This window comes from Streptomyces sp. NPDC093546 (assembly GCF_044765045.1).
Lineage (GTDB): Bacteria > Actinomycetota > Actinomycetes > Streptomycetales > Streptomycetaceae > Streptomyces.
In genome coordinates, this window is the sequence record NZ_JBIWJG010000002.1 from 617,694 (window position 1) to 673,271 (window position 55,578).

54 protein-coding genes (2 of these 54 running past the window's edge) are annotated in these 55,578 nt (G+C 72.9%); 30 read left to right on the top strand and 24 right to left on the bottom strand.

The window, feature by feature from the left end; translation table 11 throughout:
* The 3 genes from ftsH to ACIRNI_RS06020 form a co-directional block, all read left to right on the top strand.
* On the top strand, positions 1-968 hold the 3' portion of the coding sequence (gene ftsH / locus ACIRNI_RS06010) for an ATP-dependent zinc metalloprotease FtsH (protein ID WP_403548696.1). Its footprint begins 1,075 nt before the window's first position; the window shows 968 of its 2,043 coding nt (coding positions 1,076-2,043); its start codon lies beyond the left edge, outside the window; it ends in the stop codon at positions 966-968.
* Between the two features lie 103 nt (positions 969-1,071).
* Entirely contained in the window at positions 1,072-1,677 is a 606-nt protein-coding gene (folE, locus tag ACIRNI_RS06015; RefSeq protein WP_355363077.1) for a GTP cyclohydrolase I FolE, read from the top strand.
* 88 nt (positions 1,678-1,765) lie between these two features.
* Entirely contained in the window at positions 1,766-2,776 is a 1,011-nt protein-coding gene (locus tag ACIRNI_RS06020; RefSeq protein WP_403548697.1) for an aldo/keto reductase, read from the top strand.
* A 23-nt stretch (positions 2,777-2,799) separates the two neighbouring features.
* Here ACIRNI_RS06020 and ACIRNI_RS06025 read toward each other — a convergent pair whose 3' ends face one another.
* The 6 genes from ACIRNI_RS06025 to ACIRNI_RS06050 all read right to left on the bottom strand — a co-directional run bounded on the left by ACIRNI_RS06025 (position 2,800) and on the right by ACIRNI_RS06050 (position 7,630).
* Positions 2,800-3,276 carry a DUF3180 domain-containing protein gene (locus ACIRNI_RS06025; RefSeq protein ID WP_355363073.1) on the bottom strand — a complete coding sequence of 159 codons (477 nt, stop codon included), beginning with the start codon at positions 3,274-3,276 and terminating at the stop codon, positions 2,800-2,802.
* A gap of 50 nt (positions 3,277-3,326) precedes the next feature.
* Positions 3,327-3,926, bottom strand: a complete 600-nt coding sequence (gene folK, locus ACIRNI_RS06030; protein ID WP_403548699.1) for a 2-amino-4-hydroxy-6-hydroxymethyldihydropteridine diphosphokinase — start codon at positions 3,924-3,926, stop codon at positions 3,327-3,329.
* Positions 3,923-4,282: a dihydroneopterin aldolase gene (gene folB, locus ACIRNI_RS06035; RefSeq protein WP_355363069.1), complete on the bottom strand. Its 360-nt coding sequence runs from the start codon at positions 4,280-4,282 to the stop codon at positions 3,923-3,925. Before folB ends, folK begins: the two co-directional genes overlap by 4 nt.
* A gap of 134 nt (positions 4,283-4,416) precedes the next feature.
* The gene (locus ACIRNI_RS06040) at positions 4,417-4,881 is read right to left on the bottom strand and encodes a nuclear transport factor 2 family protein (RefSeq protein WP_355363067.1); all 465 of its coding nucleotides are present in this window, start codon (positions 4,879-4,881) and stop codon (positions 4,417-4,419) included.
* Positions 4,878-5,738 (bottom strand): dihydropteroate synthase, encoded by an 861-nt coding sequence (gene folP / locus ACIRNI_RS06045; RefSeq protein WP_403548702.1) that lies wholly within the window; start codon positions 5,736-5,738, stop codon positions 4,878-4,880. Before folP ends, ACIRNI_RS06040 begins: the two co-directional genes overlap by 4 nt.
* A 44-nt stretch (positions 5,739-5,782) precedes the next feature.
* Positions 5,783-7,630 (bottom strand): phosphatidylglycerol lysyltransferase domain-containing protein, encoded by a 1,848-nt coding sequence (locus ACIRNI_RS06050; RefSeq protein WP_403548704.1) that lies wholly within the window; start codon positions 7,628-7,630, stop codon positions 5,783-5,785.
* Between the two features lie 148 nt (positions 7,631-7,778).
* On the opposite strand from ACIRNI_RS06050, the gene ACIRNI_RS06055 reads away from it, so the two are divergent.
* Positions 7,779-8,894 carry an alpha/beta hydrolase gene (locus tag ACIRNI_RS06055; protein ID WP_403548706.1) on the top strand — a complete coding sequence of 372 codons (1,116 nt, stop codon included), beginning with the start codon at positions 7,779-7,781 and terminating at the stop codon, positions 8,892-8,894.
* Here ACIRNI_RS06055 and ACIRNI_RS06060 read toward each other — a convergent pair.
* Entirely contained in the window at positions 8,887-10,029 is a 1,143-nt protein-coding gene (locus ACIRNI_RS06060) for an ABC transporter ATP-binding protein (RefSeq protein ID WP_403548708.1), read from the bottom strand. The genes ACIRNI_RS06055 and ACIRNI_RS06060 overlap by 8 nt on opposite strands.
* A gap of 124 nt (positions 10,030-10,153) precedes the next feature.
* Between ACIRNI_RS06060 and ACIRNI_RS06065 the strand changes: the two genes are divergently transcribed.
* The 4 genes from ACIRNI_RS06065 (at position 10,154) to ACIRNI_RS06080 (ending at position 13,555) form a co-directional block, all read left to right on the top strand.
* Positions 10,154-10,861: an ABC transporter permease gene (locus ACIRNI_RS06065; protein ID WP_403548710.1), complete on the top strand. Its 708-nt coding sequence runs from the start codon at positions 10,154-10,156 to the stop codon at positions 10,859-10,861.
* A gap of 3 nt (positions 10,862-10,864) precedes the next feature.
* Positions 10,865-11,557, top strand: a complete 693-nt coding sequence (locus ACIRNI_RS06070) for an ABC transporter permease (RefSeq protein ID WP_403548712.1) — start codon at positions 10,865-10,867, stop codon at positions 11,555-11,557.
* On the top strand, positions 11,557-12,537 hold the full coding sequence (locus ACIRNI_RS06075; protein WP_403548714.1) for an ABC transporter substrate-binding protein: 981 nt from the start codon (positions 11,557-11,559) through the stop codon (positions 12,535-12,537). The genes ACIRNI_RS06070 and ACIRNI_RS06075 overlap by 1 nt, the downstream gene beginning before the upstream one ends.
* 79 nt (positions 12,538-12,616) lie before the next feature.
* A complete protein-coding gene (locus ACIRNI_RS06080; protein ID WP_403548716.1) occupies positions 12,617-13,555 on the top strand; it encodes a hypothetical protein in 939 nt (312 codons plus the stop codon).
* Positions 13,556-13,582: 27 nt separating this feature from the next.
* Here ACIRNI_RS06080 and ACIRNI_RS06085 read toward each other — a convergent pair whose 3' ends face one another.
* A complete protein-coding gene (locus tag ACIRNI_RS06085; protein WP_355363049.1) occupies positions 13,583-14,725 on the bottom strand; it encodes an NADH-quinone oxidoreductase subunit D in 1,143 nt (380 codons plus the stop codon).
* Entirely contained in the window at positions 14,722-15,729 is a 1,008-nt protein-coding gene (locus ACIRNI_RS06090) for an SAM-dependent methyltransferase (protein ID WP_403548718.1), read from the bottom strand. The genes ACIRNI_RS06085 and ACIRNI_RS06090 overlap by 4 nt, the downstream gene beginning before the upstream one ends.
* 108 nt (positions 15,730-15,837) lie before the next feature.
* Between ACIRNI_RS06090 and ACIRNI_RS06095 the strand changes: the two genes are divergently transcribed.
* Both ACIRNI_RS06095 and ACIRNI_RS06100 read left to right on the top strand, forming a co-directional pair.
* Positions 15,838-17,040: a sensor histidine kinase gene (locus ACIRNI_RS06095; protein ID WP_403548720.1), complete on the top strand. Its 1,203-nt coding sequence runs from the start codon at positions 15,838-15,840 to the stop codon at positions 17,038-17,040.
* A gap of 17 nt (positions 17,041-17,057) precedes the next feature.
* Positions 17,058-17,726, top strand: coding sequence for a response regulator (locus ACIRNI_RS06100; RefSeq protein WP_403548722.1), 669 nt, complete (start codon positions 17,058-17,060; stop codon positions 17,724-17,726).
* A gap of 29 nt (positions 17,727-17,755) precedes the next feature.
* Here the strand turns inward: ACIRNI_RS06100 and ACIRNI_RS06105 are convergent, their stop codons facing one another.
* Positions 17,756-18,844, bottom strand: coding sequence for a DUF5937 family protein (locus ACIRNI_RS06105; RefSeq protein ID WP_403548838.1), 1,089 nt, complete (start codon positions 18,842-18,844; stop codon positions 17,756-17,758).
* A 266-nt stretch (positions 18,845-19,110) separates the two neighbouring features.
* Here ACIRNI_RS06105 and ACIRNI_RS06110 point away from each other — a divergent pair, with 266 nt between their 5' ends.
* Positions 19,111-19,299, top strand: coding sequence for a hypothetical protein (locus tag ACIRNI_RS06110; RefSeq protein ID WP_403548723.1), 189 nt, complete (start codon positions 19,111-19,113; stop codon positions 19,297-19,299).
* On the opposite strand, the gene ACIRNI_RS06115 is transcribed toward ACIRNI_RS06110, so the two are convergent.
* Positions 19,247-20,434 (bottom strand): threonine aldolase family protein, encoded by a 1,188-nt coding sequence (locus tag ACIRNI_RS06115; RefSeq protein WP_403548725.1) that lies wholly within the window; start codon positions 20,432-20,434, stop codon positions 19,247-19,249. The genes ACIRNI_RS06110 and ACIRNI_RS06115 overlap by 53 nt on opposite strands.
* A 125-nt stretch (positions 20,435-20,559) precedes the next feature.
* Between ACIRNI_RS06115 and ACIRNI_RS06120 the strand changes: the two genes are divergently transcribed.
* The 10 genes from ACIRNI_RS06120 (at position 20,560) to ACIRNI_RS06165 (ending at position 28,622) form a co-directional block, all read left to right on the top strand.
* A complete protein-coding gene (locus ACIRNI_RS06120; protein WP_403548727.1) occupies positions 20,560-21,525 on the top strand; it encodes a Rossmann-like and DUF2520 domain-containing protein in 966 nt (321 codons plus the stop codon).
* On the top strand, positions 21,522-22,541 hold the full coding sequence (panC, locus tag ACIRNI_RS06125) for a pantoate--beta-alanine ligase (RefSeq protein WP_403548729.1): 1,020 nt from the start codon (positions 21,522-21,524) through the stop codon (positions 22,539-22,541). The genes ACIRNI_RS06120 and panC overlap by 4 nt, the downstream gene beginning before the upstream one ends.
* A complete protein-coding gene (locus ACIRNI_RS06130; RefSeq protein WP_403548731.1) occupies positions 22,538-24,238 on the top strand; it encodes an L-aspartate oxidase in 1,701 nt (566 codons plus the stop codon). The genes panC and ACIRNI_RS06130 overlap by 4 nt, the downstream gene beginning before the upstream one ends.
* 2 nt (positions 24,239-24,240) lie before the next feature.
* On the top strand, positions 24,241-25,254 hold the full coding sequence (nadC, locus tag ACIRNI_RS06135) for a carboxylating nicotinate-nucleotide diphosphorylase (protein ID WP_403548733.1): 1,014 nt from the start codon (positions 24,241-24,243) through the stop codon (positions 25,252-25,254).
* Positions 25,254-26,060 carry a type III pantothenate kinase gene (locus ACIRNI_RS06140; protein ID WP_403548735.1) on the top strand — a complete coding sequence of 269 codons (807 nt, stop codon included), beginning with the start codon at positions 25,254-25,256 and terminating at the stop codon, positions 26,058-26,060. The genes nadC and ACIRNI_RS06140 overlap by 1 nt, the downstream gene beginning before the upstream one ends.
* 104 nt (positions 26,061-26,164) lie before the next feature.
* Entirely contained in the window at positions 26,165-26,743 is a 579-nt protein-coding gene (locus tag ACIRNI_RS06145; RefSeq protein ID WP_403548840.1) for a hypothetical protein, read from the top strand.
* A 14-nt stretch (positions 26,744-26,757) separates the two neighbouring features.
* Complete coding sequence (locus ACIRNI_RS06150) at positions 26,758-26,931, top strand: hypothetical protein (RefSeq protein WP_355363025.1); 174 nt, start codon at positions 26,758-26,760, stop codon at positions 26,929-26,931.
* Between the two features lie 121 nt (positions 26,932-27,052).
* Positions 27,053-27,580 (top strand): BlaI/MecI/CopY family transcriptional regulator, encoded by a 528-nt coding sequence (locus ACIRNI_RS06155; RefSeq protein WP_403548737.1) that lies wholly within the window; start codon positions 27,053-27,055, stop codon positions 27,578-27,580.
* Between the two features lie 10 nt (positions 27,581-27,590).
* Positions 27,591-28,139 carry an amino-acid N-acetyltransferase gene (locus ACIRNI_RS06160; protein ID WP_355363021.1) on the top strand — a complete coding sequence of 183 codons (549 nt, stop codon included), beginning with the start codon at positions 27,591-27,593 and terminating at the stop codon, positions 28,137-28,139.
* Positions 28,140-28,286: 147 nt separating this feature from the next.
* On the top strand, positions 28,287-28,622 hold the full coding sequence (locus ACIRNI_RS06165; RefSeq protein WP_403548739.1) for an Lsr2 family protein: 336 nt from the start codon (positions 28,287-28,289) through the stop codon (positions 28,620-28,622).
* Here the strand turns inward: ACIRNI_RS06165 and ACIRNI_RS06170 are convergent.
* Positions 28,591-29,223, bottom strand: a complete 633-nt coding sequence (locus ACIRNI_RS06170) for an SCO3374 family protein (RefSeq protein WP_403548741.1) — start codon at positions 29,221-29,223, stop codon at positions 28,591-28,593. The two genes, ACIRNI_RS06165 and ACIRNI_RS06170, sit on opposite strands and share 32 nt — an antisense overlap.
* Positions 29,224-29,654: 431 nt before the next feature.
* Between ACIRNI_RS06170 and ACIRNI_RS06175 the strand changes: the two genes are divergently transcribed.
* Positions 29,655-32,180, top strand: a complete 2,526-nt coding sequence (locus ACIRNI_RS06175) for an ATP-dependent Clp protease ATP-binding subunit (RefSeq protein WP_403548743.1) — start codon at positions 29,655-29,657, stop codon at positions 32,178-32,180.
* Between the two features lie 70 nt (positions 32,181-32,250).
* Here ACIRNI_RS06175 and dacB read toward each other — a convergent pair whose 3' ends face one another.
* Positions 32,251-33,825 carry a D-alanyl-D-alanine carboxypeptidase/D-alanyl-D-alanine-endopeptidase gene (dacB, locus tag ACIRNI_RS06180; RefSeq protein ID WP_403548745.1) on the bottom strand — a complete coding sequence of 525 codons (1,575 nt, stop codon included), beginning with the start codon at positions 33,823-33,825 and terminating at the stop codon, positions 32,251-32,253.
* On the bottom strand, positions 33,822-37,097 hold the full coding sequence (locus ACIRNI_RS06185; protein ID WP_403548747.1) for an NACHT domain-containing protein: 3,276 nt from the start codon (positions 37,095-37,097) through the stop codon (positions 33,822-33,824). The genes dacB and ACIRNI_RS06185 overlap by 4 nt, the downstream gene beginning before the upstream one ends.
* A 479-nt stretch (positions 37,098-37,576) precedes the next feature.
* Between ACIRNI_RS06185 and ACIRNI_RS06190 the strand changes: the two genes are divergently transcribed.
* Entirely contained in the window at positions 37,577-38,284 is a 708-nt protein-coding gene (locus tag ACIRNI_RS06190) for a M23 family metallopeptidase (RefSeq protein ID WP_403548748.1), read from the top strand.
* A 5-nt stretch (positions 38,285-38,289) separates the two neighbouring features.
* Here the strand turns inward: ACIRNI_RS06190 and ACIRNI_RS06195 are convergent, their stop codons facing one another.
* On the bottom strand, positions 38,290-38,850 hold the full coding sequence (locus ACIRNI_RS06195; protein WP_403548750.1) for a TetR/AcrR family transcriptional regulator: 561 nt from the start codon (positions 38,848-38,850) through the stop codon (positions 38,290-38,292).
* A gap of 102 nt (positions 38,851-38,952) precedes the next feature.
* On the opposite strand from ACIRNI_RS06195, the gene ACIRNI_RS06200 reads away from it, so the two are divergent.
* Positions 38,953-40,539 (top strand): MDR family MFS transporter, encoded by a 1,587-nt coding sequence (locus ACIRNI_RS06200; protein ID WP_403548752.1) that lies wholly within the window; start codon positions 38,953-38,955, stop codon positions 40,537-40,539.
* 31 nt (positions 40,540-40,570) lie between these two features.
* Here the strand turns inward: ACIRNI_RS06200 and cseC are convergent, their stop codons facing one another.
* The 6 genes from cseC to ACIRNI_RS06230 all read right to left on the bottom strand — a co-directional run bounded on the left by cseC (position 40,571) and on the right by ACIRNI_RS06230 (position 45,743).
* On the bottom strand, positions 40,571-41,884 hold the full coding sequence (gene cseC, locus ACIRNI_RS06205) for a two-component system sensor histidine kinase CseC (RefSeq protein ID WP_403548754.1): 1,314 nt from the start codon (positions 41,882-41,884) through the stop codon (positions 40,571-40,573).
* A complete protein-coding gene (gene cseB, locus ACIRNI_RS06210; RefSeq protein WP_403548756.1) occupies positions 41,881-42,594 on the bottom strand; it encodes a two-component system response regulator CseB in 714 nt (237 codons plus the stop codon). The genes cseC and cseB overlap by 4 nt, the downstream gene beginning before the upstream one ends.
* 28 nt (positions 42,595-42,622) lie before the next feature.
* Positions 42,623-43,291 carry a hypothetical protein gene (locus ACIRNI_RS06215; protein ID WP_403548758.1) on the bottom strand — a complete coding sequence of 223 codons (669 nt, stop codon included), beginning with the start codon at positions 43,289-43,291 and terminating at the stop codon, positions 42,623-42,625.
* Positions 43,279-43,842, bottom strand: a complete 564-nt coding sequence (locus ACIRNI_RS06220; protein ID WP_403548760.1) for a SigE family RNA polymerase sigma factor — start codon at positions 43,840-43,842, stop codon at positions 43,279-43,281. Before ACIRNI_RS06220 ends, ACIRNI_RS06215 begins: the two co-directional genes overlap by 13 nt.
* A gap of 178 nt (positions 43,843-44,020) precedes the next feature.
* Positions 44,021-45,052, bottom strand: coding sequence for an A/G-specific adenine glycosylase (locus ACIRNI_RS06225; protein ID WP_403548762.1), 1,032 nt, complete (start codon positions 45,050-45,052; stop codon positions 44,021-44,023).
* A 25-nt stretch (positions 45,053-45,077) separates the two neighbouring features.
* Positions 45,078-45,743 (bottom strand): phosphatase PAP2 family protein, encoded by a 666-nt coding sequence (locus ACIRNI_RS06230; RefSeq protein ID WP_403548764.1) that lies wholly within the window; start codon positions 45,741-45,743, stop codon positions 45,078-45,080.
* Between the two features lie 144 nt (positions 45,744-45,887).
* On the opposite strand from ACIRNI_RS06230, the gene ACIRNI_RS06235 reads away from it, so the two are divergent.
* Positions 45,888-46,751 carry a hypothetical protein gene (locus ACIRNI_RS06235; RefSeq protein ID WP_403548766.1) on the top strand — a complete coding sequence of 288 codons (864 nt, stop codon included), beginning with the start codon at positions 45,888-45,890 and terminating at the stop codon, positions 46,749-46,751.
* 42 nt (positions 46,752-46,793) lie between these two features.
* Here ACIRNI_RS06235 and disA read toward each other — a convergent pair whose 3' ends face one another.
* Positions 46,794-47,918: a DNA integrity scanning diadenylate cyclase DisA gene (gene disA, locus ACIRNI_RS06240; protein ID WP_403548768.1), complete on the bottom strand. Its 1,125-nt coding sequence runs from the start codon at positions 47,916-47,918 to the stop codon at positions 46,794-46,796.
* A gap of 143 nt (positions 47,919-48,061) precedes the next feature.
* A complete protein-coding gene (gene radA, locus ACIRNI_RS06245) occupies positions 48,062-49,468 on the bottom strand; it encodes a DNA repair protein RadA (protein ID WP_356647132.1) in 1,407 nt (468 codons plus the stop codon).
* A gap of 247 nt (positions 49,469-49,715) precedes the next feature.
* On the opposite strand from radA, the gene ACIRNI_RS06250 reads away from it, so the two are divergent.
* Positions 49,716-51,500 (top strand): hypothetical protein, encoded by a 1,785-nt coding sequence (locus ACIRNI_RS06250; protein ID WP_403548770.1) that lies wholly within the window; start codon positions 49,716-49,718, stop codon positions 51,498-51,500.
* 4 nt (positions 51,501-51,504) lie between these two features.
* Here the strand turns inward: ACIRNI_RS06250 and ACIRNI_RS06255 are convergent, their stop codons facing one another.
* Positions 51,505-52,356, bottom strand: a complete 852-nt coding sequence (locus ACIRNI_RS06255) for a hypothetical protein (protein WP_403548772.1) — start codon at positions 52,354-52,356, stop codon at positions 51,505-51,507.
* Between the two features lie 39 nt (positions 52,357-52,395).
* On the opposite strand from ACIRNI_RS06255, the gene ACIRNI_RS06260 reads away from it, so the two are divergent.
* The 4 genes from ACIRNI_RS06260 to ilvD all read left to right on the top strand — a co-directional run.
* Positions 52,396-53,325 carry a Ppx/GppA family phosphatase gene (locus ACIRNI_RS06260; protein ID WP_403548774.1) on the top strand — a complete coding sequence of 310 codons (930 nt, stop codon included), beginning with the start codon at positions 52,396-52,398 and terminating at the stop codon, positions 53,323-53,325.
* A gap of 63 nt (positions 53,326-53,388) precedes the next feature.
* Positions 53,389-54,216, top strand: a complete 828-nt coding sequence (locus tag ACIRNI_RS06265; protein ID WP_355362984.1) for a sugar phosphate isomerase/epimerase — start codon at positions 53,389-53,391, stop codon at positions 54,214-54,216.
* Complete coding sequence (locus tag ACIRNI_RS06270) at positions 54,213-54,866, top strand: TetR family transcriptional regulator (RefSeq protein ID WP_403548776.1); 654 nt, start codon at positions 54,213-54,215, stop codon at positions 54,864-54,866. The genes ACIRNI_RS06265 and ACIRNI_RS06270 overlap by 4 nt, the downstream gene beginning before the upstream one ends.
* A gap of 102 nt (positions 54,867-54,968) precedes the next feature.
* Positions 54,969-55,578: the start of a dihydroxy-acid dehydratase gene (gene ilvD, locus ACIRNI_RS06275; protein WP_403548778.1), read on the top strand. 1,244 nt of this gene lie beyond the right edge of the window; only the first 610 of its 1,854 coding nucleotides appear in the window; its start codon is at positions 54,969-54,971; its stop codon lies beyond the right edge, outside the window.

Here is a 55,578-nt window from a genome sequence, read left to right on the forward strand (position 1 = left end):
TCGCTCCGGACGTCGACCTGTCCGCCGTGGCGCGTCGTACGCCGGGCTTCACCGGTGCCGATCTGTCGAACGTCCTGAACGAGGCGGCGCTGCTGACCGCCCGCTCGGACAAGAAGCTGATCGACAACCACATGCTGGACGAGGCGATCGACCGGGTGGTCGCGGGCCCGCAGAAGCGGACCCGGATCATGTCGGACAAGGAGAAGAAGATCACCGCGTACCACGAGGGCGGTCACGCCCTGGTCGCGGCGGCCTGTCCGAACTCCGACCCGGTCCACAAGATCACCATCCTGTCCCGTGGCCGGGCCCTGGGCTACACCATGGTCCTGCCGGACGAGGACAAGTACTCCACCACGCGCAACGAGATGCTCGACCAGCTGGCCTACATGCTGGGCGGGCGCGCGGCCGAGGAGCTGGTCTTCCACGACCCGACCACGGGCGCGGCCAACGACATCGAGAAGGCGACCGCGACCGCGCGGGCCATGGTCACGCAGTACGGCATGACCGAGCGGCTCGGCGCGATCAAGTTCGGCGGCGACAACAGCGAGCCCTTCCTGGGCCGCGAGATGGCGCACCAGCGCGACTACTCGGAAGAGGTCGCCGCGCTCGTCGACGAAGAGGTCAAGAAGCTCATCGAGACCGCGCACAACGAGGCCTGGGAGATCCTCGTCGAGAACCGTGACGTCCTCGACAACCTCGTCCTGCGGCTGCTGGAGAAGGAGACGCTCGGCAAGGAGGAGATCGCCGAGATCTTCGCCCCGATCGTCAAGCGCCCGGCCCGCCCGGCGTGGACCGGCTCCTCGCGGCGTACGCCGTCGACGCGGCCGCCGGTGCTGTCGCCGAAGGAGCTGGCGCTGACCAACGGCGCCGCCGGCTCCGCCGCGACGAACGGCTCCGGTCCTTCCTCCTCCGACACCACCGCCGCCCCGGCGGCGGAGCCGGTCACGGAGGACCGCCCCGAGGCGTAAGGCTGCAAGCCCCGGAATGAAAGCCGCGCTCCCCAGGTTCTAGCCTGTGGGAGCGCGGCTTTTCACATACGCGCGTACTCAGGCAATACGGAACGAGGCACACATGACCGACCCGGTGACTCTGGACGGCGAGGGCACGATCGGCGTGTTCGACGAGAAGCGCGCCGAGAACGCCGTACGGGAACTCCTCATCGCGGTCGGCGAGGATCCGGACCGTGAGGGCCTGCGGGAGACCCCGGCCCGGGTGGCGCGGGCGTACAGGGAGATATTCGCGGGCCTGTGGCAGGAGCCCGAGGACGTCCTGACGACCACGTTCGACCTCGGACACGACGAGATGGTCCTGGTGAAGGACATCGAGGTCACGTCCTGCTGCGAGCACCACCTGGTGCCCTTCCGGGGCGTCGCCCACGTCGGGTACATCCCGTCCACCAGCGGCAAGATAACGGGCCTGTCGAAGCTGGCCCGGCTGGTGGACGTGTACGCCCGCCGGCCGCAGGTGCAGGAGCGCCTGACCACCCAGATCGCCGACTCGCTGATGAAGATCCTGGAGCCCCGGGGCGTGATCGTCGTCATCGAGTGCGAGCACATGTGCATGTCGATGCGCGGCATCCGCAAGCCCGGCGCGAAGACGATCACCTCCGCGGTGCGCGGTCAGCTGCGCGACGTGGCGACGCGCGCCGAGGCGATGAGCCTCATCATGGCGGAGTAGTCAACTCCCTTTGGTCCGGGCGCCTTTCGGCGTCTTTCATGCCGGACAGGTGGTGGACGCGGCCCGTCGTGCCGTGAAGACTCGCCGCATGACGATCACGAACGAGCAGTCGACGCCGTTGCCCACGCGCTCGCTCGGCGGGCTGGAGGTGTCCGCCCTCGGCTTCGGCGCGATGGTGCTGTCCCCGGGTGTGTACGGCGAGATCGACGACGAGCGCGGTGAGCGGGCGCTGCTCGCCGCCGTCGACGCGGGCGCCACGCTCATCGACACCTCCGACGGGTACGGCGCCGACGGCCACAACGAGCGGCTCATAGGCAAGGCGCTGCGCGGGCGGCGCGACGAGGTCGTCCTCGCGACCAAGTTCGGCTTCCGGCTGCCGGAGGGCATCGAGCCGCACCCCTTCCCGGTCGGCTTCGCCTTCGGCGAGTTGGCCGTCAACGCCGACCCCAAGCACGTACGGGGGTACGCCGAGGCGAGCCTGCGGGAGCTGGGCACCGACCGGATCGACCTGTACTACCCGCACTTCCCCGACCCGCAGGTGCCGCTGGAGGACACCGTCGGCGCGGTCGCGGACCTGATCCGGGCGGGGCTGGTCCGCCACCTGGGCCTGTCGAACGTCACCGCCGAGCAGCTGCGCGCCGCGCACGCCGTGCACCCGGTGGCCGCCGTCCAGACCGAGTGGTCCATGTGGCGCCCGGTCGACCCGGAGCTGCTCGCCACCGCCCACGAGCTCGGGGTGGGCCTGGTGGCCTGGTCCCCGCTCGGCGCGGGCTTCCTGACCGGCACGGTCGGCGAGGTGAAGGACGGCGACTTCCGGCAGCAGATGCCGCGCTTCAGCGCCGCGAACCACCAGGCCAACAACGATCGCTTCGCCCCCGTCCGGGGCATCGCCGCCGAGCTGGACCTCACCCCGGCGCAGCTCGCCCTGGCGTGGCTGCTGGCCCAGGACCCGCACGTGGTGCCGATCCCGGGCAGCCGCACCCCGGCCCACATCGAGGAGAACCTCGCCGCGGCGCGCGTCGCGCTCTCCTCCGACGTGCTGGGCCGGCTGTCGGCGATCCTCGCCGAGACGGAGGTCGCGGGCGGCACGCTGCTGTAGCCCCGCGGCCCCCCGGTGGGCGGTCAGCCCACGGACGGGACCTCGTCGTCGTCCTCCGGGAGCCGGCAGACCCGCTCCAGGAACACCGCCGCCGCGATCACCGCGATGCCCGCCGCGACCGAGAAGCCGGCGTAGATCGCCTGGTCGCGGCGGGCCGGGATGTCGAGGGAGCCGAGCAGGAAGACGCCCACGCCGCCGTACATCCCGCTGACCAGGGCGGTGACCAGGGCGCTGGCCTGGCCGAACACCACCGCGCGGGCCGCCATCAGCGGCTCGACGCCCTTCGCCCCCGGCCGGCGCTCGCGCTGGGCGCGCAGGCGGGAGCGGAGCGAGAGGGCCGTCGCCAGCAGGACGACGGCGATCGCGGCGAGGACGATCGGCGCGGCGAGCGGGACGCTCGGCAGGGTGCCGAACGACTCCCACAGCCGGGCGCCGCCCCAGGAGAGGATGCCGGCGACGGCGAAGAGACCGGCCAGTACCTTGAGCCGCAGTTGCTTCACCGGGTGTCCTTACGTGGTCGGCGCCGTACGGTCTTCGTTTCGATCAACGACTACTCCGGCAGCCGCAGTTCCAGGTCCGCCCGGGGGAGGACACCCTCCCGGCCGACGGCCGCCAGCAGCTCGGCGACCGCGCCGGCGCCGGGCAGCTGGGCCTCCGGGTCCACGTCGTGCCACGGAGCCAGCACGAAGGCGCGCTCGTGGGCGCGCGGGTGCGGCAGGGTCAGGACCGGGTCGTCGGAGACGACGTCCGCGTACGCCACGATGTCGACGTCGAGCGTGCGGGCGCCCCAGCGCTCCTCGCGGACCCGGTTGAAGGCCTCCTCCACGGCGTGCGCCCGCTCCAGCAGGGACGCCGGGGGCAGCGTGGTCTTCAGCACGACGACCGCGTTGAAGTACGACGGCTGGGAGCCGGGGTCGACGCCCCACGGCTCCGTCTCGTACACGGGCGAGACCGCCTTGATCCGGACGCCAGGGGTGTCCTCCAGCGCGTCGATGGCGCCCTGGAGGGTCTCCAGGCGGTTGCCGAGGTTGGAGCCCAGGGCGATCACGGCCCGTTTGGGGTTGGAGAGCGTGATGTCCGCGGCGTCGACCTGCTCCACCACGGAGGCGGGCACCGGCTGTACCGTCGGGTCGCTCTGCGTGCTCTTCATGCGCGCCTCCGCGTGATGGTGATGGTGACGTCGTCGAAGGGGACGGTGATCGGGGCGTCCGGCTTGTGGACGGTCACCTCGACCTCCTGGACCCCGCCGTGCTTCAGGCACTGCTGGGCGATGCGCTCGGCGAGGGTCTCGATCAGGTCCACCGGCTCCCCCTGCACGACGTCCACGACCTCCTCCGCCACGATGCCGTAGTGCACGGTCTTCGCCAGGTCGTCGTCGGCGGCCGCGGGGCGGGTGTCGAGGCCCAGCACCAGGTCCACGATGAAGGTCTGGCCCTCCTCGCGCTCCCGGGGGAAGACGCCATGGTGTCCACGGGCCTTGAGGCCGCGCAGCGCGACACGATCCACGCGAATCACTCCTGCTGTCGTTGGTCGGGCGGGCACACGGCCGGGTGCGGTCGACGCGCGTTGCCACCACTCGAATCTACCTGCGACCACCGACAGCGCCCGCCCACGGGCCTCGCTTACGCCCGCCTACCCACTCAGGAGCCGTTCTCGTCGTCCTCCTCGTCACCGGATTCGGCCAGAACGGGGGAGCCGTGGTGCGCCCAGATCCGCCAGCCGTCGGGGGTGCGGCGGAAGACGTTCGTCGCGACGACCAGCTGGCCGACGAGCGGCCCCAGCTCGGCGCCGTCCTCGGCGGGTCCGCCGCTGAGGATGTTCTCGGTGCAGGTCACCAGGGCCGTGTCGCCGGCCACGGACACCTTCACATCGGTCAGGAAGAACTGGATGTACTCGGTGTTCGCCATGATCAGCGCGTACGAGCGGAGCACCTCGCCGCGGCCGGAAAGGACCGGCCAGCCCGGGTGCACGCAGGAGATCTCGCCGTACGCGTCGTCCAGCCAGAGGTCGGAGATCGTCTCGAAGTCGCCGCGCTCCATCGCCTCGTAGAAGGCGGTGTTGGCCAGTTCGACCGCTTCCGTGTCGTTGGTGCGCGCGTCGCTCACAGGGCTCCCTCGACGGCGCGGGCGACCCGCACCGCGTCCGCCGTCGCCCGTACGTCGTGGACGCGTACGGCCCAGGCGCCTTCGTGCGCCGCGATCGCCGAGACGGCGGCGGTGGCCGCGTCCCGCTCGCGCGCCGGGGGCGGCGGCGCGCCGTCGGCGGCCAGGATGTGGCCGAGGAACCGCTTGCGCGAGGCGGCCACCAGCAGCGGGTGGCCCAGTGCGCGCAGGTCCGCCAGGTGGGCGACGAGGGCGAGGTCGTGCGGCGCCTGCTTGGCGAAGCCCAGGCCCGGGTCGACGATGATCCGCTCGGGGTCGACGCCGCCCTCGATGACGGCGGCCAGGCGCGCGCGGAGCTCGGCGAGGACCTCGGCGACCACGTCGTCGTAGACGGCGAGGCTGTTCATGTTGTCGCTGAAGCCGCGCCAGTGCATGACGACGAACGCCACCTCGGCGGCGGCCACGGACGGCACCATCTCGGGGTCGGCGAGGCCGCCGCTGACGTCGTTGACGAGTACGGCGCCCGCCTCGACCGCTCGGCGGGCCACCGAGGCGCGCATGGTGTCGACGGAGACCGTCACCCCTTCGGCCGCCAGGCCGCGTACGACGGGGACGACCCGCCGCAGCTCCTCGTCCTCGTCGACGCGCGTGGCGCCGGGGCGCGTGGACTCGCCGCCCACGTCCACCAGGTCGGCGCCCGTGGCGACCAGCTCCAGGCCGTGTTTGATGGCGGCCGTGGTGTCGAACCAGCGGCCGCCGTCGGAGAAGGAGTCGGGCGTCACATTGACGACCCCCATGACCGCACAGCGGTCCCACTCCGGCAGGCCCCGGGCCGTGCCACGCGCGCGCAACGTACTCATGCGTCCAGCCTAGGGGGTACGGCTCAGGCGGCCATGGCCACGGCTCAGGCGGCGCGGACCTCGTGTTCCGGGGCCGCCGCCGTCCGGGGCAGGTGCGCGCAGGGGCGGGCCGCGGCGGCGCCGGCGCGGCGGCGGAAGGGGCGGGGCGGGGCAAGGTTCACGAAGCCCTCGGCCTGCATGGCGGCGAAGCCGATGCGGGGGAGGTCCCGGGTGTTGCGGTAGACCACGAAACGGGGCTCCCAGCGGGGCCGGAACTTCGCGTTGAACTTGTACAGCGACTCGATCTGGAACCAGCGGGAGAGGAAGACCAGCAGCCCCCGCCACACCCGCAGCACCGGGCCGGCGCCGAGCTTCTCGCCGCGCGCGAGGGCGGAGCGGAACATGGCGAAGTTCAGCGAGACCCGCTCCACGCCCAGCGTGGGCGCGGCCTGGAGGGCGGCGACGATCAGCAGTTCGTTCATGCCCGGGTCGGCGGACCGGTCGCGGCGCATCAGCTCCAGCGACATGCCGTCCGTCCCCCACGGTACGAAGTGGATGATCGCCTTCAGGTCGCCGTACGGAGAGGCGGCGGAGTCGTCGTCCTCCTTGTGGGCGGTCGCGATGACCGCCTCGCCGTCCGCGGGGTCGCCGATCCGGCCCAGGGCCATGGAGAAGCCGCGCTCGGTGTCGGTGCCGCGCCAGTCGGCCGCGGCGCGCCGTATCCGGTCCAGTTCCCCCTCCGTCAGGTCACGGGCGCGCCGGACCCGCGTCGTGTACCCGTTGCGCTCGATGCGCTTGACCATCTGGCGCACGTTGCGCATGGCGCGCCCGGTGAGGGAGAAATCCGCGACGTCCACCACCGCCTCGTCCCCGAGCTCCAGCGCGTCCAGGCCGGTCTCGCGGGTCCAGACCTCGCCGCCCGTCTCGGAGCAGCCCATCACGGCCGGGGTCCAGGAGTGGGCCTTGGCCTCGTCCATGAAGCGCTCGATGGCGCCGGGCCAGGCCTCGACGTCCCCGATCGGGTCGCCGCTGGCCAGCATCACGCCGGAGACGACCCGGTAGCAGACGGCGGCCTTGCCGCTGGGCGAGAAGACGACGCCCTTGTCGCGGCGGAGCGCGAAGTGGCCGAGCGAGTCGCGCCCGCCGTGCAGCTCCAGCAGTGCGCGCAGCCGGGCCTCGTCGTCCTCGGTGAGCCGGGCGACCGGGTGTTCGGGGCGGAAGGCCAGGTAGATGGTGGTGATGGCGGTGAGCAGGCCGAGCGCGCCGAGCGAGTAGCCGACGGTCCAGTCGACGCCGCCGCGGTAGCCGACCGGGCCCTCCACGCCGAGCAGGCCGTACAGGACGTGCTCCAGACGGTCGCTCAGGCTCGGGCTGCCGACGACCTTCCCGGGGTGGGCGCTGACGATGACCAGGCCCAGCGCGATGGAACCGGCGCCCATGAGGACGAAGTTGGCCAGCGCCTTCCAGCGGCTGCGCGGGTCGGGCAGGGCCGCGAACTCGCCGCGGTGACGCAGGAGCAGCACCAGCAGCACGAGCGAGAACAGGACGCCGATGACGGAGTGCCGGTAGACGAACTGGGCCACCGCGCCGACCGGCAGCAGGATCACCGCGGCGCGCCAGGCGCGGCGCTTGTGCCGCTTGAGGCCGTGCGCGAGCAGCAGGAGCAGCACGCCGGCGCTGAGGGACAGCGCCGCCGACAACGGGCCCAGGGTGCCGGGGAGCACCTCCGCGATGGCGTGCACGCGGCTGGCCCGGAAGCGGGGGAAGACCCCGGCGGCGATGTCGATCAGACCGATGGCCGTGCAGGCCGTGCCCACCAGGGAGGGAACCTTCTCGGCACGTGGTCCGCGCAGGACACGGCGCATCCGATTCGGAACCGATCCCGACTTATCCCCATCTTTCGTGACAGACATCGTTTCCCGTAGCTCCGCGAGAGATTCCAGTGTTCCTTTCGGCCGCAGAATCGGTCGGCCGGAGACGTGCGCTCTCTAGGACGGCGGCCAGGGGAGGCGGGTTCATTCATCCCCGGGAAATTCTCGACGAAGAGGATCAGAACGACTCATGGGTCTGACCAGCAACAAGGTTCTGGCGCTGGCCGCGGTGGTCGCCGTGGGGCTGTTCGCCGCCACGGTGTGGCTGTGGCCGCGCCTGTCGCGCCGGGGCCTGCGCCCGGTGCTCGGCAGGGTCGGCCTGCTGCTCGCGACCCAGCTGGGGCTCTTCGCGTCGGTCGGCCTGGCCGCCAACAACTACTTCCTCTTCTACGGGTCCTGGGCCGACCTCTTCGGCCAGGAGCAGCAGATGGGCGTGGTCGTCGACCACTCGAAGGGCGGAAAGTCGGTCAAGCTCGTCGCCGAGCTGAAGCCGGAGGGCGTGCCGGGCGGCGGGCGCCCGGCGGCCGCCGGGCAGGTCCAGAAGGTCCTCATCGCCGGGAAGAAGTCCGGGATCACCAGCCCCGCGTACGTGTACCTGCCGCCGGAGTACTTCCAGCCGGCGTACGCGGGGAAGACCTTCCCCGCCGCGGTCGTCCTGACCGGCTACCCGGGCACCGCGGAGAACCTCCTCAAGGGCCTGAAGTACCCGCGTACGGCGTACGAGCAGGTGAAGAGCGGGAAGATGCGGCCGATGGTCCTGGTGATGCTGCGCCCGACCGTGGCGCCGCCCCGGGACACCGAGTGCGTCGACATCCCCGGCGGCCCGCAGACCGAGACCTTCTTCGCCGAGGACCTCCCCACGGCGGTGTCGGGGGCGTACCGCGTGGGCACGCAGCCGCGGAACTGGGGCTTCATCGGCAACTCGACCGGCGGCTACTGCGCGCTGAAGATCGCCCTCCACCACCCCGAGCGGTACGCGGCCGGCGCCGGCCTCTCCGCGTACTACAAGGCCGCCGAGGACGTCACGACCGGCGACCTCTTCAAGGGGGACCGGCGGCTGCGCGACCGCGCCAACCTGCTGTGGAGCCTGGACCACCTGCCGCAGGGCCGCTCGTCCTTCCTGGTGACCACGTCGAAGCAGGGCGAGGGGAACCTCAAGGGCACGCGCGCGTTCATCGCCAAGGTGAAGGCGCCCGCACGCGTGTCGTCGATCACCCTCGACAGCGGCGGGCACAACTTCACCACCTGGAACCGGGAGATCCCGCCCGCCCTGGTGTGGCTGAGCGGCCGGCTGAGCGCTAACTGACCGTCTCGACGTCGACGTCCGTACGGGGGACGTCCCGCGCGTCCGCGGCGGTCGAGCGGCGCAGCGCCTCGTGCAGCCGCGCCGGGGTCAGCACCCCGAGGAAGCGGCCCCGCTCCTCGCGGTCGATGACCGCGATCCAGCCCGCGTCGTGCTGGAGCATCGTGGCGAACGCCTGCTTGAGCGAGGCGCCGACGGGCAGCCACGCCTCCATGCGGCGCGCGTGGTCGCGTACCCACCCCTTGCCGCGCGCGGCCTGCTCGGCGGAGATCCAGCCGTGCAGGTTGTCCTCGCGGTCCAGGACGACGGCCCAGCGGGAGTCGAGCGCGCGCGGGAGCGGGTCGTCGAGGTGGACCACCGGCGGCTGTTCGAGGTCGCCCGGCTCGATCGGGGTGACGGACAGCCGCTTGAGGCCCCGGTCCGCGCCGACGAAGTCGGCGACGTACGGGGTGGCGGGGGCGCCGAGCACGGTGGCCGGGCTGTCCAGCTGCTCGATCCGGCCGTGCCCGTACACGGCGATGCGGTCGCCGAGCCGGACCGCCTCCTCGATGTCGTGCGTGACGAACAGGACCGTCTTGCGCATCTCCGACTGGAGCTTGAGGAACTCGCTCTGGAGCCGCTCCCGCACCACCGGGTCGACCGCCCCGAACGGCTCGTCCATCAGCAGCACCGGCGGGTCGGCGGCCAGGGCGCGGGCCACGCCGACGCGCTGGCGCTGGCCGCCGGAGAGCTGGTCGGGGTAGCGGTCGCCGTACGTGGCCGGGTCGAGGCCGACGAGGTCGAGCAGCTCGGCGGCGCGGGCGCGGGCCCGGTCGCGCCGGGTGCCGAGGAGGTGGGGCACGGTCGCGGTGTTCTCCAGCACCGTCTTGTGCGGGAAGAGGCCGACCTGCTGGATGACGTAGCCGATCCGGCGGCGCAGCCGGACGGGGTCGACGGCCGAGATGTCCTGTCCGTCGACGAGGATGCGGCCCTCGGTCGGCTCGATGAGCCGGTTGACCATCTTCATCGTGGTGGTCTTGCCGCAACCGGACGGACCGACGAGCGTGACGAGTTCGCCCTCGGCCACCTCGAACGACAGGTCGTCGACGGCGGTCGTGCCGTCCGGGTACCGCTTCGTCACATGCTCGAATCGGATCATGGTTCCCCCATTGTGGCCGGTGCGGTGTGAAGGCCATGTTGCCGTGGTGTGGCGGCGCGGGGTGATTGTCAGTGGCGGGGGTTAGGGTCGGTGGCGGGTCGAACTGGCGAACGGGGGTGAGCGGGTGAGCGCGGCGACGAGCTGTCTGGTGGCCAACGACTGGATCTGCGCGGAGTACGTCCGCTCCCGCGCCCAGGAGCTGACCGACGCGACGGTCCAGCACGTCTGGATCACCGTCGTGTCGGTGCTGATCGGCCTGGCGGTGGCGTTTCCGCTGGCGCTGCTGGTGCGCGCCCGGCCGCGGTGGGCGGGGCCGGTGCTCGGGCTGACGACCGTGCTCTACACGATTCCGTCGCTGGCGATGTTCTCGCTGCTGCTGCCGCTCTTCGGGCTCTCGGCGGCCCTGGTCGTGACGGGCCTGGTGCTCTACTCGCTGACGATTCTCGTACGGAACATCCTGGCGGGCCTCGCGGCCGTACCCGAGGAGACCCGTGAGGCGGCGCGCGGCATGGGGTACGGGCGCGGGCGCCTGCTGTGGGAGGTCGAACTGCCGCTCGCGCTCCCCGCCGTGATGGCGGGCGTGCGGATGGCGACGGTGTCCACGATCGCGCTGACGACGGTCGGCGCCCTCGTCGACTACGGCGGGCTCGGCACGCTCATCACGGGCGGCCTGAAGAGCTACTTCAAGGCGCAGGTGCTCACGGCGTCGGTGCTGTGCGTGCTGCTGGCGGTCGCGGCGGACCTGCTGCTGCTCGGCGCGCAGCGGCTGCTGACTCCGTGGACGCGTACGACACGTACGCGTACCCGCGCGGGTGCGGGAAGGGCGGGCTGAGGCATGGGCGCGGTGGCGGACTCCTGGACGTGGCTGACGACCGGGGCCAACTGGCAGGGCGAGAGCGGGGTGTGGCACCGGCTCGGCGAGCACCTGTACGTCAGCGGGGTGTCCCTGCTGATCTCGTGCCTCATCGCCCTGCCCCTGGCCCTCTGGCTCGGGCACGTCGGCAAGGGCGGGGCCCTCGCCGTCAACCTCTCCAACGTGGGGCGGGCGGTGCCCACGCTGGCGGTGCTGGTGCTGCTGACGCTCACTCCGCTGGGGCGCCACGGCTACCTGCCGGTGATCCTCGCCCTGGTGCTCTTCGCGGTGCCGCCGCTGCTCACCAACGCGTACCTCGGGATGCGCGAGGTCGACCGGGCGGTGGTCGAGGCGGCGCGCGGCATGGGGATGTCCGGGGGGCAGCTCTTCCGGAAGGTGGAACTGCCGCTCGCCTTCCCGATGGTGATGACCGGTGTGCGGTCGGCGACCGTGCAGGTGATCGCCACCGCGACGCTCGCGGCGATGGCCGGCCAGGGCGGCCTCGGCCGGATCATCACCGCGGGTTTCAACACGTACGACACCGCGCAAGTGGTCGCGGGGGCGCTGATCGTCGGGGCGCTCGCCCTGGCGGTCGAGGGCCTGCTGGTGCTCGCCGGACGGGTGTGGAACCCGGTGCGGCGGAGCGACGTATCCCTATCCGGACGGAGAACGTGATGAGTAGGACCTCGCGCCTGGCGGGTGCGGTACTGGCCGTGGCGGCGCTGACCGGCGGGCTGGCCGCGTGCGGGGGCGACAGCCTGGAGAAGAAGGGCGGCGCGGACGCGGCCTCGGCCCGCGGCGGTGGCGACAAGGGCACGCTCGTCGTCGGCTCGGCCGGTTTCACCGAGTCCAGTGTGCTGGCGGAGCTCTACGCGCAGGTGCTGAAGGACGCCGGATACACCACCTCCATCAAGACCGTGGAGAACCGGGAGCTGTACGAACCCTCCCTGGAGAAGGGCGAGATCGACGTCGTACCGGAATATGCGGCTACGCTTGCGGAATTCCTCAACGCCAAGGTGAACGGACCGAAGGCGTCGGAGGAGAAGCCGGTCGCCTCCAGCGATGTCACCGCCACCGTCGCGGCGCTGGAGAAGCTCGCCTCTCCGCGCGGACTGAAGGTGCTCCCGGCCGGCGGCGCGGTGGATCAGAACGCCTTCGCCGTGTCCAAGGAATTCGCCGAGAAGAACAAGCTCAGGACCCTTTCCGACCTCGGCGCCTCGAAGCTGAAGGTGAAGATCGCGGCGGGCGACGAGTGCGAGATCCGGCCGTTCTGCGCACCGGGTCTGAAGAAGACGTACGGCATCGACGTGACGGGCATCGACCCCAAGGGCGTCGGTACGCCGCAGGCCAAGCAGGCGGTCAAGGACGGCACCGACCAGCTGGTGCTGACGACCACGACGGACGCCACCCTGGAGCAGTTCGGGCTGGTGCTGCTGGAAGACGACAAGAAGCTGCAGAACGCCGACAATGTGCTGCCGGTCGTCAATGCGAAGGACGCCGGTTCGCCGGAGATAGCCGCCGCGCTCGACAAGATCACGAAGGTGCTGACGACCGAGGATCTCGTGGAGTTGAACCGGAAGGTGGATGCCGAGCGGGCAAAGCCGGCGGACGCGGCCCGGGCTTACCTGGAGGAGAAGGGGCTCATCGGGAAGTAGCCAACCGGAAGGCGATCAGTGGCAAAACATTGCCGGGCCAGTACCCCAAACGGAGTCTACGCACGGTAAATTTCAGGCCATGCCACGTGGACGCCACCGCCATTCCCCACCCCTGCACCGGCTGCTGCCGCCGTCGGCGGTCGCCGGAGCGTCGGTTCTCTGTGCCGGAGGCGCCTGGCTCTTCGCCGATCCGCTGGTCCTGCGCCTGCTGGTGGCGGCCGCCGCCGTGGGCGCCGTCACCGGCGCGGTCCTGATGCGCAGTTGGGACCGGGCGGCCGGCCGCCGCGTCGCCGAGCTGACCCGGGCCCGCGCGGGCGACCAGTGGCGCACCGAGGAGCGGATAGCGGAGCTGGAGGCGGACCTGGAGGAGTCGCGCGAGCTGCGCGCCCGGCTGGAGGCGAAGCTGCGGGCCAAGCGCGTCGAGCTGGCGGGGCTGCGCAACGAGCACGCCGGGCTGCTGCGCCGGTACGCCACCGCCGAGACCGAGCGGGCCAGCGCGTTGGAGGGCCGCCGGCAGCTCGCCCTGGAGGCCGCGGCCCCGGCCGCCCGGGCCGCCCGGGAGCTGCCCGCCGCGGTCTCGACGCCGACACCGGCCGCGTACCTCCAGGCCGCCAGGGCCCTGGAGAACCTCACGCGGAACGCCGCCGCTCAGGAGGCCGCCGGGTCCCCCGAGGCCGCAGAGGCCCCCGAGGCCGCCGAGGAGCACGAAGCCCCCGGGGCCGCGTCCTCGATGCGCCCGGTCCCGGCGGCGGCCGCGATCGCGCCGCAGGCGGCGCAGTGGCGTCCGGCGCCGCGCCTCCAGGGCGGCTTCGACTTCTTCGGCACGCAGGCGAAGAAGAAGGCCCCGGCGGCCATCGAAGCGGTCCAGCACGAGGACCTGGCGGACGTCGTCGGCGAGGAGGCCCTCGCCGTACGGCGCCGGGAGGAGCGCGCGGTCGGCAAGGTCATCGACCTGACGGCGCACGACGAGACCGAGCAGCTCGACGTGGTGGAGCTGCGGCGCGACGCCGTGTCGTGACCGCCGGGCCGCCGGCCCCCTGAGCTGCTACTTGTCGATGTCGCCGACGACGAAGAAGAACGACCCCAGGATCGCCACCATGTCGGCGACGAGCGTGCCGGGCAGCAGCTCCACCAGCGCCTGGATGTTGTTGTACGACGCCGAGCGCAGCTTCAGCCGGTACGGGGTCTTGTCGCCCTTGGACACCAGGTAGTAGCCGTTGAGCCCGAGAGGGTTCTCGGTCCAGGCGTACGTGTGGCCCTCCGGCGCCTTCAGGACCTTCGGCAGCCGCTGGTTGATCGGCCCCGGCGGCAGGTCCGCGAGCCGGTCGAGGCACGCGTCGGCGAGGTCCAGCGAGTTGTGCGTCTGCTCCAGCAGGCACTCGAAGCGGGCCAGGCAGTCGCCCTCCTCGCGGGTGACGACCTTCAGGGTGTCCTGGAGCTCGCCGTACGCGAGGTACGGCTCGTCGCGCCGCAGGTCGAAGTCGACGCCGGACGCGCGGGCGAGCGGGCCGCTGACGCCGTACGCGTGGACGATCTCGGGCGCCATGACGCCGACGCCGCGCGTGCGGCCGCGGAAGATCTCGTTGCCGAGGACCAGGCGGTCGTACACGTCCATGCGGGAGCGGATCGCCGCCACCGCCTGCCGGGCCCGGCCGAGCCAGCCGGCGGGCAGGTCCTCCTTGAGGCCGCCGACCCGGTTGAACATGTAGTGGATGCGGCCTCCGGAGACCTCCTCCATCACGTGCTGGAGGTCCTCGCGCTCACGGAAGGCGTGGAAGATCGGGGTGATACCGCCCAGTTCGAGGGGGTACGAGCCGAGGAACATCAGGTGGTTGAGCACCCGGTTCAGCTCCGCGAGGAGGGTGCGCGTCCACACGGCGCGCTCCGGGACCTCCATGCCGAGCATCCGCTCGACGGCCATGACGACCCCGAGCTCGTTGGAGAAGGCCGAGAGCCAGTCGTGGCGGTTGGCCAGCATGATGATCTGACGGTAGTCACGCGCCTCGAAGAGCTTCTCCGCGCCGCGGTGCATATAGCCGACGACCGGCTCGGCATGCCGGATCAGCTCGCCGTCCAGCACGAGCCGCAGGCGCAGCACGCCGTGCGTGGAGGGGTGCTGGGGCCCGATGTTCAGCACCATGTCGGTGCTTTCCGCGGCACCGCCGATGCCGACCGTGGTCTCCGTCATGCCGGACAGTATCCCTCGCCGGGCACGCGCTGGAGCAGCCAGGTGAAGTCCCCGAGCCCGCCCCGCGCCGTGAGCTCGGCGGCCTCCCCGGCGGCGGCGAGCGCCCGTACGTATCCGGCGGGGTCGCTCCGCGCCAGGTCGAGGGCGGGCCGCTCCCCGCCGACCCCGAGCCGCCGCAGCGCCTCACGCTGCGAGACCAGCTCGGCAAAGGCCCCGTCCGCCGTTCCGCCCGCCGCCGCGCACGCGTCCAGCGCCACGTGCGACGTGATGTCGCACGAGCCGTCCGGCACCGGCTCCACCTCGCGCCCCGCCCGGAAGCCGGTCAGCGTGCCGAAGGGCGGCCGGGCCCCGCGCACGTGGGCGTAGTCGACCGCCACCGCCAGGCCCGCCGCGAGGCGGCCCGCCGCGCGCGCCCAGGCCTCGTCGCGCGGGCGGCCGATCTCGGCGCGCTCGCCCGGCTCCCGCAGCGGCCACCAGCGGGCCAGCCACTCCGCGTCGGCCCCGGCGACCGGCGGGCCCAGCCGCTCCGTGCCGTCCGGCGCCACCTCCACGTACCGGGGGGTGCCCGACTCGTCCGCTTCGGCCACGTCCACCGGGACGTTGTCGAGCCACTCGTTGGCGAACAGCAGCCCCCGCACCCCGGAGGGAACCGACGCCCCCCACGAGATCCGCGGGTCCAGCCCTTCCGGCCGGGCCGCGCGCTCGACGGCGTACGCCCGTACCCGCAGACCGGCCGGCACCGCCGCCAGCACACCCGTCAGCAGCTCGCCGCGCCCCGCACCCACGTCCACCAGTGCGACCTCGTCCGTGCCGAGCTCGTCCGCGACCTGCGCCAGCAGCCGGGCGACCGCCCCGGCGAACAGCGGCGAGGCGTGCACCGACGTACGGAAGTGCCCCGCGGGCCCCTCGGGGCGCAGGTAGAAGCCGTCAGGCCCGTACAGAGCGGCCTCCGTGGCCGCCCGCCAGCCGCGCCACGGACCGGACTGACACGTCTCATCATTCACGGGCACCAGTCTCCACCGGCCTCTCCACCCTGCGGAGTAGGGCCCCGCCCCATGGATGGGACCTCCGGTTGACCCCTGCACCTATTCCGTTTCCCTACGCTGGGTTACGTGCAGCGCCTCTATGACTTCATCCGCAGACACCCCACGGGCGTCGACAGCTTCTGGGCTGTGATGCTCCTGGGGTTCTCGATGCTGTGGGTGGCCCAGGTCCCCGTCGGCGCCGAGCCCGTCCTGGTGGCCGCCGGGATCGTCCTGCTGCTCTGCCTCAGCGTCGCGCTGCGCCGCCGGGCGCCCGAGAAGATGCTGCTGCTCGTCGCCGGCATCGGCGTGGCCCAGCTCGCCCTGGACATCGCGACGAACCCGGCCGACTTCGCGATGCTCGTCGTCATCTACACCGTCGCCGCGCAGAGCGACGGGCCGCGCTGGGCGTCCCGCCTCGCGCTCGTCGGCGGGGTGAGCGCGGCCCCGCTGGCGCAGCTGCGCTGGCCCGTCGAGAACGTCTCGACCGCCGGGCAGGTGTTCTTCACCGTCGTGCTGAGCGTGCCGTTCGTGCTGGCGTGGGTGCTCGGCGACTCGATGCGCACCCGCCGCGCGTACTTCGAGCAGCTGGAGGAGCGCGCCACCCGTCTGGAGAAGGAGCGCGAGGCCCAGGCGAAGGTCGCCGTCGCGGCCGAGCGGGCCCGGATCGCCCGGGAGCTGCACGACGTCGTCGCCCACAACGTCTCGGTCATGGTCGTCCAGGCGGACGGCGCCGCGTACGTCCTCGACAGCTCGCCGGAGCTGGCCAAGCAGGCCCTCGACGCGATCTCCACCACCGGCCGCCAGGCGCTCGCGGAGATGCGCCGCCTGCTCGGCATCCTGCGCACCGGCGAGCCGCAGGACTCCGAGGACTACGTGCCGCAGCCGGACGTCCAGCAGATCGGGGACCTGGTGGAACAGGTCCGCAACGCCGGCCTGACCGTCGACTTCCGCATCGAGGGCACCCCGCGCCCGCTGCCGAGCGGCGTCGAGCTCACGGCGTACCGCATCGTCCAGGAGGCCCTCACCAACACCCGCAAGCACGGCGGCCCGGACGTCGGGGCGAGCGTGCGGCTGGTCTACTTCGACGACGGACTCGGCCTGCTGGTCGAGGACGACGGCCGGGGCGCGGCGCACGAGCTGTACGAGGACGGCGGCGCCGACGGCCGCGGCCACGGCCTGATCGGCATGCGCGAGCGCGTCGGGATGGTCGGCGGCACCCTGGACGCCGGGCCGCGGCCCGGCGGAGGATTCCGGATCAGCGCCCTGCTCCCCCTCAAGCCCGCCCACTGACCTTCGTGAGGAACCGCATGTCCATCCGCGTGATGCTCGTCGACGACCAGGTGCTGCTGCGCACCGGCTTCCGCATGGTGCTCGCCGCCCAGCCGGACATGGAGGTCGTCGCGGAGGCGGGCGACGGGGCCGAGGCGATCGACGTCCTGCGGTCCACGGCCGTGGACGTCGTCCTCATGGACGTACGGATGCCCCGCCTGGACGGGGTGGAGGCCACCCGCCGCATCTGCGCCGAGCCGGGCGCGCCGCGCGTGCTGATCCTGACCACCTTCGACCTGGACGAGTACGCCTTCTCCGGGCTGAAGGCGGGCGCGAGCGGCTTCATGCTCAAGGACGTGCCACCCGGCGAGCTGCTCAGCGCCATCCGGGCCGTGCACAGTGGGGACGCGGTGGTCGCGCCGTCGACGACACGGCGGCTGCTGGACCGTTTCTCCCCGATGCTGCCGTCCGCCGCCAAGGACCCGCGGGACAAGACCCTGGAGCGGCTCACGGAACGCGAGCGCGAGGTGATGCTGCTCGTCGCGCAGGGCCTGTCGAACGGCGAGATCGCGGGGCGGCTGGTGCTCTCGGAGGCCACCGTCAAGACCCATGTCGGCCGCATCCTCACCAAGCTCGGCCTGCGCGACCGGGTGCAGGTGGTGGTCCTCGCGTACGAGACGGGCCTGGTACGGGCCGGGGGCCGCTGAGCTCCGGCCGCCCGGCGCGCCCCGCCGCGTCAGCGCAGCACCGTCTCCAGGAAGTCGCTGCCGATGCGGGCGACGGCGGCCACGTCCAGCTGGTGCAGGACGTAGCGGCCGCGGCGGCGCACGGTGACGAGCTGGGCCTTCTTCAGCACGGCGAGGTGGCGCGAGACCTCCGGCGGGGTGAGGCCGTACAGATCGGCCAGTTCGCTGTTGGTGTACGCGGCACGGGCCAGCGCGCGGCACATGCGCATGCGCAGGGGGTGGGCCAGTGCCTCCATGCGGAGGTGGAGCAGCTCGACGGAGGCCGGGCCGGGCAGGTCCGGCGCGCCGACGGGGTAGTGGACGACGGGGCGCCAGCCGGGGGCGTGCAGCACCCACAGGTGGGGCCAGCCGAAGCTGGACGGTACGAAGGTCACTCCGGTGCCGGCGGCGGTGGTCCGGCCGTCGGTGAGCTTGTCGACCACGACGCGCCGCCCGCCCCCGGTCTCGTCGAGGCTCACGGCGGGCGACACGGCGTGCAGCACCTCCGGCAGGCCCTTGCGGCGCAGCAGCTCCGTCTTGTGGCGGGCGTCGGCGGCGAGGCCCGGCTGGACACGGCGCCAGGTGTCGGCGAAGAAGGCCTGGTCGCAGTCCTCGAAGAGGCGGCGCAGCCAGGCGCGTACGCCCGCGGGGTCGGCGAGCAGGCGGCGGGTGAACTCCAGCTGCCGGGGGCCGCGGCTGGCGGCGAGCTCGAGGGCGCGGTCGGGGCGGACGGGGCCGCCGGCCGCGTAGTGCGCGGAGCAGGTGAACTCCAGGGCGGCGGTCAGGAAGCGGTCCTCGTCCAGCGCGTCGAGGAGGTCGAGCTCCTCGGCGAGCGTGGCGCCGGTGCGGCCGTCGCCGCCCCGCACCCCGGCGAACGGCATGTGGACGTCCGAGAACGTCGTCGTCCACAGGAAGTTCGCCTCGTGCAGCCGGTCCGCGAGGTCCGGCTTGAGCGCGGCGGCGGTGGCGGTCGCCCAGCCGTGCAGCCCGGGGTGGTGCCCGGGCTCGGACAGGGCGTGCAGCGCCACGCCCAGCTCGGCGAGGGGCGAGATGTCGAAGACGATGCGCTCGGGCGGCAGGCCCGTGATGTCGATGCTCACGCTCACGACCCCATGGTGAGGGCTGCCGCGCCCCACCTCGCGCCAGTTGACGCCCCTCGTCAATCGATACGCGCCGGCGGGGCGAGGCGCGGAACCTAGGGGGTGGCTTGCCGATCTTGCCGGGCTCGCGGCGCCTGGCACCGCGCCTCGCCGCGTTGTCGTCGGTCGCCAATGCTCCGCAGTGGCTCCCTCCTCCGCCTTGCGATGCACGGCACCAGGCGCCGCTCCCTGATCCGGCCTGATCGACAAGACACCCCCTGGACCCCATGAACTCCCTGCACCAGCACCTCCTGGACACCTACCGCTCGGCCCAGCACGGCACCCCGGCCCCGCCGCTCCCCGGCGCCCACGACTGGCGCGCCCTGCGCGCGGCCCGCGACCACCGCCGCTTCCTCAAGGTGCTCAGGGGCGTGCCGGTACGCCTGTCGCGTGGTGCCCGGACACCCGGGCCATGAAGTCCCGCGCCGCGTCCACCACGTCCTGGCGCGACCACTCCAGCCCCGGTCCCGCGACCGTGACCTCGGTGAACGCGACGCCCGGCGGGCCGGCCGGGTCCGGGGCGGCCCAGGCGCGGAAGAGGGTGACGCCCGTGTCCTCGGCCTGGCGGACGGCCGCCTCCGTGAGGGCCTCGGGCTCGTACGGCAGCCACACCTGGAACTGGTGCGTGTGCGGGGTCTCCGGGTGCACCCGGAACCACGGCGCCGTGCCCGTGAGGCCCTCCCGCAGCGCCTCGGCCACCACGCGCGCGTGCGCCACGTACGACGGCAGCCGCGGCAGCTCCCGCTCCAGGCCCAGCAGCGCCGACAGCGCCGCCGGGAACTGCTGGAACAGCTGGCCCCCGTACCGGTGGCGCCAGGCCCGCGCCTCCTCGACCAGCGGCTCCGGGCCGGCCAGCACGGCGCCGGACAGCCCGCCGAGCGACTTGTAGAAGGAGACGTACACGCTGTCGGCGAGGCCGGCTATCTCGGAGAGCTCCCGCCCGAACCAGGGGGCGCACTCCCACAGCCGCGCGCCGTCGAGGTGCACCACCGCGTCCCGCTCCCGGGCCGCCTCCACCACCGCCACCAGCTCCTCCCAGGAGGGCAGGACGAAGCCGGCGTCGCGCAGCGGCAGCTCCAGCATCAGCGTGCCGAAGGGCTCGTCGAGGTCCCGCACCTCCTCGGCGGTGGGTATCCGGGGCGCGCGCGTCGGGTGGACGGTCCGCAGCCCGGTGAGCACCGACAGGGCGCGGCGCTCGTGGACCTCGGGGTGCGCCTGCGGGTGCAGGGCGACGACCGGGTTGCCGGTGCGCTCCGCCCAGCACCGCAGCGCCGCCTGCTGCGCCATGGTGCCGGTGGGGAAGAACGCCGCGGCCGGGAAGCCCAGCAGCGCCGCCACCCGCCGTTCCAGGGTCTCGACGACCCCGCTCCCGTACACGTCCGCCGACTCGGACAGGTCGTGGACGGAACCCGCGTCGTGCGCGAGCGCGGTCAGCCGCTCCCCGAGGGTCGTCTCGGAGGCGTACCGCCACAGGACCTTCTCGGAGGCCCGCCACGCGGCGATCCGCCGCGCCTTCTCGTCACCGTGATCGCTGACACCTTGATCAGTCATGGTCCGATCATCACACTGCCGGTCACGGCCTGTGGACAGTCGGCCAGCGGAACGAAACGCTGGCGTAGCATGACCAGAAATCGTCCGGTACCCCCCGCGGACTGGAACGGAAGGCCGTCGCCCGCGTGAACGCTTCGCAACCCCGCCCCGCCCGGCTCACCGTCGGCGTCGTAGGCGCCGGCCGGGTGGGCCCCGCCCTCGCCGCGTCCCTGCGGCTCGCCGGACACCGCCCGGTGGCCGTCTCGGGCGTCTCCGACGCGTCCGTGCGGCGCGCCGCCGAGCTGCTGCCCGACGTGCCGCTCGTCCCGCCCGCGCAAGTCCTGGAGCGGGCCGACCTGGTGCTGCTGACCGTCCCCGACGACGTCCTGCCCGGCCTGGTCCAGGGGCTGGCCGAGACCGGAGCCGTCCGCCCCGGGCAGCTCCTGGTGCACACCTCCGGGCGGTACGGCACCGCCGTGCTCGACCCGGCCCGCCGCGCCGGAGCGCTGCCGCTCGCCCTGCACCCCGTCATGACCTTCACCGGCACGGCCGTCGACGTCCAGCGGCTGGCCGGCTGCTCCTTCGGCGTCACCGCCCCCGAGGAGCTGCGGCTCGCCGCCGAGGCGCTCGTCATCGAGATGGGCGGCGAGCCCGAGTGGATCGACGAGGCGGCCCGGCCCCTCTACCACGCGGCCCTCGCCCTCGGCGCGAACTACCTCGTCACGCTCGTGGCCCAGTCCATGGAGCTGCTCCGCACGGCGGGGGTCGGCGCACCCGACCGCATGCTCGGCCCGCTCCTCGGCGCCGCCCTGGACAACGCCCTGCGCTCCGGGGACGCCGCCCTGACCGGTCCGGTCGCCCGCGGCGACGCCGGCACGGTCGCGGCGCACATCGCCGAACTGCGCAAGCACGCCCCGGCGGCCGTCGCCGGATACCTCGCCATGGCCCGTACGACCGCGGACCGGGCACTCGCCAACGGCCTGCTCAAGCCCGAGCTCGCCGAGGACCTGCTGGGCGTCCTCGCGGACGGTGCCGCGGGCGGTTCCGCGGGCCAGGGCGGCCAGGAGGGCCCGGAAGGCGCCGAGGGCGCGGAAGGAGACAGCGGCCGATGAGCCCCGACTTCGAACTGATCCCGACCCGCGACGAGCTCGGGTACGTCCTCGAACACTTCGCGCCCCGGGGCCGCACCGCCGTCGTCATGACCATGGGCGCCCTCCACGAGGGCCACGCCACCCTCGTCCGGACGGCACGCGAGCGCGTCGGCAAGGAGGGGTACGTCCTGGTCACCGTCTTCGTGAACCCGCTCCAGTTCGGCGCGGGCGAGGACCTCGACCGCTACCCCCGCACCCTGGACGCCGACCTCAAGACCGCCGAGCGCGCGGGCGCCAACGCCGTGTTCGCCCCGTCCGTCGAGGAGATGTACCCGGACGGGCGGCCCGAGGTCCGGATCACCGCGGGCGCCATGGGCGAGCGGCTGGAGGGCGCCTCCCGCCCCGGCCACTTCGACGGCATGCTCACCGTCGTCGCCAAGCTGCTCCACCTCACCCGCCCCGACGTGGCGTTCTTCGGCCAGAAGGACGCCCAGCAGCTCGCCCTGATCCGCCGCATGGTCCGCGACCTGAACTTCCCGGTGGAGATCGTCGGCGTGGAAACCGTCCGCGAGCCCGACGGCCTGGCCCTCTCCAGCCGCAACCGCTACCTGTCGCCCCCCGAGCGCCGTACCGCCCTCGCGCTGTCCGCCGCGCTCTTCGCCGCCCGCGACCGGCTGGCGGCGCAGACCGCGCTGCGCGCCCGCGCCGCGACCCTGCCCGCCTCCGAGAGCCGCGCCGAGGCCCTGTCCAAGCTGGGCGAGTCGCGCGCCGCGGCCGACGCCCACGCGGTGGCGGCGCTGGCGGCGGCGGGCCCGGGCGGCGCGGACGCGGTTCGGGCGGCGGCCCGCGCGGTACTCGACGAGGCGGCCAAGCGCACCCCGCCCCTCGTCCTCGACTACCTCGCCCTGGTCGACCCGGCCGACTTCACCGACGTACCCGACGATCACACCGGCGAGGCGATCCTGGCCGTGGCCGCCGAGGTCGGCACGACCCGGCTCATCGACAACCTTCCCCTCACCTTCGGAGCCCCCGCATGACCGGCATACGCCTCCAGGCCCCCGCCCCCGGCTGGGCCATCGACGCCGACGTCGTCGTGGTCGGCTCCGGCGTCGCGGGCCTGACCGCCGCCCTGCGCTGCACGGCCGCCGGGCTGCGTACGGTCGTCGTCACCAAGGCCCGCCTCGACGCCGGCTCCACCCGCTGGGCCCAGGGCGGCATCGCCGCGGCCCTCGGCGAGGGCGACACCCCCGAGCAGCACCTCGACGACACGCTCGTCGCGGGCGCGGGCCTGTGCGACGAGGAGGCGGTCCGCACCCTGGTCACCGAGGGCCCCGACGCCGTACGCCGCCTGATCGCCACCGGTGCGCGCTTCGACACCGACGAGGCCGGCACCATCGAGCTCACCCGCGAGGGCGGCCACCACCGCCGCCGCATCGCGCACGCGGGCGGCGACGCGACGGGCGCCGAGATCTCCCGCGCCCTGGTCGACGCGGTCCGCGACCGCGCCGTCCGCACCATCGAGAACGCGCTCGTCCTGGACCTCCTCACCGACGCCGAAGGCCGTACGGCGGGGGTCACGCTCCACGTCATGGGCGAGGGCCAGCACGACGGCGTCGGAGCCGTCCACGCCCCGGCCGTCGTCCTCGCCACCGGCGGCATGGGCCAGGTCTTCTCCGCCACCACCAACCCGGCCGTCTCCACCGGCGACGGTGTCGCCCTCGCGCTGCGCGCCGGGGCGGAGGTCAGCGACCTGGAGTTCGTGCAGTTCCACCCGACCGTCCTCTTCCTCGGCCCCGACGCGGAGGGCCAGCAGCCCCTCGTCTCCGAGGCGGTACGCGGCGAGGGCGCGCACCTGGTCGACGCCGACGGCGTCCGCTTCATGGTCGGGCAGCACGAGCTGGCCGAGCTCGCGCCCCGCGACATCGTCGCCAAGGGCATCATGCGCCGCATGCGTGAGCAGGGCGTCCACCACATGTACCTCGACGCCCGCCACTTCGGCGCCGAGATGTGGGCCTCCCGCTTCCCGACGATCCTCGCCGCCTGCCGCGCCCACGGCATCGACCCGGTCACCCAGCCGATCCCGGTCGCCCCGGCGGCGCACTACGCCTCCGGCGGCGTCCGCACCGACCTGTACGGCCGCACCACCGTGCCGGGCCTGTACGCGTGCGGCGAGGTCGCCTGCACCGGCGTCCACGGCGCCAACCGCCTCGCGTCGAACTCCCTCCTGGAGGGCCTGGTCTTCGCCGAGCGCATCGCCGACGCCGTCGCGAAGGACCGCGCCGCGAGCCCCGCGGGCGAGCCGCGCACGCCGGTCCCGCACCCCGCCCCCACCCTCCTGCCGCTGCTCGACCCCACCTGCCGCGCCACCCTCCAGCACGTCATGACGGCGTACGCGGGGGTGCTGCGCGACGCCGCCGGCCTCGCCGAGGCGGCCGAGCGGCTGGACGCCATCCACGGCGAGGCGGCGCGCGGCGGCCGCAAGGCCGCCGAGCCCGGCGTCGAGTCCTGGGAGACCACGAACCTCCTGTGCGTCGCCCGCGTCCTCGTCGCCGCCGCCCGCCGCCGCGAGGAGACCCGCGGCTGCCACTGGCGCGAGGACCACCCCGACCGCGACGACACGGCGTTCCGCCACCACCTCGTCGTACGGCTCGGGCCCGACCGGACCCTGGACGTCCGCCCCACCGACACCCAAGACTTCCCTCCGACCGTCGCCGAAGCCCCCCAGGAGCCGTAACCGTGAGCACGCCCGAAGAACGCCCGCAGCCCGTGGACGTCCCCCTGATCAACATCGGCGCGCCGGCCCCGTCCGGCGGCTGTGGCGACGGCTGCGCCTGCGGCGACGACGAGGTCTACGAGTGCGGGCTCGACCCCGCGCTCGCCGCGCTGCTGGTGAACGCCGGCCTCGACCCCGTACTCGTCGAGGACGTGGCGTACCGCGCGATCGAGGAGGACCTCGACGGCGGTGTGGACGTCACCACCGTCGCGACGGTCCCGGAGGACGCGGTCGCCACCGCCGACTTCACCGCCCGCGAGGCGGGCGTGGTCGCGGGCATCCACATCGCCGAGGCGATCATGAGCGTGGTCTGCACCCAGGAGTTCGCGGTCGAGCGGCACGTCGAGGACGGCGACCGCGTCGAGGCCGGGCAGAAGCTGCTGTCCGTCACCACCCGCACCCGCGACCTGCTCACCGGCGAGCGCTCCGCGCTCAACATCATGTGCCGCCTCTCCGGCATCGCCACCGCCACCCGCGCCTGGGCGGACGCCCTGGAGGGGTACAAGGCGAAGGTCCGCGACACCCGCAAGACCACCCCCGGCCTGCGCGCCCTGGAGAAGTACGCCGTGCGCTGCGGCGGCGGCGTCAACCACCGCATGTCGCTGTCCGACGCCGCGCTCGTCAAGGACAACCACGTCGTCGCGGCGGGCGGCGTCGCACAGGCCTTCAAGGCCGTGCGCGAGCAGTTCCCCGACGTACCGATCGAGGTCGAGGTGGACACCCTCCACCAGGTCCGCGAGGTCCTGGAGGCGGGCGCCGACCTGATCCTGCTGGACAACTTCACGCCGGCCGAGACCGAGGAGGCCGTCACCCTCGTCGGCGGCCGCGCGGCCCTGGAGTCCTCCGGCCGCCTCACCCTGGCCAACGCCGCCGCATATGCCGCGACCGGCGTCGACTACCTCGCGGTGGGCGCCCTCACGCACTCCTCCCCGATCCTCGACATCGGCCTCGATCTGCGAGAGGCGGAGCAGGGCTGATGCTGCTCACGATCGACGTCGGCAACACCCAGACCGTCCTCGGTCTCTTCGACGGCGAGGACATCGTCGAGCACTGGCGCATCTCCACGGACGCCCGCCGCACGGCCGACGAGCTGGCCGTGCTCATGCAGGGCCTGATGGGCATGCACCCGCTGCTCGGCGACGAGCTCGGCGACGGCATCGAGGGCATCGCCATCTGCTCGACGGTCCCCTCCGTCCTGCACGAGCTGCGCGAGGTGACGCGCCGCTACTACGGCGACGTGCCGGCCGTCCTGGTCGAGCCGGGCATCAAGACGGGCGTCCCGATCCTCACGGACAACCCCAAGGAGGTCGGCGCCGACCGCATCATCAACGCGGTCGCGGCGGTCGAGCTGTACGGGGGCCCGGCGATCGTCGTCGACTTCGGCACGGCGACGACGTACGACGCGGTCAGCGCGCGCGGCGAGTACACCGGCGGTGTGATCGCCCCCGGCATCGAGATCTCCGTCGAGGCGCTCGGCGTCAGCGGCGCCCAGCTCCGCAAGATCGAGCTGGCCCGCCCGCGCAGCGTGATCGGCAAGAACACGGTGGCGGCGATGCAGTCGGGCATCGTGTACGGCTTCGCGGGCCAGGTCGACGGCGTCGTCCAGCGCATGAAGCGCGAACTGGTCGGCCCCTCCGGCGACCCCTCCGACGTCACGGTCATCGCCACGGGCGGCCTGGCCCCGATGGTCCTCGGCGAGTCCACGGCCATCGACGAGCACGAGCCGTGGCTGACCCTGATCGGCCTGCGCCTGGTGTACGAGCGGAACGTCTCGCGCATGTAGGGACCCGTCGGGGGCAACGCGCCCACAACATCCACTTAAACGACATTCGTCCCATTTGTGCGTATCGTCACCCCATGCCTACGCCATACGGATCCCGCGGCGGCCTGGCGTTCGGCGCGGACGAGCTGCGTGTGCTCCGACGCGCCCTCGCCCATGCCCTTCACCCGGTCCCGCTCGACGACGAGGACGTACAGGACTGCCACCGCCTCGCCGGCTCGGTGGACGAGGCGGTCCGCGAGGCCCGGCGGCTGCGGGCCTTCCTCCTCGCGGACCTCGCGCGGTACCGCGACGCCCTGCCCGGCTCCGCGACCGGCTACCTGGAGCTGCTCCAGGACGCCCTGGCGGCCGGGTACGAGCCGGGGCCCGAGGACCTCGCCGCGCTGCGCGGGCTGCGGCACGGCGCCGTGGCCGCCGCGCTGCTGGAGCGCTGCCAGGGCCTCGCCGAGCAGTCCGTACGCGTCCGCCTGGCGGGGCAGCGCACCGCACCGGCCCCGCGCACCCGGCTGCTCGCGCTGCCCGGCGGCCGGGGCCGAGCCGCCCGCGCCGTACAGCAACCCGCGCGGCAGCCCGCGCCGCAGCCGGCCCCGGACCCCGCGCCCAAGCCCGTCCCCAAGCCCTCCGAGGTCTTCCCGCCGCGCCGGCGACCCGCGGCGCCCCCGCCCGAGAAGCGGGCGGCGAGCTAGTTACCCTGGACGCCATGGACTACGTATCCGCGCTCCTGCCGCCGGTGGTGATGGCCGCCTTCTTCATCGGCCTCGTCGTGACGATCGTCAAGAGCCAGGGCGGCCCGAACAAGGCCAAGGAGGACGCGGCCGTCGACGCGGCCCTCGCCCGCGCCGAGGCCACCCGCCAGGCGGACGGCTCCGCCTGACGCGTACTCCTCCCCTCCCCTGAACCAAGGGCGTACGACCGCTTACGCGTCGTACGCCCTTTTTGTTACCTTTGATACGTCAATAGCCAGTCATTCCGACATCCCCCACTATGGTGGCGACGTGCCCCGTCAATTGGGAGAGCTCGAAGACGCCGTCATGACCCGCGTCTGGCAATGGAACCGGCCTGTCACCGTCCGGGAAGTCCTGGAGGATCTCCAGCAGGAACGCTCCATCGCCTACACCACCGTCATGACCGTAATGGACAATCTCCATCAGAAGGGCTGGGTGCGCAGGGAAGTCTCCGGCCGCGCCTATCGATATACCGCGGTCTCCACCCGCGCCGCCTACTCGGCCGCACTGATGAACGAAGCCTGGTCCAAGAGCGACAACCCCGCCGCGGCGCTCGTGGCGTTCTTCGGCATGATGTCGCAGGAGCAGCGCGAGGCGCTGAATGACGCCATCCGGATCCTGCAACGCGACATCCCCGAAGAGACCGCCGAAGAGACGGCGGAAGAGACCGCCGAAGAACCGCCACAAGGCGAACAGGAACGGGCGGAAGTGGAAGACACCGAGCGCGCCGGGGGCAAGCCCGGGGACAAGGCCGGGGACAGCCGGGGTGCCGACGGCGAGGGCGCCGCCGGGCGATAGCGTCCCCCTCATGTCCTCCACCGACGTTCCGTCCCCGCCACCCAATCCCGCCGCGAAAGCCATGACCGTCCGGCGGGCCAGGACCAGCGATGTGCCGGCCCTGCGCCGCCTCGTCGACCCGTACGTCACGGCGGGCATCCTGCTCGACAAAGCGACCGTGACGCTTTACGAGGACATCCAGGAGTTCTGGGTGGCGGAACGCGACGAGGACGGTACGGTCGTCGGCTGCGGCGCACTCCATGTGATGTGGGAAGACCTCGCCGAAGTGCGTACTCTCGCCGTCGACCCGCACTTCCGGGGCGCGGGTGTCGGCCATCAAGTGCTGGGCAAGTTGCTGGACACCGCCCGCTGGCTCGGCGTGCGCCGGGTTTTCTGCCTGACCTTCGAAGTCGACTTCTTCTCCAAGCACGGCTTCGTCGAGATCGGCGAGACGCCGGTCGCCGGAGATGTCTACGCCGAGCTCCTGCGTTCCTATGACGAGGGCGTCGCCGAGTTCCTCGGTCTCGAACGAGTGAAGCCGAACACCTTGGGCAACAGCCGGATGCTTCTGCACCTGTGATCGGAGGATCGGCCTCGCCGATCCCTATGTCCGAATCGCGTATGTTTCCCGCCTTCCCTGGGTTCCGAACCTCTCCCGGGGGTTTGTGTTTTCCAGGGAAAAGCGGTTTCCTTTCCGCGTACTGCATTTTCGATGAAAGGAAATCCGGTGGCACAGAAGGTTCAGGTCCTTCTTGTTGACGACCTCGACGGCGGCGAGGCGGACGAGACGGTGACGTTCGCTCTGGACGGCAAGACCTACGAGATCGACCTCACCACCGCCAACGCGGACAAGCTCCGCGGCCTGCTCGAGCCGTACACCAAGAGCGGCCGGCGCACCGGTGGCCGCGCCGCGGGCAGCCGTGGCAAGGGACGCGTCGCCGCCGGCGGCAGCCCCGACACCGCGAAGATCCGCGCGTGGGCCAAGGAGAACGGTTACAACGTGAACGACCGCGGCCGCGTCCCGGCCGAGATCAGGAAGGCGTACGAGGACGCCAACCACTGAGTGCGGCCCCGTCGCCCGCACCCAGGAGCCGGACCCGGTGGCACGCCGTCGCCGCCGTGTCCACGAGTCGTACGAGACAGGGGGCGTTCCCCCTGTCGCCAGGAGCCGTCCCGGCGGCCGGCCCCGCCGCGAGCGAGGGCAGTGCCGGAAGCGTCGGTTCCACCTCGCGCCCGGGGAGGGGTGGGCGCAGCCACATGGAGGCGCCGGGCGCGCCGGATCCACTCCGTCCCGGGGGCAGCCCCGGGGGGACGGGTGCGGGCATCCGGCCACCGGCGCCGAGCACCGTGAGGTCCAGGGCGATGCCGCCCCACTCCAGCCACTGGAGCAGCCCCGGCACCTCTTCCGCGCTCCCCGCGGCGACGAGCATGCGCATCCGGCGCCCCTCGACGGCGACCGGCCACCGACCGCCCAGGCGCCGCAGCACGACGGCCCCCGCGGCGGCCGGCAGCTCCAGCGCGTCGAAGCGGAGCCCCGTCAGCAGCTCCACCCCCTCGGGGCCGCGCTCCGCGGCCCAGCCGAGCTCGTGCGCGTACCACCGCGCGTGGTCGCCGTCGCCGCTGTCGTCGAGCGGCAGGCGCGGGAGCGGGACGGTGAAGGCCATACCGGGGGAACTATCCGTCGGCCGCTCGGGTTACGCACAGTGGGGTGTCGATCACTGAGCGTGCGGTTCACGGGACCGCCCAGGCGCGAGGGTGGGCGCAAGAGTGTTCGCCCTTAGCGGAGGGAACCGGGGTTCACCGCATGGAGTGTCAGTGCCTACGGGTAAGACATTCCTAGTGGGAGGGGACGACACGCAGGCTCGGGGCGTCTCACGTTCGCCATCGGCGTACTGCCGGTGAGGGTAAGTACCTGGCCTGCGGGAACATCGTCTCGCACCATCGGGTTGGAGCATTTGTCGGCGTTCGGGTCAGGAGGCCACAGACGGGTGTCGGCAGTTGGAATGAGCGGTCCCCGCTTGCGGGACTAAGCTGCGGAAGGACAGGGAGGGGACCGACCCCTCTACTGCCTGACCGCTCTGAGGAGCGATTAACGATGTTCGAGAGGTTCACCGACCGCGCGCGGCGGGTTGTCGTCCTGGCTCAGGAAGAAGCCCGGATGCTCAACCACAACTACATCGGCACCGAGCACATCCTCCTGGGCCTTATCCACGAGGGTGAGGGTGTCGCCGCTAAGGCCCTGGAGAGCCTCGGGATTTCGCTCGAGGCGGTCCGCCAGCAGGTGGAGGAGATCATCGGCCAGGGCCAGCAGGCCCCGTCCGGGCACATCCCCTTCACGCCCCGTGCCAAGAAGGTCCTGGAGCTGTCGCTCCGCGAGGCCCTTCAGCTCGGCCACAACTACATCGGCACCGAGCACATCCTGCTCGGCCTGATCCGCGAGGGCGAGGGCGTCGCCGCCCAGGTCCTCGTGAAGCTGGGCGCCGATCTCAACCGGGTGCGGCAGCAGGTCATCCAGCTGCTCTCCGGCTACCAGGGCAAGGAAGCCGCCACCGCCGGTGGCCCTGCCGAGGGCACCCCCTCCACGTCCCTGGTCCTCGACCAGTTCGGCCGGAACCTCACCCAGGCCGCTCGCGAGTCCAAGCTCGACCCGGTCATCGGGCGCGAGAAGGAGATCGAGCGGGTCATGCAGGTGCTGTCCCGCCGCACCAAGAACAACCCGGTCCTCATCGGCGAGCCCGGCGTCGGCAAGACGGCGGTCGTCGAGGGCCTGGCGCAGGCCATCGTCAAGGGCGAGGTGCCCGAGACCCTCAAGGACAAGCACCTCTACACCCTGGACCTGGGCGCGCTGGTCGCCGGCTCCCGCTACCGCGGTGACTTCGAGGAGCGCCTGAAGAAGGTGCTCAAGGAGATCCGCACCCGCGGCGACATCATCCTCTTCATCGACGAGCTCCACACCCTGGTGGGTGCGGGTGCCGCCGAGGGCGCGATCGACGCGGCGTCCATCCTGAAGCCGATGCTCGCCCGCGGTGAGCTCCAGACCATCGGCGCCACGACGCTCGACGAGTACCGCAAGTACCTGGAGAAGGACGCGGCCCTGGAGCGCCGCTTCCAGCCCATCCAGGTCGCGGAGCCGTCGCTGCCGCACACCATCGAGATCCTCAAGGGCCTGCGCGACCGTTACGAGGCCCACCACCGGGTCTCCATCACGGACGAGGCGCTGGTCCAGGCCGCGACCCTGGCCGACCGGTACATCTCGGACCGCTTCCTGCCGGACAAGGCGATCGACCTGATCGACGAGGCCGGCTCCCGGATGCGCATCCGCCGGATGACCGCGCCGCCGGACCTCCGCGAGTTCGACGAGAAGATCGCGGCCGTCCGCCGGGACAAGGAGTCCGCGATCGACTCCCAGGACTTCGAGAAGGCGGCGTCTCTCCGCGACAAGGAGAAGCAGCTGCTGGCGGCGAAGGCCAAGCGGGAGAAGGAGTGGAAGGCCGGCGACATGGACGTCGTCGCCGAGGTCGACGGCGAGCTGATCGCCGAGGTCCTCGCGACCGCCACCGGCATCCCGGTCTTCAAGCTGACCGAGGAGGAGTCCTCGCGTCTGCTCCGCATGGAGGACGAGCTCCACAAGCGCGTCATCGGCCAGAAGGACGCCATCAAGGCCCTGTCGCAGGCGATCCGCCGTACGCGCGCCGGCCTGAAGGACCCGAAGCGCCCGGGTGGCTCGTTCATCTTCGCCGGCCCGTCCGGTGTCGGTAAGACCGAGCTGTCCAAGACGCTCGCCGAATTCCTCTTCGGCGACGAGGACGCGATGATCTCCCTCGACATGTCGGAGTTCAGCGAGAAGCACACGGTTTCCCGCCTCTTCGGTTCCCCGCCCGGATACGTGGGTTACGAAGAGGGCGGCCAGCTCACCGAGAAGGTGCGCCGCAAGCCGTTCTCCGTCGTCCTCTTCGACGAGGTCGAGAAGGCCCACCCCGATATCTTCAATTCCCTTCTCCAGATCCTGGAGGACGGTCGCCTGACCGACTCCCAGGGCCGGGTCGTGGACTTCAAGAACACGGTCATCATCATGACGACCAACCTCGGGACCCGGGACATCTCGAAGGGCTTCAACCTGGGCTTCGCCGCACAGGGTGACGTCAAGACCGGTTACGACCGGATGAAGGCGAAGGTCAACGAAGAGCTGAAGCAGCACTTCCGGCCCGAGTTCCTCAACCGCGTCGACGACACGGTCGTCTTCCACCAGCTCAGCCAGGAAGACATCATCCAGATCGTCGACCTGATGATCGCCAAGGTGGACGAGCGTCTGAAGGACCGCGACATGGGCATCGAGCTCAGCGGTGACGCCAAGCAGCTCCTGGCGAAGAAGGGCTACGACCCGGTCCTGGGCGCCCGGCCGCTGCGCCGGACGATCCAGCGCGAGATCGAGGACATCCTGTCGGAGAAGATCCTCTTCGGCGAGCTGCGCCCCGGTCACATCGTGGTCGTGGACACCGAGGGCGAGGGTGCGGAGAAGAAGTTCACCTTCCGTGGCGAGGAGAAGTCGGCGCTGCCCGACGTCCCGCCGATCGAGCAGGCGGCCGGCGGCACCGGCCCGAACCTCTCGAAGGACGCGTAAGCGGCCACCGCGTGACGAAGGGGCTGTCCCGTACGGGGCAGCCCCTTTGCCGTGCCCTCAGCGGGTCGCGTCAGCAGGTCGCCGGCTTCCGCCACGCGCACTCGACGTCGGCCGGCACCCCGGAGGTCCGTACGCGCTCGGGCGCCGCGGTGGCGATCGTCCCGCCGGCCGTGTCCGAGCGGGCCAGCGTCACCACGATCGCGTCCTCGACGCCCTTCACGGACGGCGCCAGGTAGTTGTTGAGGATGATCGCGTAGACCAGGCGGCGGCCGCCCGCGTCGGTGACGTACCCGGAGAGCGCCGAGGCCCCGGTCAGAGACCCTGTCTTGGCGCGGGTGTTCATCGCCGCCGGGGTGCCGCACATCCGGGTGCGCAGGGTGCCGCCGGTGGCGCGGTCCGGGGCGCAGGCGACCGGCAGGGAGTCGTACCAGTCGGCGTACCAGGGGGCGTCCTGGACGGCGAGGAGCAGCCGGCTGAGCTGGGCGGCGGGGAAGAGGTTCATCCGGGACAGCCCGGACCCGTCGGCCTGCCGGACCTGGTCCGGCTCCACGCCCTCGGTCTTCAGGTACGCGCCGATGGCGGCGAGTCCCGCGCTCCACGAGCCGCGGCCCGAGGTCTCGTACCCGATGGTCTTCGTCAGCGCCTCGGCGTGCATGTTGTTGGACAGCTTCATGAAGGGCCGCATGAGGTCCTTGAGCGGCATGGAGGTGTGCGCGGCGAGGACCGTGGCGCCGTCGGGCGTCCGCGCCCCCAGCCGCGGCGGGCCGCCTCCGACGCGTACGCCGTGGGCGGCGAGGGAGTCGGCGAAGACCGCGGCGGCGTAACCCGTCGGCTCCCAGACGGTGATCCACTCCTTGGTGGGCGCCGCGCCCAGCGGGATCTCGCCGCTGACGACGAGGGTGTTGGTGCCGTGCTCGCGCTCGACGGTCAGGGTGTCGGGCCGGCCGGCGGGAACGGTGGTGGCGCGGTTGTCGACGCGTACGTAGTCGGTGCGGGGGCTCACGCCCACCCGCGGTTTCGCGCCCGCCGCGCCGCCCGGGGCGGCCTCGACGACGACCGTGCCCGCGTCGTAGTCGGTGTCCGGGGCGACCGTGAGGGCGGAGGTCTGCGCGGAGTAGTACGACGACTCGTCGTCGGCGGCCCAGGAACGGCCCAGCCGGTGGGCGTCGAAGCGGGTGTCGTCCGCGACGAGCCGCCCGGTCACCCACCGGACGCCGGCGGCGGCGACCCGGGCGGCGAGGGCGTCGTAGTCCTTGGCGAGCGTGGTCGGGTCGCCCGTACCGCGCAGGTACAGGTCCCCCCGGAGGACGCCGTTGCGGGGACCGGCGGCGGCCAGGACCTCCGTACGGAACCGGTACTCCGGCCCGAGGAGCTCCATGGCGGCGGCCGAGGTGACGAGCTTGGTGTTGGAGGCGGGCATCAGCCGGTCGCCGCCGTCGCGCTGGTAGAGGGTCTCCCCGGTCCCGGCGTCGGCGACGACGACACTCGCGGCGCCGCCGTCCAGCCGGGGGTCGGCGAGGATCGTGTCGATGGCCCCTTTGAGGCCGGTGTCGGAGGGTCCCGCGCCGGCGGGAAGAGCGCTCCCCCCGAGAAGTCCGGCGAGCCCGAGGGCGAGGGCGGTCACGCGCATCACGTGTCTGCTCATGGAGAGGAGGATGGCGGAGCCGGGTGGGGCTGGGAAGGACGCCCGGGGCGCCGGCTCCCGGGCACGGGCCGCCGGGGCGTGTACAGGCGGCGTACGACCCCGTCGGCGAGCAGCTCCTCTCCCCGCGTGCGCACGCGGGGCGGCAGGTGGACGGCCACCAGGTCCATCCCGGCCAGGGGGGACAGGTCGATCTCCTCCGGCAGGAAGACGGCGTCGACCAGGTGCAGGATCGCGAGGGCGGGGAAGCGCTCCGGGACCTGGGCCAGGTCGGGGTGCAGGTGTTCGCCGTGGTGGACGAGCGTCAGTTCGTTGACGCCGGGGAGCGCGAGCCCGGGCGGGCAGCTGTGCAGGGACGACCACGAGACCCTCAGGTCGGCGAGACCGGTCAGCGCCGCCAGCGCCGTCCACTCCTCCGGGGTGTGCGGGCTGCTCGCGGAGCCGAGGTAGAGGTCCGTCACCGACCCGAGGCGGCCGATCCCGGCCAGCCCGTCGCGCGGCGCCGGCACGTCCGTCAGGTCGAGCATGGCCAGGGGCCGCCGGGGCAGGTCGCCCCACCCCCAGGAGGCGTCGTCGGTGAGGGCGAGCAGCAGGTAGTCCAGCCGGTCCAGGGAGGCGATCGGGCTCAGGTCCGCCTCCGGGTGGGGGTTGAAGAGCTGGAGGCTCTCGATCGGGCAGCCCGCCAGCCCGGTCAGATCCGCCAGCCTCGGGGTCTGGGCGGCCGTGAAAGCGGTGAGCCGGTCGGCGCCGGCCAGGAACGACAGGTCGGTCACGATGGGGTTCCCGTACACCCGGAAGCCGGGCGGCCGGGTCCGGCGTACGTAGGCGGCCAGCGCTGCGGGGGGAATGCCGCCCTCGGCGAGGGTCCGGGGCCGCCCGCCCAGCCGGGCCAGCGCGTCGAGCTGTTCGGCCGTCTCGGCCCGGAAGAGGAGGTCGTCCTGTGGGAGCCGGGCGATGACCTCGTCCGCGTACCGCCGCGTGTCGAACCGGCTCCAGGAGCGCGAGAGCTGGTCGCTGACCCGGAGGGACGGCAGCGTGGCGAAGCGGGACAGCAGGGGGATGGCCGCGTCGGAGGCGAGGAGGGTCGCGGTCGTCGCCACGGCGAGCGCGCTCTGCGTGTCCAGGCCCTCGGGGCCCGGCAGGAGGTCCAGCACGATGGGCCCGGCGGTGGCGAGCGCGTTCGCGTCGTCCAGGGTGCGCGGCGGGATCAGCCGCGCGGCCCGCTCCCGTACGGAGAGGGCGATGGCCGGGTCGAGTTCGGTCGCGTGTTCCAGGCAGGCGGCGGCGAGCAGGACGATCCTGGTGCGGACCCGCTCCCCGGGGGCGTCGTCCGCGCGCTTCAGCAGGGCGTCGAAGAGCTCGGCGCGCTCGCGCGGGCGGCAGTGGGCCACCGCCATGCGCAGCACGTCCTCCCACTGGTCGTCCGGCGCGTGCGCGGCGAGCAGGCCGAAGTCGCCCTCGTCGACGGCGGCCCGGGCGCCGAGGTAGTCCTGGAAGGTGCGGTGGATGAAGTCCACCGTGCCCGGGGAGGGCTCCCGCAGCAGGCCGCTGCGCTGGAGGAAGTGGTCGAAGACCGCCGGGGCGTCGCCCAGCGCCGCCGCCTCCGGCACGGCGGGCAGCGCGGCCGCGATGAGCACCTCGGCCTGTGCGCGGTCCATCTCGGTGCGGCCGTTGCGGATGAGCCAGTACGCGAGCCGCTGCAACAGTTGGATCTGCGGTTCCTCGCCGATGACCGGCAGCGGCATGTCGCGCTCGCGGTCCCGCCGGATCAGCAGCATGGACAGCGCGGCGGCGTACAGCTCCTTGCGCCCGCGCGGCAGGAACCCGTGCCGGTCGCGGTGCAGCGCGCAGATGAGCCCGCACATCAGGGGGTTGGTGGCCAGCCGCGCCAGGTCCTGCTTGCCGCGCAGGGCGTCGAGGAGGGGCTGCTCGTACGGCTCCGCGTCCATGCCCGCGGCCGCGTGCCAGCGGCGTACGAACGCGGTGACCTCGGTGCGGTTCATGGGGGAGAGCGTGAGCTCGGCGAAGCTTTCGCCGGCGAGCCAGTCGTCGCGTACGGCCGAGGGGCGCGAGGTGACGAGCCAGCGGTTGCCGTCGTACGCGGCGAGCAGGTCGCGCAGCCAGCCGCGGGCGCGCTCCCGCTCGGGCTCCGGGACCTCGTCGATGCCGTCGACGAGGATGAGGCCCCGACCGGCGGACAGCACGCGGTCGGCCCAGCCGTCGGGCGGGCTGAGCGGGCAGCCGACGGCGGACAGGAAGCGGTCCGGGGTGGGCAGGGGACGGCCGTGGCGGGTGAGGGTGCGCAGGGGGAGGACGAGCGGGATCCGGTCGCGGAGATACGCCAGCCGGTCGCCGGCCGTGGCGGCGGAGACGGCCAGCCACTGGATGAGCGTGGTCTTGCCGGAACCGGCGACGCCGCGGAGCAGGACGCGCTCGTGGTCGGCGAGGACCAGGTCGGCGGGGCGCGAGGCCGGCCGCTCGGGCAGCACCTCCTCGACGAACCTGCGCACGCTCCGCGGGGTGTAGTGGCGGTGCGGGCCGGTGTCCGGCCCGGGCGGCAGCCCTGCTCGCGCGCTGGCCGCCAGCGACAGGTAGGCCACGTCCAGCGGCCAGCTGTCCGGCGAGTGGTGCAGGTCGATGCCGTAGATCGTGAGGCTGCCGTGCTTCCTGGCGAGGTACGCGTGGTAGCGGCGCTCGAAGCCCGGGTCGGCGGCGTCGGCGCGCGGGGTGCGGGCGATCAGGGCGTCGACCTTGGCGATCAGCTCGGCCTGGGCGCGGGACTGCTCGACGAGGGTGCGGGCCGCGAAGGTCGAGCGCTGCGTGAAGAAGTGGACGATGTGCAGGCACGCCCACTCGGTGAGCGAGTCGAGGAAGAGCGTGGCGTCCCGCGACAGCCAGTCCGGGGCGGGGCCCGCGCCGCGCAGGCGGCGGGCCAGTTCGCGGTGGCCCAGGTGGACGGCCTGGACGTCGTCCATGTCGAGGTCGCCGAGGGCGAGCAGCGTACGGGCGAGGGCGTCGGCGACGGCGTCTCCCTCGTCGTACGGGAAGGGCGCCTCGCCGGGGGTGTCGAGCGCCTTGCGGACCAGCGCGGTGGCGAGCTTGCGCACCTCGCGGTCCGAGAGGGTCCGCTGCTCGCCCCGGAAGGAGACCAGGCGGGAGAGGCGTACGCGTTCCTCGGGGAGCCCGGCGCCGGGGCCCTCGATGACGAAGAGCCTCCTGATCAGCGGGGCGACGGCGCTGGACGCCAGGCGCGTACCGATGAGTGCCGGGTCCATGGGCATCCCCCCGCCGGGCCGGAGTGCGGTCGCGACGAGCGTATCGGCGGGGCGCCGGGGGCGGGGGTCTTTGGTCCCGAAACGGACAGGCGTCCGGCCCGCCGCCCGTGACAAGCCGCACAGGCGGTTCGCGCGGTACTAGCCGGAATAGTGCGGTCCGCGGCCCGCCCCCGGCCGCCCGGAGGGGGGTGGGCAGCGGACGTACGGGCCTGGGCGCGGGGGCGGCCGGCGAGGGCGCCGGGAAAGGCCCAGCTCAAGGGCACCCTGATCCGGACAAACCTCGCTTTCCAAGGACATTCCGGCCTCTTGGCCTGCCTTTCGTCGCGCCGTCAAGAGTCCACGTCACACCGCCGCGCCTACGACGACATGTCGTAGATGGGTGGTTTGAGGCGGGATGGGGGGCCGGGTTACCAAGGATGAGCACTCGCCCGGCGCACCGCTCGTGTCGGGTCCGTTCTTGCCCGGAGGTCTTTCCCCGTATGTCGAAGCGCATCAAGCACCCCACCCGTAACGCCGCCGTCGCCCTCGCCGCCGTCGGCATGGGAGCGTCGCTGGCGTTCGGAGCCGGTGCTGCGTTCGCGGCCGAGGGGCAGGCGGCCCCCGCCCTGGACACCGCGGCCGCCGTCGCCGCGCAGGCCAAGGCCCAGTCGACGGTCGCGCAGCAGGCCGCTGCCGCGCAGAAGGCGGCGCAGGCGGCGCAGGCGGCGAAGCTCGCCGAGGCCGCGAAGAAGGCGACCGTCACGAAGAAGGCCGCTGCCAAGAAGACGGCCTCCTGGGTCAAGCCGGTCAACGGCTACACGCTGACCGCCTCCTTCAACCAGGGCGGCGCCATGTGGTCCCACAAGCACTCCGGCCAGGACTTCGCCGTGCCGATCGGCACCCCGGTCAAGGCCGCGCACAGCGGTGTCGTCGTGAAGGCCGGCCCGAACGGCGGCGGCGACGGCCCCGCGTACGGCAACGCCGTCGTGATCAAGCACTCCAACGGCACGTACTCGCAGTACGCGCACCTGTCGAAGATCGACGTCTCCGTCGGCAAGAAGGTGAAGACGGGCCAGCTCATCGCCAAGTCCGGCAACACCGGCAACTCCTCCGGCCCGCACCTGCACTTCGAGATCCGTACGACGCCGAACTACGGCTCCGCGATCAACCCGGCGTCGTTCCTGCGCTCCGCGGGCGTCACCATCTGACGCGCTTACGCATGGCCCTGATGGGCCTGGGTCACCAGATCGACGGCGACCTCGAGGATGGCTTCGTGCTTCTCCTCGGGGTCGCCTTCGACGTGCTGCATGTAGAAGACGCCGGCGTGCATGGTGAACAGCGCGCTGATGCACCGCACCCGGTCGGCCATGGAGAAGTCCGGCTCCTGCATCAGCTCGGTCAGCGTGAGGACGCGCTCCTTGAAGGTCTCCCCAATGCTCAGGTCGCGCACGGTGGCCTGGTTCTCCTGCATGAAGCGGAAGAGCGGGGCCGCGCCGAGCAGGGCCGCGTGGTAGCGGCGCACGATCTCCTGCTTGGTCTCCAGGGTGCGGGGCTGCTCCTCCGCCCAGGTGATCAGGTCGTCGATCGGCCGTGCCATGTCCTGGAAGAGGCTGATGACGATGTCTTCCTTGGTCTTGAAGTGGTAGTAGAGCGCCGCCTTGGTGACCCCGAGCCGCTCGGCGATCTCGCGCAGCGAGGTCTTCTCGTACCCCTGCTCGGCGAAGAGTCCGAGAGCCACGTCCTGGATGCGCTGGCGCGTGTTGCCTCTGGCCATGGTGCTCGGTCCTCCAAAAAACTTACTTGACGCCCGGCTAGTACCGCGTCTACCGTCACCAGTGTAGAACTAGCCGGGCGGCAAGTAAGTGGAGCGGGGAACATGAAAGACACCGACATACGACAGCGGCGGGAGCCGCGCACACGCAGCGTGCGAGTGGTGCTGCTCGCACTGATGATCGCCATCCTGCTGGCGATGCTCGACAACATGATCATCGGCACCGCGATGCCCACCATCGTCGGAGAGCTCGGCGGCCTGGCGCACCTCTCCTGGGTCGTCACCGCCTACACCCTCGCCACCGCCGCCTCCACCCCGATCTGGGGCAAGCTCGGCGACCTCTACGGCCGCAAGGGCACCTTCCTCACCGCGATCGTCATCTTCCTGATCGGCTCCGCGCTCAGCGGCATGGCCCAGGACATGGGGCAGCTCATCGGCTTCCGCGCCGTCCAGGGCCTGGGCGCCGGCGGTCTGATGGTCGGCGTCATGGCGATCATCGGCGACCTGATCCCGCCGCGTGAGCGCGGCAAGTACCAGGGCATGATGACCGGCGTCATGGCCCTCGCGATGATCGGCGGCCCGCTGGTCGGCGGCACCATCACCGACCACTGGGGCTGGCGCTGGTCCTTCTACATCAACCTGCCGCTGGGCGCGGTCGCCCTCGCGATGGTCACCGCCGTGCTGCACCTGCCGAAGCGGGAGCGCGACAGCCGGCCGCGCATCGACTACCTCGGCACCGCGCTGCTGACGATCGGCATCACGGCGATCGTCCTGGTCACGACCTGGGGCGGTACGGAGTACGCCTGGGACTCCGCCGAGATCCTGGCGCTGAGCGCCGTCGGCGTGGCCGCCACCGCCGGTTTCCTCTTCGTCGAGACGCGCGCCGCCGAGCCGGTCGTGCCGCTGCACATCTTCCGCAGCCGCAACTTCACGCTCATGTCGGTGATCGGGTTCCTGACCGGCTTCGTGATGTTCGGTGCCATGCTCTTCCTGCCGCTGTTCCAGCAGTCCGTGCAGGGCGCCTCGGCCACCAACTCCGGGCTGCTGCTCCTGCCGATGCTGATCGCCATGATGGCCGTGTCGCTGTACGCGGGGCGCGTCACCACCGCCAGCGGCAAGTACAAGATCTTCCCCATCGTGGGCGGCGGGCTGATGGTCGTCGGCCTCTTCCTGATGGCGCAGATGGACACCGAGACCTCCCGCTTCACCTCCGGCGCGTACATGGCGTTGCTCGGCGCGGGGATGGGCTTCCTGATGCAGATCACCATGCTCGTCGCGCAGAACAGCGTCGAGATGAAGGACATGGGCGTGGCCTCGTCCACGACGACGCTCTTCCGTACGCTCGGCTCGTCCTTCGGTGTCGCGATCATGGGCGCGCTGTTCACGGCGCGGGTGCAGGACGAGATGGCGGCGCGGGGCGGCGGCGCGGCGACCGCGCAGTCGGCCCAGCTCGACGCGGCGAGCCTGGAGCGGCTGCCGGAGCAGGCGCGCGAGGCGTACCAGTTCGCCGTGGCGTCCGGTACGCACACGGCCTTCCTGCTGGGCGCGGCGGTCGCGGTGATCGGCTTCGTCGCGGCGTTCTTCGTCAAGGAGGTCCCGCTGAAGGGCGCGGGTCCGCAGGGCCCGGAGGCCCCGCAGACCGAGCCCCCGCAGCAGGAGGCCCCGCCGAAGCTGGCGGCTTCCTCCAGCTGAGGCCTGAGGCCTGAAGGCCCGGGGCCTGCGGCTACCGCTCCTCCGGTGGCAGCCGCAGGACCGGGAAGCTTCCCGTCGACGTCGGGGCGTGTTCCGGGAGCCAGAGCACCGCGATCGCGCCGCCCGACGGGGAGGCGTTGCGGAAGGTGAGGCGGGCGCCCAGGACGCGGGCCTGGCCCGCCGCGATGGTCAGGCCCAGGCCGTGGCCGTGGCCCGCGCGGTCGCTCGCGCCCGTGCGGAAGCGGCTCGGCCCCTCGCGCAGGAGCGCCTCCGGGAAGCCGGGCCCGTGGTCGCGCACCCGCAGCACGCGGCCCTCGACGGTGACCTCCACCGGCGGCTTGCCGTGCTTCGCGGCGTTCGCCAGCAGGTTGCCCAGGATGCGCTCCAGCCGCCGCGGGTCGGTGTTCACCCACGACTCGTGCACCACTCGCACCTCGGCCTCCGGGTCCAGCGCCCGCACCCGCCGCTCGACGAACTCGCCGAGCGCGATCTCCTGGAGCTCGGCGCGCTCGGAGGCGCTGTCGAGCCGGGCCACCTCCAGCACGTCCTCGACCAGCGTGCGCATCGCCTGCGCCCGGTCCCGTACGAGCTCGCTCGGCCGCCCGGGCGGCAGCAGCTCGGCGGCCGTGAGCAGCCCGGTCACCGGCGTACGCAGCTCGTGCGCGATGTCCGCCGTCACGCGCCGCTCCGCCTGGATGCGCTCGTTCAGCGCGTCGGTCAGCGCGTCCACCGCGCGCGCCAGCTCGTCCGTCTCGTCCCGTACGCGCCCGCCGATCGCGTCCCGGACCCGTACGTCCGTGTTGCCCTGGGCGACCTTCCCCGCCGCGGCGGCGGCCTTCCGCAGCCGCCGGGACAGCTGCCCGCCGATCAGCACGCCGAGCGCGCACCCGCCGAAGACCACCGACACCGAGCCGGCCACCAGCGCCTGGTCCAGCGCCTTCATGATCGTCGTGGAGCGCCCGGCGAACTGCGTGCGCAGCGACAGCACGTCGCCGTTGGCCAGCGGCACGGCGGCCCATACGTCCGGGGCGCCGGACGGCCGCTCCTCCACGAACGTGCCGCGGTGCCGGTTGCGCATCAGCGCCTCCAGCTCGGGCGGCAGCGCCGGATCGTTGATCTTCGTACCGAACTTCGGCTCGCCCTTCGGCTTCGCCGACTCGTACATCCGCTGCGCGAAGACCAGCCGCTCCATCTGGACCTCACGCGCGTTGTCCAGCATCGAGACGCGGGCGGCGTTGTGGACGACCAGGCTGAGCGCGCCCGCGATCAGGGCGCCGACCCCCGCGATGGCGATGGCGATCTTCCAGCGGACACCGGTGCGCACGGCGAAATTGCGGCGCTTCATGCCTTGAGCTTGTAACCGAAGCCGCGGACCGTCTCGATCCGGTCCTGGCCGATCTTCGTACGGAGCCGCTGGACGTGGACGTCGACGACGCGCGTGTCCCCGCCCCACCCGTAGTCCCACACCCGCTCCAGCAGCTTGTCGCGGGAGAGCACCGTGCCGGGCGCCGACGAGAACTCCAGCAGCAGCCGCATCTCCGTCGGGGTCAGCCCGACCGGCGCGCCCGACCGGCGCACCTCCATGCCCTCGGTGTCGATCTCCAGGTCGCCGAAGACCAGCACGCCGCCCTGGTCCGGGCCGCCCTGCCGCGAGGCGTCGGCCGTGCCGCCCGCCCCGCCCGACGCGTGCCCGAAGCGCCGCAGCACCGCGCGGATCCGGGCCACGAGCACGGCGCCGTCGAACGGCTTGGTCACGTAGTCGTCGGCCCCGGCCTCCAGGCCCAGCACCACGTCGATGGAGTCGGCCCGCGCCGACAGCATGATCACCGGAACCGTCGACTCGTCCCGGATGCGCCGGCAGAGGCTGACGCCGTCCATGCCGGGCAGCATGACGTCGAGCAGCGCGATGTCCGGCCGCCGCGCCCGGAACGACTCCAGCCCGGACAGCCCGTCCGGCATGGCGGTCACCGCGAAGCCGTCCCGCTCCAGGGCGAGCTGGGTGGCCTCGCGGATGACGTCGTCGTCCTCGACGAACAGGACATGGGTCTCGGCCATCCCGCGCTTACTCCTGTACTCCCGTGTATCAGTTCTCGGGCGGCGAGCTCGGCGCGGGCCCGTCGATGCCGCCGTCGCCGATCGCCTTGCTGTAGTCGTTGTGCACCCGGTCGTGCTCGCTGAACCGGTTCCCCACCCAGCGGTACGTGATCACGTCCTCGCCGGACGGATACGCGACCGGGTCGCCCTCCTCGTACACCTGCTGGGTGAGGACGAGGTCGCCCCGGTCGATGGTGGAGTACACGGCCGGCTCCTCGACCGCGAAGACATTCTCGTACTCCCCGTCCACCAGGCGGTACACGTACGTCCCGACCCCCACGGCGTCCCCGCACGTCATGACGTTCACCACCACGTCCGGGCGGCCGTTGCCGGTGAGGTTCCCGTACGACGTGTCGATCGGGTACGCGTCCGCCGTGCACGGCTTCAGCTCGTCCTTGACCTGGTCGTCGACCTTCGGGTCGTCCTTGATCAGCCGGACCGGGTCGACCTTCTTGATGGGCGAGGTCCGGACGGGCGCCGTCGGCGCGGACGAGGGCGCCGCCTGGTCGGCCCGGGCCGCGCCCTCGTCGCGCGTGCCCGTGCCGCCGGTGGAGCAGCCGGCCGTGAGCAGGCCGAGGGCGGCGAGCACGGCCGCCGCCGTGGTGCTCGCCGCCCGGATCCTGCCGGTGCCGCCGACGTCGTCTCTCAGGCCGCGCACCGTTCCCGCCCTCGTTCGTGACCGCGTTCCGTACGCTCCAGGGCGCGGGCGTCGGTGTCGACGGACCGGCTCTCCAGTTCCTGACGGAGCCGGGCCAGGGCCCGGTGGAGCGTGCTCTTCACCGTACCGGTCGACATGCCGAGCGCGGCGGCCGTCTCCTCGGTGCTCATCTGCTCCCAGTGCCGCAGCACGACCACGCTGCGCTGCTTGGGCGCCAGCACCTTCAGCCCGTCCATCAGCAGGGCCCGGTCGGCGTGCTGCTCGGTGGCGTCCTCGACGGACGCGTCGGGCAGCTGCTCGGTGGGCACCTCCTCCAGCTTGCGGGCGCGCCACCACTCGGTCCGCGTATTGATCATCACGCGGCGCAGGTACGCGTCGGCGAGGGCCTTGTCGGCTATGCCGTCCCAGCGGCCGTATGTACGGGCCAGCGCGGTCTGCAGCAGGTCCTGGGCGTCCACCGGGTCGGGGACGAGACGGCGCGCGCTGCGCAGCAGCGCGTCCTGCCGAGTGCGTACGTACTCCTCGAATCCGAGCACCTCGCCGTGCGACATCCGAACCGCCTCCATCCCCGTGACGAGCACCCCCCGTGGGCACCCCTGTGGTCTTACGGCAGGAGACGCTACGGAGCTGTTGTCACGGGGTTGTCCGAGGCAGCCGTCGGCGGACGCACGGCTGTCCATCGGTTGTGTAACAGCGGAGGTGTAACAACCCCGGATCAGGGGAAGGTGATCATGTTCGGCCCACGCCCGGGTCGGCCGGAGCTCCCGGAGCGGCCGGAGCTCCAGGACCGCTGGGAGCCGCCGGGCCGGCCGGCAGCCGGTAGCGGCCGCCCTCCAGGGGCTCCACCAGCCCGTCCGCGACCAGCCCGTCCAGCGCCCTCGCCCGCTGCACCGGCTCGTCCCACACCGCGTCCAGCGCGGCCTGCTGCACCGGCGCCACCGCCTCGCGCAGCACGGCGAGGAGCTTGCCGCGCACCTGGCGGTCGGTCCCCGCGTACGTCTGGCCGCGCCGGGCCGGGCCGTCGTGGGCGGGCTTGCCCGCGAGCCGCCACGCGCAGTGCCCGGCGATCGGACAGCGGGCGCAGTCCTCGTTCTTCGCGGTGCACACCAGCGCGCCGAGCTCCATCGACGCCGCCGCCCAGCGGGCCGCGGTCGTCTCGTCCTCGGGCAGCAGCGCGCGGGCGAGCCTGCGCTCGGCTGCGGTGGTGGCGTTCGGCGGGTACTGCACGCCCGTGACGGACCGGGCGAACACCCGGCGCACGTTCGTGTCCAGGACGGCGTGCCGCTGCCCGTACGCGAACGACGCCACCGCCGCGGCCGTGTACTCGCCGATGCCCGGCAGCGCCAGCAGCTGCGCGTGGTCGCGCGGTACGTCGCCGCCGTGCCGCTCCGTTATCGCGACGGCCGCGCCGTGCAGGCGCAGGGCGCGGCGCGGGTAGCCGAGACGGCCCCAGGCGCGGACCGCCTCGCCGGGGGCCTCGGCGGCCAGGTCGGCGGGGCGGGACCAGCGGGCCAGCCACTGCTCGTACACCGGGAGGACCCGGCTGACGGGGGTCTGCTGGAGCATGAACTCACTGACCATCACGCCCCAGGCGCCCGCCTCGGGGCGGCGCCAGGGCAGGTCGCGGGCGTGCTGCTCGAACCAGGCGAGGACGGGCGTGTGCAGCCGCGCGTGCGCGTCGGCGGCTTCGGCGGGGGCCGGCGACGAGGGTGAGGGAGAAGGGGCGGGAGCGGCGGCGGAGAGGCTTTCGGTCGCAGTCATGGCACCTCCGATCCTGGCACGTCCGTCAGCCGCGGCGGTGCATCGGCTCCCGGCGCCGCGGCGCCACGTGCCGTCCGGTCCCGGCCTCCGGGACCGCGGGGCCGCGCCCCGCCAGCCAGGTCGCGGCGCCCGACCGGCTCGTCCGCATCGTGTCGACCAGCGCGCCGGTCGGGCGGGTCAGCAGCTTGACGAAGACGACGGCGGCGATCGCCCCCAGCACCAGCCCGGCGGCCACGTCGTGCGGGTAGTGCACGCCGACGAAGACCCGCGAGAACGCCATGAGCAGCGCCATCGGCACCGTCAGCCAGACGATCCGGCGCCAGGCCAGCACGAGCGCGATCGCGGCCGCGCCCGCGATGGCGGAGTGGTTGCTCGGGAAGGACCAGTCGCCGTACGCCGGGCACTCCACCAGCGAGGCGGCCGCGCCCGCGACCGCGCGGCACGGGCGCTCCTCGTCGATCACCGACTTCAGCAGCTCGCTGACGACGTATCCGAAGGCCGTGCCGAGCGGCGCGAGGACCGCGAGCGCCATGGCCCGGGAGGCGTCGGGGCGCGCCCGCCACCAGCCGATGACGAACAGCACGCCGAAGAGGAGCAACCCGGCCTCCGTCCACAGCTCGGCGATGAGGTGTACCCAGCCGGGAGTGGTGTGGGCGAAGTCGGTGATGTCGAGGTAGAGGTCCTGGCTCATGGTTACGGACGGTACCTGGCCGCCGGATGACACCATGCGCCGCCGTCCACATCCCCGCCCCTGGAATGTGATCATCGGCAAAACTTGGTGCACGGGCGGCGGGTGGGGCGGGAGTTGGGCGCTGATCTCTCGTACAGTTTGTGCGTGGGATCTCTGCGCAATCCGGTCGGGCCGCTTCCCTCCTCCATCTACTGGCGACGGAGGGCAGTCGCGGCGAGCCTGGTCGCGCTGCTCGCGCTGCTGATCGTATGGGCCGTCACATCCGGTGGGGACGGCGGCAAGGACGGCGCGGGTGACGGCGCCAACGGAGCCACGCCCGCACCCTCCATCACCCCGGGACCCTCCCAGCCGGGCCCGGCGATCAGCAACCAGCCGGGCGGACGCGACGAGTCCGGCGCCTCCGGGGGCTCCGGCGGCGGTACGGCCCCGGGGACGGGCCAGGACGACGGCAAGAACGGTGACACGGCGTCAGGCGGCGGCACCGGTACGGGAACGAGTGCCGGAGCGGGCTCCGACGGCGCCGCCGGCACGAGCTCCTCGGCCGGTTCCGGTTCCGGCGGCTCCGCCGGCTCCGTCGCGAACCAGGTCCCGGCGGACTCGCCGCTGCCCGACTGCGCCCCCGGCACCCTGCGGGTGACCCTGCGCAGCACGAAGGTGTCGTACGCGCCCGGCGAGAAGCCGCGGTTCGAGCTGGTCGCCCGCAACACCTCGGGCGCCACCTGCAAGGCGGACTTCGGGCCCCGCGCGGCGGTCCTGACCATCAAGAACAGCGAGGCCGACACCGTCTGGTCCTCGAAGGACTGCCCGCGCGGCGCCGCCCCGCTGATGCTGCGCGTCCCGGCGGGCGGAAGCGTCACGCACACCGTCGAGTGGGACCGCCGGCTCAGCGCCCCGCAGTGCGCGACGCCGTCCGGCGCGCGGGCCGCGGGAGCGGGGACCTACCTGCTGGAGGCGGCGGTGCCGGGCGCGAAGGTGCTCCCGGCGTCGTTCACCCTCGCCAAGGACTGACGGCCGAGGACTGACGGCAGGCAGTCAGGGGCCCGCTCGGGACTACACGTACCGCTCGAGGATCGACGACTCGGCGAGCCGCGACAGCCCCTCGCGCACGCTGCGGGCGCGCGCCTCGCCGACGCCGTCGACGGTCTGGAGGTCGTCGACGCTCGCCGCGAGCAGCTTCTGCAGACCGCCGAAGTGCTCCACGAGCCGCTCGATGATCGCGCCGGGCAGCCGCGGCACCTTCGCCAGCAGCCGGTAGCCGCGCGGCGAGACCGCCGAGTCGAGCGCCTCCGGCGAGCCGGTGTACCCGAGGGCGCGGGCCACGATCGGCAGCTCCAGCAGCTCGGCGTGGCTGAGCGCGTCCAGCTCGGTGAGGGCCTCGGCGACCGTGCGGGACCGCTTGGCCGTGGGCTCCGGTACGTAGTCGCGGACGACGAGCTCGCGCTCGGGCTCGACGCCCGCGATCAGCTCGTCGAGCTGGAGCGCGAGGAGGCGGCCGTCGGTGCCGAGCTCCACGACGTACTCGGCGATCTCGGTGGCGATCCGGCGGACCATCTCCAGGCGCTGGGCGACGGCCGTGACGTCCCGGACGGTCACCAGGTCCTCGATCTCCAGCGCGGAGAGCGTGCCGGCGACCTCGTCCAGGCGGAGCTTGTACCGCTCCAGTGTCGCGAGGGCCTGGTTGGCGCGGGAGAGGATCGCCGCCGATTCCTCCAGGACGCGGCGCTCGCCGTGGACGTACAGCGCGATCAGCCGCATCGACTGCGACACGGAGATGACGGGGAAGCCGCACTGCTTGCTGACGCGGTCGGCGGTGCGGTGCCGGGTGCCGGTCTCCTCGGTGGGGATCGACGCGTCCGGGACGAGCTGGACGCCCGCCCGCAGGATCTTGGTGATGTCCTTGTCGAGGATCAGCGCGCCGTCGAGCTTGCACAGCTCGCGCAGGCGGGTGGCGGTGAACTCCACGTCCAGCACGAACCCGCCGGTGCACATCGACTCGACGGTCTTGTCCATGCCGAGGACGATGAGACCACCGGTGTTGCCGCGGAGAATGCGCTCCAGACCGTCCCGCAGGGACGTACCGGGGGCGACGGCGCTGAGCGAGGCACGCATCAGCGCCTCGTTGCCGGAGCCCGCGCCGGACTTTCCGGGACCTGCTGCCCCGTCCTTGGCTGCCACTGCACTCCTCCGGCTCGTACGGATGGGCGAGACCAGGGCAAAGTCTAGCGACCCCGTCCCCGGGCGGTCCCCGCAGCGCTACGGGCCCGGCTCACCACCCCCTGTTCACGGCTCTTGTTCACGGCTCCGGCTCACGGCCCGGCTCAGGGGGCCGGTTCCTCGGCGGCCGCCGGCCGGCGGCGGGAACGGGGGAGGACCCGCAGCGCCTCCGACATGTCGGCCACCTCCGTGACCTTCATGCCCGGCGGGACCTTGCCCGGGTCACCGGGGACCAGCGCGTGCGTGAAGCCCAGCCGGTGCGCCTCGGCCAGGCGGCGCTGCACGCCGGTCACGCGGCGGACCTCGCCCGCGAGGCCCACCTCGCCGATGGCGACGAGGTTCTTCGGCAGGGGGGTGTCGCTGGCGGCGGAGGCGAGCGCGAGCGCGATGGCGAGGTCCGCGGCCGGCTCGGAGAGCTTCACGCCGCCCACGGTGGCGCTGTAGATGTCCCGCTTGCCCAGCGCGCTGATCCGGCCGCGCTGCTCCAGCACCGCCAGCATCATCGAGACACGGGAGGTCTCCAGTCCCGAGGTGGTGCGCCGGGGGGAGGGGATCTGCGAGTCGACGGTGAGGGCCTGCACCTCGGCGACCAGGGGGCGGCGGCCTTCCAGGGTGACGGTCAGGCATGTGCCGGGCACGGCCTCGGCGCGGCGGGTGAGGAACAGCCCGGAGGGGTCGGTGAGGCCGGTGATCCCCTCGTCGTGCAGCTCGAAGCAGCCGACCTCGTCGGTCGCGCCGTACCGGTTCTTGACGCCGCGGACCAGGCGCAGGCGGGCGTGGCGGTCGCCCTCGAAGTGCAGGACGACGTCCACCAGGTGCTCCAGCAGCCGGGGCCCCGCGATGGCACCGTCCTTCGTCACGTGGCCGACGAGCAGCGTGGACATGCCGCGCTCCTTGGACGCGCGGATCAGCGCGCCGGCGACCTCACGCACCTGGGCCATGCCGCCCGGCGCCCCGTCGATCTCCGGAGAGGCGACCGTCTGGACGGAGTCGAGGACCAGGAGGGACGGCTTGACGGCGTCCAGGTGCCCGAGGACCGCGGAGAGGTCCGTCTCGGCCGCGAGGTAGAGGTGGTCGTTGAGGGCGTTGATCCGGTCGGCGCGCAGCCGGACCTGGCTCGCGGACTCCTCGCCCGTGACGTACAGCGTGCGGTGCTCGTCGCTCGCCGCCTTCGCCGCGACGTCGAGCAGGAGCGTGGACTTGCCGACCCCGGGCTCGCCCGCGAGCAGCACGACGGCGCCGGGGACCAGGCCGCCGCCGAGGACGCGGTCCAGCTCGTCCACGCCGGTGGAGCGGGCGGTGGCCTGGCGGCCGTCGACCTGGCCGATGGGCAGCGCGGCGGTGGAGACCCGCCCGGCGGCGGTCGTGCGGACCGCGGGCGTGCCGTACTCCTCCACCGTCCCCCAGGCCTGGCACTCGGGGCAGCGGCCGAGCCATTTGGCGGTCGTCCATCCGCACTCGGTGCAGCGGTAGGAGGGCCGGTCCTTGGTGGATTTCGTACGGGCAGCCATGCGCAAACCGTAGCGGCCCCCACTGACAGCGCCTCTCACAACGCCTCCGGCAACGCTTCTGACAACGCCTCTGACATCGCCTTCTGCGTGAACGCCACCGAGCGGTCGAGCCGCTGGCATATACCGCTTGTCACGTGGCGGGGGCAAAACGTCCTGTCCTCTTTTGAGGGATACGTTCACCCGTAAGGGTTAAAAGAGCCGAAGCGCCACGAAGAGTGTGCCTTCGCCCGCCTACGGTCGCCGGGTGATGAGCAGCAGGCTGGAGCCCCCCACGTACACCACCGGCGCACACCGGTCGCGGCGCGGTGCGCCCCGGGACTCCGGGGCCGAGGAGCGGACCACCACCCGGTCCGCCGCCCGGTCCGCGGCCCGGTCCGCCGCCCGGTCCGCGGCCCGGTCCGGCGCCCGGACCCTCGCCCAGCGCCCGCCCGCGCGGTACGAGCCGTATCTGGACGGGCTGTTCACGTACTGCCTCTCCGTCCTGTGCGACCACGACGTGGCGACGGCGGTGCTCGGCGACGTGCTCGCCATCGCCGAGCGGCAGTCCGGGCGATGTCCCGCCGGCGAGACCGAGCGCAAGGCGTGGCTGTACGCGCTCGCCCGCTGGGCCTGCCTGCGCGAGCTCGGCGAGCAGCGCGAGAAGCGCCGCCGGCAGGGCGCGCACACCGGCCGTCTCGCCCCCGCCCCGGCCGCCGAGGAGAGACCGCCGGCCCAGGTCGCGGACGAGACCGCCGACCACCGCCGCCGCGAACTGGCCCGGCTCGCCTGGCCCGAGGCGGCCGGCACCACGCCCCAGCAGCGCGAAGCCCTGGAGCTGGCGGTACGCCACCAGCTCGGCTCCCGCGAGGTGGCCGCGGTGCTCGGCATGGAGCCGCTCGCGGCGCGCGAGCTGCTGTCGGCGGCGGCGTGCGAGGTGGAGCGCACCCGCGCGGCGCTCGCCGTCGTGGAGACCGGGTCCTGCCCGGCGGTCGCCCGGCTCACCGGAGACCACCAGGTGCTGCTCTCCGCGGCGCTGCGGCGCGAGCTCGTCCGGCACGTCGACGACTGCCCGCGCTGCCGCCGCGCCGCCGAGCGCGCCGGGGCGGGCGGCCCCTGGCCCGGCGCGTCGGTCACCCCCGCGAAGCTCCCGCTGGTCGAGGCGCCGAGAGCGGCGGCGTACGTGGCGATGATGCACGTCCCGCGGGCGCGCACGGCCGGGCCGCGGTTCGGCCGCGACGGCTTCCCCCTCGACCCGAAGGACCACGCGGCGCGGCGCGACCGGATGCGGGCGCGAGCGGTGACGACGACGGTGGTCGCCACGGTCGTCGCGGCCCCGGTGCTGGCGCTGTGGGCGGCCTACCGCGGCGCCCCGATGACCGGCGAGCCGCGCGACGGGACGGCCATCAGCGCGAGCGAGACCGACGAGGCGGCCGCCGGCCACGGCGCGCCCGACCCGTCGCAGGACGGGTACCACCAGTACGACCGGTACGCGACCGCGGGCAACGCCCGCAGCCAGCCCGGCGGCCGCGGCGCGGTCTCCGTCGAGGTGATCAGCACCGGCACGCCCGCCCCACCCTCGCGGCCCGGCCGCCCCGGCCCCGGACGCATCACGGTCACCGCCCAGCCGGCCGGCGACGACACGACGATGCTCACGCTCACGGCGTCCGGCGGTGCCCCGGTGACCTGGTCCCTGTGGACGGACGCGCCCTGGCTCTACGCGAGCCGCTCCACCGGCACGCTCTCCCCGGGCCAGTCCCTCGCGGTGTACGTCTCCGTCGACCGGGCCCGCGAGCCGTCCGGCCCCTGGACCGCGCGCGTGGGCGTGGACCCGGCGGGCGCGATCGTCGAACTCGACGGCGAGGGCTCGCCCCGGCCGCCGGCTCAGGACCCGACGCCGGCTCCGCCGTCCAACCCGCCGGCCTCGACGCCGCCGCCGTCCCCGGACCCGACGCCGACGCCGTCCACCCCTTCCTCCCCGCCGCCGGAGCCGTCGTCCCCCTCGGACACCGCGTCGCCGTCGGCGCCGCCCGCCACGGAGGCGCCGACGCCGTGAGGGCTCAGGGCCGCGGGTCCGCCGGGTGCGGAGCCAGCAGCGGCAGCTGTGTGGCCAGCCGCGCCTCGCACAGCTCGACCAGCACGTCGTACGCCGCCTTGCCCATCAGCTCCGTCAGCTCCGGCCGGTACGTCACGTACACCGGATCGCCCGCCCCGTGCGCCGACGTCGCCGAGGTGCACCACCAGTGGAGGTCATGGCCCCCGGGGCCCCAGCCCCGGCGGTCGTACTCGCCGATCGAGATCTGCAGGACCCGCGTGTCGTCGGGGCGGTCGATCCAGTCGTACGTCCGGCGGACCGGCAGCTGCCAGCAGACGTCCGGCTTGGTCTCCAGCGGCTCTCGCCCCTCCCGCAGCGCCAGGATGTGCAGGGCGCAGCCCGCGCCGCCCGCGAAGCCGGGGCGGTTCTGGAAGATGCAGGAGCCCTCCCAGCGGCGCGTCTGCCGCTCGCCGTCCTCGTCGAGCTGGACCCAGCCCGACTCCGTCCCCGACCCCGACTCCGACGCCGTACCGACGTCGTGGAACTGCCACAGCTCCGGTGTGAGCCGTTCCACATGCCCGGCCACCCGCTGCTCGTCCTCCTCGTCCGAGAAGTGGGCGCCCAGCGTGCAGCAGCCGTCGTCCGCGCGGCCGGCCTGGATGCCCTGGCAGCCGCTGCCGAAGATGCAGGTCCAGCGAGAGGTGAGCCAGGTCAGGTCGCAGCGGAAGACCTGCTCGTCGTCGGCGGGGTCCGGGAACTCCACCCAGGCGCGGGGAAAGTCCAGCCCCTTCTCGTCCCCCTCCACCGGCACGGCCGGCACGGCGGCCGGCACGGAGGGAGCGGGCTTCGCCTTCTTCGCCTTCTTCGTCTTTGGCACACACCAAGCGTATGCGCCGCGCACAGTAGCGTTCCTTCCATGAGACTCGGAGTCCTCGACGTCGGTTCGAACACGGTGCACCTGCTGGTCATGGACGCGCACCCCGGCGCCCGCCCCCTGCCCGCCCACTCGCACAAGGCGGAGCTGCGCCTCGCCGAACTGCTCGACGCCGACGGCGCCATCGGCGCCGAGGGCATCCAGCGCCTCGTCACCATCACCGCCAGTGCGGTGCACACCGCCGAGGACAAGGGCTGCGAGGAGGTCCTCCCCTTCGCGACCTCCGCGATCCGCGACGCGTCCAACGCCGACGAGGTCCTCAAGCGGGTCCGCGAGGAGACCGGCGTCGAGCTCCAGGTCCTGACCGGCGAGGAGGAGGCCCGCCTCACCTTCCTCGCCGCCCGCCGCTGGTTCGGCTGGTCCGCCGGGAAGCTGCTGCTGCTCGACATCGGCGGCGGCTCGCTGGAGATCGCGTACGGCATGGACGAGGAGCCCGACGCGGCCGTCTCCCTGCCGCTGGGCGCCGGGCGGCTCACCGCCGGCTGGCTGCCCGGCGACCCGCCGGCCCCCGACGACGTGAAGGCGCTGCGCCGCCACGTCCGCACGGAGATAGCCCGCACGGTCGGCGAGATCGCCCGCTTCGGTCCGCCCGACCACGTCGTCGCGACGTCGAAGACGTTCAAGCAGCTCGCCCGCCTCGCCGGCGCACCCGGCTCCGGCGAGGGCCTGTACGCGCAGCGCGTGCTGAGTCGTACGTCACTGGTGGAGTGGGTCCCCAAGCTCGCCGCGATGACCGCCGAGCAGCGCTGCGCCCTGCCCGGCGTGTCCGAGGGCCGCGCCCGCCAGATGCTGGCGGGAGCACTGGTCGCGGAGGGCGCGATGGACCTGTTCGGCGTCGAGGAACTGGAGATCTGCCCTTGGGCCCTGCGCGAAGGCGTGATCCTGCGCCGCCTCGACCATCTCCCCACCTAGGTCGCGCCGCCGAAATCCCGTCTGCCCGGACGCTCCCCAGCGCCGCCCCGTACCCTGTCCCTCGTGGCAGATCCGTCGGAAACAGTGGTGCGCATCCCGGAGGCGAAGGTCGCGCTCTCGACGGCCTCGGTGTATCCGGAGTCGACGGCGACGGCCTTCGAGGTCGCCGCGCGCCTGGGCTACGACGGCGTGGAGATCATGGTGTGGACCGACCCGGTCAGCCAGGACATCGAGGCGCTGCGCCGGCTCTCGGACTACCACCAGGTGCCGATCCTCGCCGTCCACGCGCCGTGTCTGCTGATCACCCAGCGGGTCTGGTCCACCGACCCGTGGGTGAAGCTCCAGCGCGCCCAAGCGGCGGCCGAGAAGCTCGGCGCGTCGACCGTCGTCGTCCATCCGCCGTTCCGCTGGCAGCGCCAGTACGCCCGTGACTTCGTCACCGGCATCTGGCGGATGGCGAACGAGACCGATGTCCGCTTCGCCGTCGAGAACATGTACCCGTGGCGCTACCGGGACCGCGAGATGCTCGCGTACGCGCCCGAGTGGGACGTCACCAAGGACGACTACCGCCACTACACCGTGGACCTCTCGCACACCGCGACCGCCCGCGTGGAGGCGATGGACATGGTCGCCCGCATGGGGGACCGCCTCGGGCACGTGCACCTGGCCGACGGGCGGGGCTCGGCGAAGGACGAGCACCTGGTGCCGGGGCGCGGCACCCAGCCGTGCGCCGAGCTGCTGGAGTACCTCGCCCGGTCCGGTTTCGACGGGCACGTCGTCATCGAGGTCAACACGCGGCGCGCGATGTCCGCCGCCGAACGCGAGGCCGACCTGGCGGAGGCCCTCGCCTTCACCCGGCTGCACCTGGCCTCCTCCGCGCGTACGCCGTGAGCGAGCGGCCCAGGCGGCGGGGGCGCCCGCCACGGGACGCCGCCGCCGGAGGACCGGGCGCCCGCGAGCGGATCCTCGAAGCCGCGCGCGCCGAGTTCGCCGCCCGCGGGTACGACAAGACGTCGGTGCGCGGCATCGCCAGGGCGGCGGGCGTGGACCCGGCCCTCGTCCACCACTACTTCGGCACGAAGGACGACGTCTTCGCCGCCGCCATCGAGATGTCCTTCGAGCCCGCCCTCGTCGTCCCGGCCGTGCTGGGCGCGGGCCCCGAAGGCGTCGGCGAGCGCCTCGCCCGCACGTTCCTCGGCGTCTGGGAGAACCCGGCGACCCGCGCGCCCCTGCTGGCGATCCTCCGCTCGGCTCTGACGCACGAGGCGGCGGCCACCGTGCTGCGCGGCTTCGTCCTACGGCGGCTCCTGGAGCGGGTGGCGGGCGAGCTGCGCGTACCGGACCCGAAGTTCCGGGCCGAGCTCGCGGCCTCCCACATGATCGGGATCGCGATTCTGCGGTACGTCGTACGCGTCGAGCCGCTGGCCTCGGCGGACCCGGAGCGGATCGTGGCCATGGTGGCGCCCGCGCTCCAGCGCTACCTGACCGAGGCGACGGAGATGACGGAGACGACGGAGGGGACGGAGGGGACCGAGGCGTGAGCCGGGCGTCCCACTCTCCGGACGCCATGTCCAGATCTTGGAGCCACCGCGTACGCTCGAAGAAGACACCTCTTTGTCCTCTTCGTTAAGGAGCGAGCGACGATGCCCGAGCTGAGGTCCCGCACCGTCACCCACGGCCGCAACATGGCGGGCGCCCGCGCCCTGATGCGCGCCTCCGGTGTACCCGGTGCGGACATCGGGCGGAAGCCGATCATCGCGGTCGCGAACTCCTTCACGGAGTTCGTGCCCGGCCACACCCACCTCCAGCCGGTCGGCCGGATCGTCTCCGAGGCGATCACGCAGGCGGGTGGCATCGCGCGCGAGTTCAACACGATCGCCGTCGACGACGGCATCGCCATGGGCCACGGCGGCATGCTCTACTCCCTGCCCTCCCGCGACCTGATCGCGGACAGCGTCGAGTACATGGTCGAGGCGCACTGCGCCGACGCCCTGATCTGCATCTCCAACTGCGACAAGATCACCCCGGGCATGCTGATGGCCGCCCTGCGCCTCAACATCCCCACCGTCTTCGTCTCCGGCGGCCCGATGGAGGCCGGCAAGGCCACGCTGGTCGACGGCACGGTCCGCACGCTCGACCTGGTCGACGCCATCTCGGACGCCGCCAACGACAAGATCTCGGACGCCGACATCCTCCGCATCGAGGAGAACGCCTGCCCGACCTGCGGGTCCTGTTCCGGCATGTTCACCGCCA

What these genes read in the sequence shown, in the direction of transcription:
- ACIRNI_RS06170 (WP_403548741.1), bottom strand. Translation starts at nt 29,223, where the DNA reads ATGGCCTTCACCGTCCCGCTCCCGCGCCTGCCGCTCGACGACAGCGGC.
- ACIRNI_RS06140 (WP_403548735.1), top strand. Translation starts at nt 25,254, where the DNA reads ATGCTGCTCACGATCGACGTCGGCAACACCCAGACCGTCCTCGGTCTC.
- cseB (WP_403548756.1), bottom strand. Translation starts at nt 42,594, where the DNA reads ATGGCCGAGACCCATGTCCTGTTCGTCGAGGACGACGACGTCATCCGC.
- ACIRNI_RS06175 (WP_403548743.1), top strand. Translation starts at nt 29,655, where the DNA reads ATGTTCGAGAGGTTCACCGACCGCGCGCGGCGGGTTGTCGTCCTGGCT.
- ACIRNI_RS06230 (WP_403548764.1), bottom strand. Translation starts at nt 45,743, where the DNA reads ATGAGCCAGGACCTCTACCTCGACATCACCGACTTCGCCCACACCACT.
- ACIRNI_RS06020 (WP_403548697.1), top strand. Translation starts at nt 1,766, where the DNA reads ATGACGATCACGAACGAGCAGTCGACGCCGTTGCCCACGCGCTCGCTC.
- ACIRNI_RS06260 (WP_403548774.1), top strand. Translation starts at nt 52,396, where the DNA reads ATGAGACTCGGAGTCCTCGACGTCGGTTCGAACACGGTGCACCTGCTG.
- ACIRNI_RS06060 (WP_403548708.1), bottom strand. Translation starts at nt 10,029, where the DNA reads ATGATCCGATTCGAGCATGTGACGAAGCGGTACCCGGACGGCACGACC.
- cseC (WP_403548754.1), bottom strand. Translation starts at nt 41,884, where the DNA reads ATGAAGCGCCGCAATTTCGCCGTGCGCACCGGTGTCCGCTGGAAGATC.
- ACIRNI_RS06050 (WP_403548704.1), bottom strand. Translation starts at nt 7,630, where the DNA reads ATGTCTGTCACGAAAGATGGGGATAAGTCGGGATCGGTTCCGAATCGG.
- ACIRNI_RS06250 (WP_403548770.1), top strand. Translation starts at nt 49,716, where the DNA reads ATGAGCAGCAGGCTGGAGCCCCCCACGTACACCACCGGCGCACACCGG.
- ACIRNI_RS06085 (WP_355363049.1), bottom strand. Translation starts at nt 14,725, where the DNA reads ATGACGGAGACCACGGTCGGCATCGGCGGTGCCGCGGAAAGCACCGAC.
- folK (WP_403548699.1), bottom strand. Translation starts at nt 3,926, where the DNA reads ATGAAGAGCACGCAGAGCGACCCGACGGTACAGCCGGTGCCCGCCTCC.
- ACIRNI_RS06200 (WP_403548752.1), top strand. Translation starts at nt 38,953, where the DNA reads ATGAAAGACACCGACATACGACAGCGGCGGGAGCCGCGCACACGCAGC.
- ACIRNI_RS06190 (WP_403548748.1), top strand. Translation starts at nt 37,577, where the DNA reads ATGTCGAAGCGCATCAAGCACCCCACCCGTAACGCCGCCGTCGCCCTC.
- ACIRNI_RS06100 (WP_403548722.1), top strand. Translation starts at nt 17,058, where the DNA reads ATGTCCATCCGCGTGATGCTCGTCGACGACCAGGTGCTGCTGCGCACC.
- ACIRNI_RS06070 (WP_403548712.1), top strand. Translation starts at nt 10,865, where the DNA reads ATGGGCGCGGTGGCGGACTCCTGGACGTGGCTGACGACCGGGGCCAAC.
- ACIRNI_RS06220 (WP_403548760.1), bottom strand. Translation starts at nt 43,842, where the DNA reads ATGTCGCACGGCGAGGTGCTCGGATTCGAGGAGTACGTACGCACTCGG.
- ACIRNI_RS06115 (WP_403548725.1), bottom strand. Translation starts at nt 20,434, where the DNA reads ATGACTGATCAAGGTGTCAGCGATCACGGTGACGAGAAGGCGCGGCGG.
- ACIRNI_RS06185 (WP_403548747.1), bottom strand. Translation starts at nt 37,097, where the DNA reads ATGGACCCGGCACTCATCGGTACGCGCCTGGCGTCCAGCGCCGTCGCC.
- ACIRNI_RS06075 (WP_403548714.1), top strand. Translation starts at nt 11,557, where the DNA reads ATGAGTAGGACCTCGCGCCTGGCGGGTGCGGTACTGGCCGTGGCGGCG.
- radA (WP_356647132.1), bottom strand. Translation starts at nt 49,468, where the DNA reads ATGGCTGCCCGTACGAAATCCACCAAGGACCGGCCCTCCTACCGCTGC.
- panC (WP_403548729.1), top strand. Translation starts at nt 21,522, where the DNA reads ATGAGCCCCGACTTCGAACTGATCCCGACCCGCGACGAGCTCGGGTAC.
- dacB (WP_403548745.1), bottom strand. Translation starts at nt 33,825, where the DNA reads ATGAGCAGACACGTGATGCGCGTGACCGCCCTCGCCCTCGGGCTCGCC.
- ACIRNI_RS06195 (WP_403548750.1), bottom strand. Translation starts at nt 38,850, where the DNA reads ATGGCCAGAGGCAACACGCGCCAGCGCATCCAGGACGTGGCTCTCGGA.
- folP (WP_403548702.1), bottom strand. Translation starts at nt 5,738, where the DNA reads ATGAGTACGTTGCGCGCGCGTGGCACGGCCCGGGGCCTGCCGGAGTGG.
- ACIRNI_RS06225 (WP_403548762.1), bottom strand. Translation starts at nt 45,052, where the DNA reads ATGACTGCGACCGAAAGCCTCTCCGCCGCCGCTCCCGCCCCTTCTCCC.
- folE (WP_355363077.1), top strand. Translation starts at nt 1,072, where the DNA reads ATGACCGACCCGGTGACTCTGGACGGCGAGGGCACGATCGGCGTGTTC.
- ACIRNI_RS06150 (WP_355363025.1), top strand. Translation starts at nt 26,758, where the DNA reads ATGGACTACGTATCCGCGCTCCTGCCGCCGGTGGTGATGGCCGCCTTC.
- ACIRNI_RS06055 (WP_403548706.1), top strand. Translation starts at nt 7,779, where the DNA reads ATGGGTCTGACCAGCAACAAGGTTCTGGCGCTGGCCGCGGTGGTCGCC.
- ACIRNI_RS06130 (WP_403548731.1), top strand. Translation starts at nt 22,538, where the DNA reads ATGACCGGCATACGCCTCCAGGCCCCCGCCCCCGGCTGGGCCATCGAC.
- ACIRNI_RS06160 (WP_355363021.1), top strand. Translation starts at nt 27,591, where the DNA reads ATGTCCTCCACCGACGTTCCGTCCCCGCCACCCAATCCCGCCGCGAAA.
- ACIRNI_RS06110 (WP_403548723.1), top strand. Translation starts at nt 19,111, where the DNA reads ATGAACTCCCTGCACCAGCACCTCCTGGACACCTACCGCTCGGCCCAG.
- ACIRNI_RS06080 (WP_403548716.1), top strand. Translation starts at nt 12,617, where the DNA reads ATGCCACGTGGACGCCACCGCCATTCCCCACCCCTGCACCGGCTGCTG.